Source organism: Bradyrhizobium sp. IC3123 (genome assembly GCF_020193625.1).
GTDB lineage: Bacteria > Pseudomonadota > Alphaproteobacteria > Rhizobiales > Xanthobacteraceae > Bradyrhizobium > Bradyrhizobium yuanmingense.
This window is the reverse complement of sequence record NZ_JADYVF010000026.1, coordinates 1-51,260: the sequence shown is the minus strand read 5'-3', so window position 1 is coordinate 51,260 and position 51,260 is coordinate 1. Positions and strand designations below refer to the sequence as shown.

At 59.1% G+C, this 51,260-nt stretch carries 37 protein-coding genes, 10 pseudogenes and 1 other annotated feature; of the genes and pseudogenes, 31 read left to right on the top strand and 16 right to left on the bottom strand.

Annotated elements, in window-relative coordinates; genetic code table 11:
* Nucleotides 1–34: 34 nt before the first annotated feature.
* A pseudogene (locus I6F20_RS38595) lies at nt 35–684 on the top strand (transposase family protein); the annotation flags it as partial.
* A gap of 1,197 nt (nt 685–1,881) precedes the next feature.
* On the opposite strand, the pseudogene I6F20_RS36775 reads toward I6F20_RS38595, so the two are convergent.
* The 3 genes and pseudogenes from I6F20_RS36775 to I6F20_RS36765 all read right to left on the bottom strand — a co-directional run.
* Nucleotides 1,882–2,723, bottom strand: a pseudogene (locus tag I6F20_RS36775) (IS66 family transposase); the annotation flags it as partial.
* 113 nt (nt 2,724–2,836) lie between these two features.
* Nucleotides 2,837–3,037: pseudogene (gene tnpB, locus I6F20_RS36770) on the bottom strand (IS66 family insertion sequence element accessory protein TnpB); the annotation flags it as partial.
* A gap of 132 nt (nt 3,038–3,169) precedes the next feature.
* Nucleotides 3,170–3,400 carry a hypothetical protein gene (locus I6F20_RS36765; protein ID WP_249786645.1) on the bottom strand — a complete coding sequence of 77 codons (231 nt, stop codon included), beginning with the start codon at nt 3,398–3,400 and terminating at the stop codon, nt 3,170–3,172.
* A gap of 464 nt (nt 3,401–3,864) precedes the next feature.
* On the opposite strand from I6F20_RS36765, the gene I6F20_RS36760 reads away from it, so the two are divergent.
* On the top strand, nt 3,865–4,341 hold the full coding sequence (locus I6F20_RS36760; RefSeq protein WP_071917732.1) for an Lrp/AsnC family transcriptional regulator: 477 nt from the start codon (nt 3,865–3,867) through the stop codon (nt 4,339–4,341).
* 378 nt (nt 4,342–4,719) lie between these two features.
* Here the strand turns inward: I6F20_RS36760 and I6F20_RS36755 are convergent, their stop codons facing one another.
* Together I6F20_RS36755 and tnpB (I6F20_RS36750) are read right to left on the bottom strand one after the other, a co-directional pair.
* Nucleotides 4,720–5,526, bottom strand: a complete 807-nt coding sequence (locus tag I6F20_RS36755) for a polysaccharide deacetylase family protein (protein WP_463671693.1) — start codon at nt 5,524–5,526, stop codon at nt 4,720–4,722.
* 192 nt (nt 5,527–5,718) lie between these two features.
* On the bottom strand, nt 5,719–5,874 hold the full coding sequence (gene tnpB, locus I6F20_RS36750; protein ID WP_225131278.1) for an IS66 family insertion sequence element accessory protein TnpB: 156 nt from the start codon (nt 5,872–5,874) through the stop codon (nt 5,719–5,721).
* 222 nt (nt 5,875–6,096) lie between these two features.
* Here tnpB (I6F20_RS36750) and I6F20_RS36745 point away from each other — a divergent pair.
* Nucleotides 6,097–7,199 (top strand): IS3 family transposase gene (locus I6F20_RS36745; RefSeq protein ID WP_225131270.1). Its coding sequence is split into 2 segments (ribosomal slippage): nt 6,097–6,358 and nt 6,358–7,199, totalling 1,104 coding nucleotides; the frame shifts between segments, so codons are not numbered across the junction.
* Here the strand turns inward: I6F20_RS36745 and I6F20_RS36740 are convergent.
* Nucleotides 7,200–8,432 carry an IS256 family transposase gene (locus tag I6F20_RS36740; RefSeq protein WP_225131268.1) on the bottom strand — a complete coding sequence of 411 codons (1,233 nt, stop codon included), beginning with the start codon at nt 8,430–8,432 and terminating at the stop codon, nt 7,200–7,202.
* Between I6F20_RS36740 and I6F20_RS36735 the strand changes: the two genes are divergently transcribed.
* Both I6F20_RS36735 and I6F20_RS36730 read left to right on the top strand, forming a co-directional pair.
* Nucleotides 8,431–8,604, top strand: a complete 174-nt coding sequence (locus I6F20_RS36735; protein WP_225131267.1) for a hypothetical protein — start codon at nt 8,431–8,433, stop codon at nt 8,602–8,604. The genes I6F20_RS36740 and I6F20_RS36735 overlap by 2 nt on opposite strands.
* Nucleotides 8,605–8,912: 308 nt before the next feature.
* Entirely contained in the window at nt 8,913–9,923 is a 1,011-nt protein-coding gene (locus tag I6F20_RS36730; protein ID WP_225131265.1) for an IS110 family RNA-guided transposase, read from the top strand.
* A gap of 610 nt (nt 9,924–10,533) precedes the next feature.
* On the opposite strand, the gene I6F20_RS36725 is transcribed toward I6F20_RS36730, so the two are convergent.
* Both I6F20_RS36725 and I6F20_RS36720 read right to left on the bottom strand, forming a co-directional pair.
* Nucleotides 10,534–12,216, bottom strand: coding sequence for an MFS transporter (locus I6F20_RS36725; protein WP_225131263.1), 1,683 nt, complete (start codon nt 12,214–12,216; stop codon nt 10,534–10,536).
* A 618-nt stretch (nt 12,217–12,834) separates the two neighbouring features.
* Nucleotides 12,835–13,308 carry an Lrp/AsnC family transcriptional regulator gene (locus I6F20_RS36720; RefSeq protein WP_225131261.1) on the bottom strand — a complete coding sequence of 158 codons (474 nt, stop codon included), beginning with the start codon at nt 13,306–13,308 and terminating at the stop codon, nt 12,835–12,837.
* A 582-nt stretch (nt 13,309–13,890) separates the two neighbouring features.
* Between I6F20_RS36720 and I6F20_RS36715 the strand changes: the two genes are divergently transcribed.
* The 5 genes and pseudogenes from I6F20_RS36715 to I6F20_RS36695 all read left to right on the top strand — a co-directional run.
* On the top strand, nt 13,891–15,294 hold the full coding sequence (locus tag I6F20_RS36715) for an aspartate aminotransferase family protein (protein WP_225131259.1): 1,404 nt from the start codon (nt 13,891–13,893) through the stop codon (nt 15,292–15,294).
* A 205-nt stretch (nt 15,295–15,499) separates the two neighbouring features.
* Nucleotides 15,500–16,939: an aldehyde dehydrogenase family protein gene (locus tag I6F20_RS36710; protein WP_225131258.1), complete on the top strand. Its 1,440-nt coding sequence runs from the start codon at nt 15,500–15,502 to the stop codon at nt 16,937–16,939.
* Nucleotides 16,940–17,185: 246 nt separating this feature from the next.
* Nucleotides 17,186–18,469, top strand: coding sequence for a methylaspartate ammonia-lyase (locus I6F20_RS36705; protein WP_225131256.1), 1,284 nt, complete (start codon nt 17,186–17,188; stop codon nt 18,467–18,469).
* Nucleotides 18,466–19,599, top strand: coding sequence for a CaiB/BaiF CoA transferase family protein (locus I6F20_RS36700; RefSeq protein WP_225131254.1), 1,134 nt, complete (start codon nt 18,466–18,468; stop codon nt 19,597–19,599). Before I6F20_RS36705 ends, I6F20_RS36700 begins: the two co-directional genes overlap by 4 nt.
* Nucleotides 19,600–19,847: 248 nt before the next feature.
* A pseudogene (locus I6F20_RS36695) lies at nt 19,848–20,003 on the top strand (transposase); the annotation flags it as partial.
* A gap of 37 nt (nt 20,004–20,040) precedes the next feature.
* Here the strand turns inward: I6F20_RS36695 and I6F20_RS36690 are convergent.
* Nucleotides 20,041–20,262, bottom strand: coding sequence for a hypothetical protein (locus tag I6F20_RS36690; RefSeq protein WP_225131252.1), 222 nt, complete (start codon nt 20,260–20,262; stop codon nt 20,041–20,043).
* A 150-nt stretch (nt 20,263–20,412) separates the two neighbouring features.
* On the opposite strand from I6F20_RS36690, the pseudogene I6F20_RS38590 reads away from it, so the two are divergent.
* The 4 genes and pseudogenes from I6F20_RS38590 to I6F20_RS36670 all read left to right on the top strand — a co-directional run.
* Nucleotides 20,413–20,573 (top strand): annotated as a pseudogene (locus I6F20_RS38590) (IS3 family transposase); the annotation flags it as partial.
* Between the two features lie 476 nt (nt 20,574–21,049).
* Nucleotides 21,050–22,156 carry an ABC transporter substrate-binding protein gene (locus I6F20_RS36680; RefSeq protein WP_225131241.1) on the top strand — a complete coding sequence of 369 codons (1,107 nt, stop codon included), beginning with the start codon at nt 21,050–21,052 and terminating at the stop codon, nt 22,154–22,156.
* A 165-nt stretch (nt 22,157–22,321) separates the two neighbouring features.
* A complete protein-coding gene (locus I6F20_RS36675) occupies nt 22,322–23,371 on the top strand; it encodes an ABC transporter ATP-binding protein (RefSeq protein WP_225131276.1) in 1,050 nt (349 codons plus the stop codon).
* Between the two features lie 39 nt (nt 23,372–23,410).
* Entirely contained in the window at nt 23,411–25,186 is a 1,776-nt protein-coding gene (locus tag I6F20_RS36670) for an ABC transporter permease subunit (RefSeq protein WP_225131239.1), read from the top strand.
* Between the two features lie 71 nt (nt 25,187–25,257).
* Here I6F20_RS36670 and I6F20_RS36665 read toward each other — a convergent pair.
* From I6F20_RS36665 to istA, 4 genes and pseudogenes are all read right to left on the bottom strand, one after another.
* Nucleotides 25,258–25,569: pseudogene (locus tag I6F20_RS36665) on the bottom strand (integrase core domain-containing protein); the annotation flags it as partial.
* Nucleotides 25,568–25,984 (bottom strand): annotated as a pseudogene (locus tag I6F20_RS36660) (IS3 family transposase); the annotation flags it as partial. The pseudogenes I6F20_RS36660 and I6F20_RS36665, both read right to left, overlap by 2 nt.
* Nucleotides 25,624–25,740 (bottom strand) — a sequence feature (AL1L pseudoknot). (Overlaps the previous pseudogene by 117 nt.)
* 32 nt (nt 25,985–26,016) lie before the next feature.
* Entirely contained in the window at nt 26,017–26,874 is an 858-nt protein-coding gene (gene istB / locus I6F20_RS36655; RefSeq protein WP_225131228.1) for an IS21-like element helper ATPase IstB, read from the bottom strand.
* Nucleotides 26,871–28,133: an IS21 family transposase gene (gene istA / locus I6F20_RS36650; RefSeq protein ID WP_225131226.1), complete on the bottom strand. Its 1,263-nt coding sequence runs from the start codon at nt 28,131–28,133 to the stop codon at nt 26,871–26,873. Before istA ends, istB begins: the two co-directional genes overlap by 4 nt.
* A 574-nt stretch (nt 28,134–28,707) precedes the next feature.
* On the opposite strand from istA, the gene I6F20_RS36645 reads away from it, so the two are divergent.
* The 5 genes from I6F20_RS36645 (at nt 28,708) to I6F20_RS36625 (ending at nt 36,688) form a co-directional block, all read left to right on the top strand.
* The gene (locus I6F20_RS36645; protein WP_225131225.1) at nt 28,708–29,802 is read left to right on the top strand and encodes a DUF2817 domain-containing protein; all 1,095 of its coding nucleotides are present in this window, start codon (nt 28,708–28,710) and stop codon (nt 29,800–29,802) included.
* 231 nt (nt 29,803–30,033) lie between these two features.
* The gene (locus I6F20_RS36640) at nt 30,034–31,191 is read left to right on the top strand and encodes a M24 family metallopeptidase (RefSeq protein ID WP_225131224.1); all 1,158 of its coding nucleotides are present in this window, start codon (nt 30,034–30,036) and stop codon (nt 31,189–31,191) included.
* 712 nt (nt 31,192–31,903) lie between these two features.
* Nucleotides 31,904–32,611 carry an aspartate/glutamate racemase family protein gene (locus I6F20_RS36635; protein ID WP_225131223.1) on the top strand — a complete coding sequence of 236 codons (708 nt, stop codon included), beginning with the start codon at nt 31,904–31,906 and terminating at the stop codon, nt 32,609–32,611.
* A 1,600-nt stretch (nt 32,612–34,211) separates the two neighbouring features.
* Complete coding sequence (locus I6F20_RS36630) at nt 34,212–35,360, top strand: RidA family protein (RefSeq protein WP_225131222.1); 1,149 nt, start codon at nt 34,212–34,214, stop codon at nt 35,358–35,360.
* A 77-nt stretch (nt 35,361–35,437) separates the two neighbouring features.
* Complete coding sequence (locus I6F20_RS36625; RefSeq protein WP_225131221.1) at nt 35,438–36,688, top strand: serine hydrolase domain-containing protein; 1,251 nt, start codon at nt 35,438–35,440, stop codon at nt 36,686–36,688.
* A 189-nt stretch (nt 36,689–36,877) separates the two neighbouring features.
* Here I6F20_RS36625 and relB read toward each other — a convergent pair whose 3' ends face one another.
* Nucleotides 36,878–37,438, bottom strand: a complete 561-nt coding sequence (relB, locus tag I6F20_RS36620; RefSeq protein WP_225131220.1) for a type II toxin-antitoxin system RelB family anti-toxin — start codon at nt 37,436–37,438, stop codon at nt 36,878–36,880.
* A 727-nt stretch (nt 37,439–38,165) separates the two neighbouring features.
* On the opposite strand from relB, the gene I6F20_RS36615 reads away from it, so the two are divergent.
* The 9 genes from I6F20_RS36615 (at nt 38,166) to I6F20_RS36575 (ending at nt 48,713) form a co-directional block, all read left to right on the top strand.
* Entirely contained in the window at nt 38,166–39,137 is a 972-nt protein-coding gene (locus tag I6F20_RS36615) for a D-2-hydroxyacid dehydrogenase (RefSeq protein WP_225131219.1), read from the top strand.
* Nucleotides 39,138–39,680: 543 nt separating this feature from the next.
* On the top strand, nt 39,681–40,427 hold the full coding sequence (locus I6F20_RS36610; protein ID WP_225131218.1) for a class II aldolase/adducin family protein: 747 nt from the start codon (nt 39,681–39,683) through the stop codon (nt 40,425–40,427).
* Nucleotides 40,428–40,574: 147 nt separating this feature from the next.
* Nucleotides 40,575–41,816 carry a Rid family hydrolase gene (locus I6F20_RS36605; protein WP_225131217.1) on the top strand — a complete coding sequence of 414 codons (1,242 nt, stop codon included), beginning with the start codon at nt 40,575–40,577 and terminating at the stop codon, nt 41,814–41,816.
* Between the two features lie 106 nt (nt 41,817–41,922).
* On the top strand, nt 41,923–42,306 hold the full coding sequence (locus I6F20_RS36600; protein ID WP_225131216.1) for a cupin domain-containing protein: 384 nt from the start codon (nt 41,923–41,925) through the stop codon (nt 42,304–42,306).
* Between the two features lie 1,231 nt (nt 42,307–43,537).
* A complete protein-coding gene (locus I6F20_RS36595) occupies nt 43,538–44,653 on the top strand; it encodes an ABC transporter substrate-binding protein (protein ID WP_225131215.1) in 1,116 nt (371 codons plus the stop codon).
* An 81-nt stretch (nt 44,654–44,734) separates the two neighbouring features.
* On the top strand, nt 44,735–45,847 hold the full coding sequence (locus I6F20_RS36590) for an ABC transporter ATP-binding protein (protein WP_463671695.1): 1,113 nt from the start codon (nt 44,735–44,737) through the stop codon (nt 45,845–45,847).
* 68 nt (nt 45,848–45,915) lie between these two features.
* Nucleotides 45,916–46,758 (top strand): ABC transporter permease, encoded by an 843-nt coding sequence (locus tag I6F20_RS36585; protein ID WP_225131210.1) that lies wholly within the window; start codon nt 45,916–45,918, stop codon nt 46,756–46,758.
* Nucleotides 46,755–47,546 carry an ABC transporter permease gene (locus I6F20_RS36580; RefSeq protein ID WP_225131208.1) on the top strand — a complete coding sequence of 264 codons (792 nt, stop codon included), beginning with the start codon at nt 46,755–46,757 and terminating at the stop codon, nt 47,544–47,546. The genes I6F20_RS36585 and I6F20_RS36580 overlap by 4 nt, the downstream gene beginning before the upstream one ends.
* A 345-nt stretch (nt 47,547–47,891) precedes the next feature.
* On the top strand, nt 47,892–48,713 hold the full coding sequence (locus I6F20_RS36575) for a Crp/Fnr family transcriptional regulator (RefSeq protein ID WP_225131206.1): 822 nt from the start codon (nt 47,892–47,894) through the stop codon (nt 48,711–48,713).
* A 421-nt stretch (nt 48,714–49,134) separates the two neighbouring features.
* Here I6F20_RS36575 and I6F20_RS36570 read toward each other — a convergent pair.
* A pseudogene (locus tag I6F20_RS36570) lies at nt 49,135–49,298 on the bottom strand (IS66 family transposase); the annotation flags it as partial.
* A 105-nt stretch (nt 49,299–49,403) separates the two neighbouring features.
* Between I6F20_RS36570 and tnpA the strand changes: the two are divergent.
* The 3 genes and pseudogenes from tnpA to I6F20_RS36555 form a co-directional block, all read left to right on the top strand.
* Nucleotides 49,404–49,799 carry an IS66-like element accessory protein TnpA gene (gene tnpA, locus I6F20_RS38585; protein WP_463671694.1) on the top strand — a complete coding sequence of 132 codons (396 nt, stop codon included), beginning with the start codon at nt 49,404–49,406 and terminating at the stop codon, nt 49,797–49,799.
* The gene (tnpB, locus tag I6F20_RS38580; RefSeq protein WP_249789237.1) at nt 49,714–50,142 is read left to right on the top strand and encodes an IS66 family insertion sequence element accessory protein TnpB; all 429 of its coding nucleotides are present in this window, start codon (nt 49,714–49,716) and stop codon (nt 50,140–50,142) included. Before tnpA ends, tnpB (I6F20_RS38580) begins: the two co-directional genes overlap by 86 nt.
* Nucleotides 50,143–50,212: 70 nt before the next feature.
* Nucleotides 50,213–50,524, top strand: a pseudogene (locus I6F20_RS36555) (transposase domain-containing protein); the annotation flags it as partial.
* Here the strand turns inward: I6F20_RS36555 and I6F20_RS36550 are convergent.
* Nucleotides 50,524–51,138: pseudogene (locus I6F20_RS36550) on the bottom strand (transposase family protein); the annotation flags it as partial. The pseudogenes I6F20_RS36555 and I6F20_RS36550 sit on opposite strands and share 1 nt — an antisense overlap.
* Nucleotides 51,139–51,260: the final 122 nt, after the last annotated feature.

Genomic DNA, 51,260 nt, shown 5'->3' with positions numbered 1-51,260 from the left:
ATGAGGGAGGAGGACGGTGCGGACCATCCCATTAATGGTGACGCAAGCGGCCAAGCGGAAAGCTGTCGCCCATCTCCGTGGAGCCTTCGGGATGAGCGAACTGCGGGCGTGTAAAGTCATCGGCTGCTGCTTTATGACGATGAGCAAGGCGACCCGGGCGGATGATGCCGGCCAACGCCAAGCGCGAGAGGGTGATCGCCGAGGTAGGTCGCCGTTTCGGCTGTCGACGCCCGCACATGCTGCTCAAGCGGGAGGGCTATCTGGTCAACCACAAGGCTACGGCGCCATGGCGGCCGTAAGCGGGCAATTGGGACTATGGCGCTGATATGGCGGCCGATGATCTCCAACGATCGTTGGAGGCTCCCACTTTCTATCGGACCAGCTGACCGACGTCCGTCCCTTCCGTATTCTGACCATTGTCTGGCACTGGTGGCCGATCCCTTGCTCCCGGCACCCGGGTGGCGCGGGAGCTAGACCGGCTGATCACCGAACGCGGGAAGCCCAAGACGCTGGTCAGCGACAACGACACCGAACTCACAGCAACGCAATTCTGACGTAAGCCGATACAGAGCCGCGCTACCTAGCAGTACATCGCGGGGCAAGCCCATGCAGAACGCGTTCATCGGGAACTTTAACACGGCGACATTCGCCGAATTAAGGAGGCTCCCAACTGTGACAGGCCTATGAGTACTGTGGGCAGACCACTGGCAACGGTGCCGCGCCGGGCTTTCGGTGAGGATAACCGGTGCAGAAATTCTTGATGCAGTACGGATTCTTGCCGCTTCCGCACTTTTGGCAGCGGGTGACGCAATCCTCGTAGGTCACTCCGGGTCGTATCTGCTCAATCAGCATAGGTTCTCGCTGAGTTTTCTGAGCCAGAACTGGACCGAGGAGTAACACGGCAAGGAGTAGTCCAATCGGGTATTTCATATGCTCCTCCTCCTGTCGTAAAGGGAGATTCGATGCGGACGGTGATGTCTGCCGAACTCCTGGTCAAGGCAAGCTCACAGCCAAAGTCCCAGCGAGACCGCTCTCTGGGCGGATTCAAGCAGCTCAGAATGACACGTCAATATTCTCGCCAGCCCGCGGAGTATTTGGCGCGTCCCGTCCATCAGCGAAAAAAAGGTCTCACAGATTAATGGCGATCGCAGCTATGCGCAGCCGCTGCCAGATGAGTCGAATTTCGGCGACTGATCCGAGTTAGACGCAGGATTACAGCGACAAAGGGCGAATCGCGCATCAACTAGGATTGCAAACATTGGTATAGTTAGCTTGAAGATTTGGCTGGCGAGGCACGGGGATACAGCGTGCCGCTTCGCCAAGCAGGCGCACACCAGAGTCAACTGTTGCGCCGGTGTCAGTTGATGCAGGCACTTGAAATGCCGACGCCGCACGTGACGTGCGGGCGAGATGCGGCGCCACGACGGTGCGCGGCGACTCTCCGCATGGCATCAGCAGGAGGCGAGAATGCACAACAGCTCTCATAATACCCTCCATGTACAGTAAAGCGCTGTGGCGTCTGCGGCGGATAGTTCGGGCTGATCCGCCACGACTCTTGGCGAACTGTTCTTTGCTCCAGGAAATGCGTGGACCGTTTCACGGCTCGCCGGGAGGCCGACCAGAGATGGTTCGCGGGTCGCACTGGTTTAATGCGCCCCACTCAGTACCAAGCAGACTTTGACGGAGAGCTTAGGAAGGTCCGCACGCAGTTGTTTCATTGAGCGGCTGTGCTTGAAGCAACGCGAGCCTAGTGATTGAAGCTAAAGAAGGACGCGCTATGCGCCGCCGCAAGTGGAGCGCGCGGGGAACGTCGGCCGGTCGCCGTCTGCACCATGGTGGCGCTCGGGACCATTGGCTAAGCTCACCCCGGCCGACCCGCCACTTAAGTGGTCGGCGTTCAGGCGATCGGAGGGCATAGACATGGGAGACGCCCGGCGGATCGGCGCCCGCCCCATGGCCGGTCGTCCGCCGTATAGGCCCAGAGCTGACCCGTCTTGGGGCGCGTGTCGTCTCGTCGGCGAACAGCTTTGGCCGTTGCTTGAGCTTGCCAAGGAGGCGCTCATGTAACGGACGCAGATGGAAGACCGCCTGCCGCACCCGGTCCGCCACGGCCAAACTCAATACCCTGGCGGTAAATCTGGGCCTGCCGATAGAGCGGCAGGTGATCGGCATATTTAGACACCAGAACCTGGGCGACGGCGGCTTCGGTCGGCAGTCCGCCCTCGATCGACCGTGTCGGGGCCGGTGCCTGCATGACACCGTCTTAGCAAGCAGGGCAGGCGTATTTGGGACGCCGCGTCACGAGGATCCGGAACCGCGCCCGAACCGGGTCCGGCCGCTCGCTTCTATCCTCGCCAATCCGATGTAGCTCGCTCTGGCACCAGGCACATGTCTTGTTCTCAATGTCAACGACGAGCTCGATCCGCGCCAGGTGCGTCGGCTAGGCGTCACGGTTGCCGCGGCGCCTACGGCTCGCACCTCACGGCCTTCAGCTGGCGCTGACGTCCTGCGCCATCTCGCTGTACGCTGTCACCTGCTCGACGTCCTCCAGGCCCGGCAGCATCTGATCTTCAGGCAGTGTCTCTGCTGGCCGGCCAAACCGATGCCGCTGCAATTCCTTGATGATCTGACGCAGTCGTTCGCTCTCGCACCGCTCGGCAAGCAGCTTTGCACGTCTCGGGATCGTCAGGCAGGGCCTCGCTAACACCCAATTCAGAGCATATTCGCCGCCATCAGGGCGACGCGTCTGGCGCTTCTGATTCACTTCGCCGCAGCGCCGCCAACAACTATCCAGCTGCGTTGGCGCCGGCGTCTTTCGTCGCGCGTGGACACGCCGCCAGTCGAAGCCTTCGAGCAATGCCGACAATTCGCCGCCGACAGGTACTACGCCATACTCGAACTTCGGCCAGCGGAAGATCCCATCATCGAGCCGCTTGACGAACAAACACGGGCCCGTTCCGGCCCAGAACACTAGCTTGATCCGATCCGCCCGCTTCCGGAACACATAGACAGCTCCCGAGAACGGATTTGCCCCCATGCTCTCGCACGCCGGCTAACAAGCCCCTCCATTCCCATGGAGAAGTCTACCGGTTTGGTCGCCACCATCACCCGGACCGCACCCGACGGCCCGATCACCAGCTCACCTTCAGCGCCTGGATGATCGACGCAATCATCGTCGGGTCCGCACCACGGACGCCCGGATCGTGATGCCGTCAACTTCGATCTCGATGACCCCGGCCTTGGCCTTGCGGCGCACCGCTTTGCGCTCGCGCCCAAGTGCGGCCGCCGGCACTACGGCATCCACCACCGCCGGCACAAACTGTACTTTTTCTGCTTCGAAATGACCGCGCGCTGCTGCTCGCAACTGACGGCGCCAGCAAAACAGCTGCTGCGGCGACAATCCATGCTGTCGCGTTACCGAGCCGAGCCGCCACTCGTAACGATCTCCGCAACAGCCCGGGCCTTGTCCTCGTCGTTCCACTTCCGCCGACGGCCGGCTCGGTTGAAGACCTGGAGCCGCCGCACCGGCTCCGTGATAGTAGTATGCACTGTGCCCATTCTAAACCTAACGGGTCCAAACCGAACCGCAGCCTCGCAGATCACCCCGTCACCCCACCGAACAGCGCTTACCGTTAACCGGCTCGCGGCGTAAGTGTCCTTCTTGACGTGCTCAATCCCGAGATGATTCTGACGATCACAACTTCAGCGGGACCAGACGGGCTTCCTTGGGGTTGCCCGCAGCGACTTCTCATGGGGGCGGGAAGCAGGCGGCGTGTCGAAAACCTTTGCATTTCTTCTTCATTCGGTCGATTTTCTGTATACCGGTGGCATTTATCAATGAAGTTCATCTCCGTGGCAGCAACTATGCGATACGATCGAATAGACGCCCGCATCCTCGAGATCGTGCAAAAGAACAACCGACTGACTTCCGATGTCATCGGCGAAATGGTCGGGCTTTCCGCTACCGCGTGTCAGCGACGACTGAAGCGACTCCGCTCGGAAGGCATCATCGAGGCCGACATCTCGATCGTTTCGCCGAAGGCGGTTGGCAGACCCATTCAAATGCTACTGCTGGTAAGCCTGGAGCGGGAAAGTTCGGAAATAGTCGATAAGTTCAAAAAGGCCATCAAATCGTCCGCTGAAGTCGTGAATGGATTCTACGTTACTGGCGACGCGGACTTCCTTTTATACATTACTGCGCCCACCATGGAGGACTATGAGCAGTTCACCAGGCGGTTCTTCTATACGAACCCAAACATCAAGGCGGTCAAGACGATGGTCGTAGTAGACCGCGTAAAGGTAGGTTTCGCTGTGCCAGTTGAAGCCTCGTCGGAGGATTGACGAAAACTCCGATGTCCGCGCCTGCATCCAGGGGAATGTTGCAAACAGGAATGTAAGAGCTCGCTGAAGTGCGCGACACTGCGGCGAATGACCATAGTGGGGTCGATGCGGATCGCCAGAGTCGTGGTCGAGGCAGCGACCATAGGCATCGCCTCTATGTCCAAGGCGCCGATCGAATTCGTCGCGAAGTCGATGTAGCTCTTTTCAACGTTCTGCCCCGCCGTTCGCAAGTAGAAAATGGTGAGCAGAAGCTGGCGCCTAGCGCCCCGACTGACCTAAGTCGGCGTGATCTTTCACCCCGACTATCTAGCCTGCTAGGTTCACGACCCCCCGTCGTCCGCGCGACAAGTGCGAGTCGTTCAGTCGACCATGCGGGGATTAAGGGGGTATCTCAGCGTTCGTCACGGTCGGGGCAGCCGGCACCAGATGTACTATCCGATAATCGTTCTCATGCAGGTAGCGCAAGAACGGCATCGTGGCGGCCGTTCGGGCCTGGGCGTCGTGCAGCAGAATGACACCCTTTCTCGCGGTCGTTAGCCGCTCGATCAGATTCCGTAGTTCTCGATCTGGGGTTATATTCGCCCAATCGCTCGCCCAAAGGTCAGCACCGAACACAGCAATCCCGCGTGACTTCAAGTGGTCGAGCACCGCAGGGGGCGAGTCGAAATAGGGAAACCGAAAGAAATTTGCCGACGGAGTTGTGATCGAGACGCCGTTGAGCGCCAGTTCATCGGCCGCAATGCCTCGATCGATATCTTCCGTAGCCTGTTCGAGCGGAATCTTCGACATCATAGGATGCGACCAGCTATGGTGCCCAACTGTGTGCCCCTCGGTGGCAATGCGGCGGACGAGCTCGGGGAATGCTGCGGGGGACCTGCCGACCAGGAAGAACGTGGCCCGCACGCATTTCTGCGCGAGTGCCGTCGGCACCTTTTCTGTATTCGGGGGCCGTGGTCCATCATCGAAGGTAAGGACGACCTCATGGTCCGCCAGAGGAAGGGTTTCTGGAAAGCTTCCCAGCCCCACGCGCGGATAGGTCTCCGCATCGACAGCGAGCACGCGCGATGTGCCGAGCGCATACTGCCGCGGGCAGTTGGCGGAATTTGCCACCGCGCTGCCGGCAAACAACGCTGTCACAGCGCCGGCGAGCCGTTTAGCCAATCTGTGCAGGCGCATCCTTCTCATTGCGCTCGGCGCGACCTTGAGGCCAGTGTCGTGCCCGCAGGCTATTCGATGCACGTCGCCGGATTGCTGCGCATTGAGGTATATGGCGCGTAAAAACGTCATCAAGCCTAAGCGATGCGACGAAAGCGACGTCCATAACAATTGAACTCACTTTGGCTGCGTTCCTCATAGGTGGATCCTCAGCACTCCGTATCAAGTGCAATGGTACCAAAGGATCTTGATCAGCTTGCCGCGTTTGCCACGGAACACATAGAGGTCGCCGCCGTGCGGGTCGCACGTGAACGCTTCCTGCACCAGCAAGGCCAGCGAGTTCATGCCGCGACGCATATCGGTGTGAGCGGTCGCAATCTATACCCGCACGCCCGACACAATGGATATCATCACCGCCGTCCATCGGCCAGTGCCGCGACCGCGGCCTTCAGCATCGCCGCGTCGACGGTGCCTGGATCCGGGTATTGTCCAGAATGTTTCGCACTTTTGATCAGGCGATGATCTGAGGCCGGCAAACTGGACCATTTTTGGCTAGAGTTGCGCTGCGTAAATCCCCTCGGCTGGGAGAAGCGGACAACGATGAAGGCCTCGAAGTTTTCGGACGCCCAGAAGGCGTTTATCCTGAAGCAGGGCAATGACGGGGTGCCGGTTGCGGATATCTGCCGCAAAGCCGGGATCAGCCAGGCGACCTATTTCAATTGGAAGAAGAAGTATGACGGGCTGCTGCCGACGGAGATGCGCCGGTTGAAGCAGCTCGAGGACGAGAATGCCAAGCTGAAGAAGCTGGTGGCTGATCTGTCACTCGACAAGGAGATGCTGCAGGACGTGATCCGCCGAAAGCTGTGAAGCCTGGTCGGAAGCGCAAGCTCGTCGATGAGGTTTGCGGTGAGTGGCAGGTGTCGATCCGCAAGGCCTGTGCGGCCCTCGAGTTCGACCGGTCGACCTATCACTACAAATCTCGTCGCTCCGACCAGGCGACCCTCGAAGCTCGGATCAAGGAGATCTGCCATGTTCGCGTTCGCTACGGCTATCGCCGCGTCCATGTGCTGCTGCGCCGCGACGGATGGCATCACGGCCAGAACAAGACGCGTCGCATCTATCGCGAATTGGGCCTGCAATTGCGTAACAAATCGCCAAAGCGCCGGGTCAAGGCCAAGCTGCGCGATGACCGCCGGCCAGCGACGCGGGTCAACGAGATCTGGGCGATGGACTTTGTCCATGACCAGCTGGCAACCGGCGGCAAGCTCCGGGTGCTCACGATCATCGACATTTTCTCTCGCTTCTCGCCGGCGCTGGAGCCGCGGCTCACCTTCCGCGGCACCGATGTCGTGGATGTTCTGGAAAGGCTTTGCAATGAAGTGGGAATCCCTGCCACGATCCGCGTCGATCAAGGCAGCGAGTTTGTGTCGCGCGACCTCGATTTGTGGGCCTACCAGCGCGGTGTCACGCTGGACTTCTCACGGCCAGGCAAGCCGACCGACAACGCCTTTATCGAAGCCTTCAATGGGCGCTTCCGGGCCGAATGTCTCAATGCCCATTGGTTCCTGTCCCTTGCGGACGCCCAGGAAAAGGTTGAGACTTGGCGAAGATACTATAACGAGGAACGGCCCCACGGGGCGATCGGCAATCGGCCGCCGATTTTGCTGCAAAAACACGTCGGCGCTACCAGCCCGCCAACGTGATCAGAGGCGCAAAACTCTAATTCTAGCTGGTCCAAAGTTCGGTCTCGCTGCAGCGACGGCTCCGGTTTCAGAGAGTTGTGGCTGATAGAGCGGTCGCATGTTCATGTAGCATTTGGTCGACCACGCGGTTCCGGCAATGTGCCGCAGCCGGGCCGCCGCCAAGTTGAGACAGGATTGACCGTCGGGGAAGGCGCCGACGACACGGGTTCGTCGCCGGATCTTCTTCATGATGCGCTCGAGCGGATTGTTCGTTCGAATCTTCCGCCAATGGATGTCCGGAAAGGCATAGTAGGCGAGCGTCTCGTGAACCGCCTGCTCGACGAGATCAGCAGCTTTGGCCATACGGCTTGCCCGCAGATCCGCGATGACGGTCCTGGCTTTGTCGTCGGCCGCGGCGCGGCTCTCCTGGGCATGAATGGCCTTGAGCATGTGGCTCACCTCGCGGACCCGGGTCGACGGCACGTGGCTGAAGACATTGCGATAAAAATGCACCATGCATCGTTGATAGCGGGCCTCCGGCAGATAATCCGCAACGCTTTCGACATGACCTCGGCACGCATCGGAAACAACCAACTGCACGCCCCTGAGACCGCGATCGACGAGATGCCGCAGAAACGATGACCAGCCGGATTTGTCCTCCTTGGCGCCCTCACAGAAGCCGAGGATCTCTCGGAACCCCTCGGCATTGACCGCCGAGGCCACCAGCAGCGAGACGTTGCGAACCTCACCAGCCCAGCTGCGCTTCATCACGATGCCGTCGAGATAGAGATATGGATGCTCGCCTTCGATCCTGCGATTCCGCCACGCCTCGATCTTGGTATAGATCTTGTTCAGGTTCGACACTGTGCTCGGGCTGACCCGGGTGCCCCACAGCGCCTCCGTGATGTCTTCGACCCGCCGAACCGAAATTCCGGCCAGATACATCTCGATCAGCGCCTCCTCGACCGAGCTCTCCCGCCTCCGGTAGCGCTCGATAATCGCCGTCTCGAAGGTTTGCCGCCGTAGCTTCGGGACCTTCAGATTGACGTCGCCCCCCTTGGTGTGCAGCGTTCGCTCGTAGCTGCCTGCCCGTGTGTCCTGCCGGGCCGGGCTGCGCTCATACTGCCCAGCCCCGCACAGCTGGTCCGCTTCGGCCTCCAGCATGGCGTTCAGGGTCTCTTCCACCGTCCCGCGGACCATCTCGCCCAGGTGATCTCGAATCCGGGCCTCATCAATTTGGATCACCTGACCCATGGCATTCCCATCGTTCATTCAAAGCCCCTTCATTCTAGAAGAAGCCGTCAATCCTGAAAGTGCGAAAGACTCTGTACGTTATCGTGATCCGCATCCGAACCCCGGCAGCAAACTCGATCTCGATCAATCCGCCGCTGCTTGCCGGCGCGACTGGACAAGGCGCCGGCGCTGATTCCGCGACCACCATCTCCGTTACGAAGCTAGGTTGATGGGCGGCATCCTTCGGCTCAGGCCGAGCGACCGTCGCCATCGCGGAAACAATGAGCGCGAAACAGCGTTGCCGCGACTTGACGCGGCGCCTGTAAACTCTCCAGGACGATCTTGAGCTTCTCATCCTCGGACCAGCGCAGTCGCCGGCCCGTGTCCACCACTTCAAGCCCTTCGACTTGGGCACTGCGCCTATCACTGATGGGGTGGACGCCCCCTCACAGCTTCATTGTGGCAAAGTGGCGCCGCGCATCATTCGAAACGGAGGTTCCCATGTCAGGAGTTGGTACAATTGGGCTGGATCTTGCGAAACACGTGTTTCAAGTACATGGCTCGAGCGTTTCAGGAGCCGTGGTCTTCCGCAAGAAGCTGCGACGGGATCAGGTACTCAAGTTTTTCGCCACGCAGCCGGCCTCTACGGTCGCCATGGAAGCATGCGCGAGCAGCCATCATTGGGGGCGAGAGATCGCAAAATTGGGGCATCAGATTCGTCTCATTGCACCGTCTTACGTCAAGCCGTTTGTGAAGCGGCAAAAGAACGACGCAGCCGATGCGGAAGCGATCTGTGAAGCCGCACAGCGGCCAACCATGCGTTTCGTAGCAATAAAAACAGAGGAGCAACAGGCAGCGTCCCTAGTATTTCGTGCTCGCGTTCTACTGGTTCGCCAGCGAACCCAGGTCATCAATGCAATACGAGGCCATCTGGCTGAGTTCGGGATCGTCGTCGCAAAGGGGCCGTGTCACGTCGCCAAACTCCTGGAAAGGATAGCAGATACTCCCACGATGGCCCAATCGATCCTACAATTGCTCGTCGATCTGTTGCAGTCCCTGGATGAGAAGATCGCACGTTTAGACCAAGAACTTGCCCATCGTATTAAAGCGGATACGGAAGCCAAGCGATTGATGACTATTCCTGGTATAGGACCTGTTACCGCGACAGCGCTTGTTGCATTAGCCCCGACTGCTCAGGCCTTCAAGAAGGGCCGCGATTTTGCAGCTTGGCTCGGTCTAACACCGCTGCAGCGCTCAACCGGAGGAAAACAGAAGCTTGGCGAGACCTCTCGAATGGGTGAGCGAACACTGCGCAGACTACTGATCATCGGCGCAAGTGCTGCGGTGCGATGGGCAAGGCTCAAGGGCTCTTCTAACCAATGGCTCATGAACATGCTGAATCGTAAGCCACCCATCCTGGTGACTGTGGCGCTTGCCAACAAGATGGCGCGCATAGTCTGGGCATTGATGGCAAGAGGCGGAACGTATCGAGCTCCCGCTATGGCGGGCTAGCTTCACTGCTACCCGCGGTGCGAGAAGGTCGAACGGAGAGTATGGCGCAAAGGTCAGAGACGGGATCGGGAAAACCAGGTTATGGACACGCGCCCCGAGCGCGCATCACTGAATTGGACCCGCTCCGCGAACTCCCATGCGGGCCGGCGGCACGTAACGGCCGCATCAGAGGCCGGACACATGTCAGCACCCGACCGCGCTCCTTGCTCGTTCCAAAGATTCTTCTTGCATCATTGGGGGCGTCCACACATGTCCATAAGGACAGTACTCAACAACACGCCTCATTCGGCAACGCGGCCTTCACCGCACGGATACGGAAAGCAGACATCAAGTACGCACCAAACCGGCACTCTCCTGCGCTAAAGCCATCGGTGCCGGTGTTCACAATCCTTCCACGTTAAGGACCGAGCAGCGGCGCCGGGCACGTTCACAGATGGCTAGCTTGTTCCGGGGATGTTGATTGAACACACCGGCGAACCGGGCGTACCCGGTGTCCGACGTCTGAGCACACGCGTCGTCGCATCAGGTTCTCTCGCTGCGGAGAGCCTTGCAACCGAGAGTTTCGCCTCGGTTGGACCGTAGATGTCCTGGCTCCAGCGGAGGACTAACGCTATCTGCCGCCACGTTTAGGATCATCGAGCGGCATTTCGGACGCAGTGCGGTCGGGCACGTCTTCCTTCCATCGCACTGATCCGAATGGGCGCTCCAGCAAGCGGCGGACGCGTACCGGGTCAGGACCAACATGAAAAGCCGAAGCGCGCCGATCTAGCGCGCGCTCCGACTGAGTCGAGCGATTGCGCTGGCGCAAATAGTCTAGCCAAGTCGGGCAGTGATAGCGCTCGATCCATAGTTCTGGGTCGGCGATGTCACGCGCAATCGACCAACCATAGGCCCCGTTGCGTTGTCGCAATAGCTGCACATTCTGCATGACGTTGTGAAAGGCCCGCGCATTCTCCTGCGAGACGCGATATGCGATCTCGACTACCAGCGGGCCACTCCGAGCGGTGAGCGTTAGCCGTACCTCGGGATCGGCGAGCGACTCGGTATCCTGCTCACTTGCCGTGATGGGGGGCATTCGAAGCCAGAGTCCTAGGAGTGGAGAGAGTAGCATGAGTGCCGAGGAAGCCAGCAGCGCGACCTCAACACCGGCGCCATCCGTGAGGCGCCCCCAGACCCAGCTGCCGATCGCAATTCCTCCCGAGATTGCAGCCTGGTAGGCCGCAAGCGATCGGCCAGCCACCCAACGCGGAGCGGAGAGCTGTACGGCAATGTTGAACAGCGTCATCGTCGTCGTCCACACCGCGCCTGCCAACAGCAGAGCGGCCGCCGTGATTATCGAATTATCGCTCAGGGCGACCGCAGCGATGGCGCTCCCCATCGACAGGGCGCAGGCACGCACCGCTGCCTCGCCGCTCATTCGCTTGCGCACCTCGCCTATGAAGACCGCTCCCACAACCGCTCCAAGGCCGAAGGCGCCAAGTATGACGCCATAGGTCTGCGCACCTCCATGCAAGAGATCGCGCGCAATAAGCGGCATCAGCGCCGAAATCGAACCGCCCATCATACCGGTCAAAAACGTGCGCGTCAGCACGATCTTGATTGACGGCGAGTTGGTAATATAGCGTACGCCTGAGACAATGGCGCGGCTCAGTTGTTCGCGCGGCAGCCGCGACGGCTCGGCGACGCGCTTCCAAAGGAACAGTGCGACCAGCAGCGGCAGATAGAAGCATGCATTCAGCGCGAAGGCGGCAACGGCGCCCGCGGTCGCAACCACAATACCGCCGATTGCGGGCCCAAAGCTGCGCGCAATGTTGTAACTGATCCCGTTGAGCGCAACCGCAGCCGGCAGCGTGGCGGGCGGCACCTGCTCGCTGACAGAGGATTGCCAGGCAGGCCCCCTCAATGCCATGCCGCTGCCCATAACAAAGCAAAGCACCAGCAACAAGGTCGGCGTAGTGAAGCCCGACCATTCGACTATGGTTAGCGCGATGGCGCCGCAAAGCTCAATCCAGAGCGCAACCAGAGCGACAATGCGACGGTCGTGCATGTCGGCAATAGCGCCAGCTGGCATTGCAATCAGCATTATCGGCAGCAGAAGCGCCGTCTGCACCAGCGCGACCTGGTCCGCGGACGACGTCATCTGAGTCATTGCCCAGGCCGCTCCGACGCCTTGCATCAGGATGCCAAAATTGGCGAGCAAGCTGGCGAGCCAGACGCGTCGGTAGGTCCGAAAGCGTAATGGAACGATGATCCCGTCGGAGCTGAATGTCTGTGGCCTGGATGGATCGATCATTCCTCTCGACCTCGCCCCTTCCCGCATGATTTCCGGATCAGATCTGTTCCGCCAAGCTTGACCGCAACCAACTGCTCAAGTGCTTTCCCAATTCCGTTTGGGCATTTGCGTTTGGGAGCAGCGCCAAAGAGCCACAGTTCTCGGGCAAATCTGTTTGGTACTTGTCTCCTCGCGCAGCGTGAGTGTGACCTCTCGCTGTGAGCATGGACGCAACCGAGACTTGTGAGTTGCTTGGACGGAGTTGGGCCATCGTCCGGAAGAAGTGCCATGATGTCCCGTGACTGGAACAGAATCGCGGCGCCCGAATACGCTCGTCTGCCGGGTCAGGCGCTTCAGTTGAAAAACGCTTAGGCCGATTGCATGACGTCGTGAACGTGACATTGAGGTCACGATGATTCGGTGTGATGTCGCTACCTTTGTGTCGCAACGGATGGGGCGCGATCCTCGCTTGTTTGACGCTCACTGCTACCCGCGAAATCTGAAGAGAATTCTCAGACCCTCGATAGCAGCGGAAAGTACAGCAGCGAGAAAGCCGGTTTTTCGCGTTCTATGCGAGTGAGCGGTGAAAACGCGCACAAACGGGTCCATCTGTGGAGCAAGATGTCGAGTCCAGCTCACTCAATCGTCTGCAGACTCAATTGGAATTGCAAAGCCAACCTTTACACGGTCTACAATAACCATCGTCTTAAAACCCTTGATGTTTGGGTTCTCATAGAAGAAGCGACGCGTGAACTGCTCATAATCGTCCATGGTGCGCGCTGTAACGTACAGGACAAAATCAGCATCGCCGGTGACGTAAAATCCATTCACGACCTCAGCTGACGATTTGATGGCCTTCTTGAATCTATCGATTATATCCGTGCGCTCCCGCTCGAGGCTCACTAGCACGAGCATCTGAAGAGGTCTTCCTACAGCTTTTGGCGAGACGATCGAGACATCGGCCTCAATGATACCGTCTGAACGAAGCCGCTTCAGGCGTCGTTGACATGCAGTAGCAGAAAGCCCTGCCATTTCGCCAATCACCTCGGAAGTTAGACGATTGTTCTTTTGCACGATCTCGAGGATGCGGGCGTCTGTTCGATCATACTGCATAACGGCTCCAGCCTTGGGGTGAATCGCAGCGCCAACTGCCTGTACGTTGCAGGAAATCTTCCGAACGTCAGGAGATACGACGCAAATATGTGCGTCACATCAGTATCCTGAATGCATAGGCATTTCAACAAAAGGGCGTGCCGGACTTACAGATGGTCTTTCAAACTATCCAGCAGCCGGTGCCCGCGCCGCCGGAAGGAGTAAGGCTGCGCGGAGTAATCCGTCGCAGCGGATGTCGTGCTCGTGGCGTGAGTGAAGGTGTGTTGTTTGCAAGGGAAGCGGCGTTCGAAGTGCCGCCATCGTTCGCCTCGGTGATGAGCGGAAACGCATTGCGGCCGCCGACGAGTCCGGCGTTGGGCGCGCCGCCTTGGTCTTGTGTGCGACTTCGACCCGATTCATGCGCCTGAACTTACGCGAGTATAGGTGTGGGGGCGATCGTCGCCTCAAAGTTGGTTGGCCGATATCCATCCATGTACTGATGGAAGCGGCTGGTCTCGTCCATCAAGACTCAACGTGCGGTCTCGTTGAGCCAAAATACGTTCGCTTCGCGAACCTCGCAGCTTGAACAGAGGGTGGTGCACAATGGCAATCAACATCAAAGAAATTAGTGAAAAAGACAAAAACAGCGTTCTGCATCCTTTCACGCATCTCAAGGACTTTGCGACCGGTAAGCTTGGCGAGCCGACGGTCATCGAAACCGGAAAGGGTATCCGAATCCAGGACGCCAGCGGCAATCAGCTCATCGATGGTTTCGCCGGCATGTACTGCGTCAATGTAGGTTATGGTCGAACCGAAGTCGCTGAAGCGATCTCACGTCAGGCCTATCGCCTCGCGTACTACCATTGCTACGCGGCGCATACGACGGATGAGCTCGCGATCCTCTCCGATCGTCTCGTCAAGATGGCCCCGGGGAAGATGAGTAAGGTCTTCTACGGCATGTCCGGTTCGGATGCCAATGAGACGCAGGCGAAGCTCGTCTGGTACTACAACAATCTTCGAGGTAAGCCCAAAAAGAAGAAGATCATCGCGCGCGAGCGTGGCTATCACGGTTGCAGCGTCCTTTCCGGTTCAATGACCGGTATGAGCTTCTACCATGACTATATGGATCTTCCGCTGTCGCAGATTGTGCGCACTGGTGCCCCGCATTACTACTGGGGCTGCGATCCTGGGGAGACCGAGCGCGAATTCTCGGCGCGTCGCGCCGCTGAGCTCGACCAGCTCATTGAGCGTCTCGGTCCGGACACTGTGGGCGCCTTCATCGCCGAGCCGGTGCTCGGCACGGGCGGTATCACGCCGCCTCCGGTGTGCTACTGGGAAGCAATCCAGGCTGTGCTCAAGAAGCACGACGTTCTTTTGATCGCCGACGAGGTAATCACCGGCTTCGGTCGCACTGGCTCGATGTTTGGCTCGGAGCACTATGGAATCGAGCCCGACCTGATCACGATCGCGAAGGGGCTCACTTCGGGCTACTTCCCGCTCTCCGCAGCGATCGTCGGAGACAAGGTCTACAAGGTTTTCGAAGGCGGCGCTGACAAGGTCGGCGCATTTTCGCATGGCTATACCTATTCGGGTCACCCCATCGGAGCTGCTACGGCAAACGCCGTACTTGACATTGTGGAACGAGAGAATCTTCCTGGCAATGCGCGGGAAGTCGGCGCCTACTTCCAAGCCCAGCTCAAGGAGAAATTCGCGCAGCTGCCGATTGTCGGGGAAGTGCGCGGGGTCGGACTGATGGGAGCCATCGAGTTCGTTGCCGATCGCGATAAGAAGAAGCGGTTTGATGCGTCTCTTAAAGTTGGTGCCCGCGTTTCCAAGGCGGCCCGCGACCGGGGTCTGATCGCTCGCCCGATGCCGCACGGCGACATTCTCGGTTTCGCCCCGCCGCTCGTCACCACCAAGGCTGAAATCGATGAAATCGTTTCAATTGCCGAGAGTGCTATCCGCTCGATCATGGACGAGCTCGTTCGCGACAGTGAGAAAATCTAAGAAAGGCTAAAGAGTGGTGGCCGCAGACGTTGCGGCCGCCATTTTCAAGAAAAGCTCCTGCGCTGAAAGCCGATTGTGAGCATCATCGGATTGTCTCACGCGCTCATGGATCTTTCCGGCGACGGCCTTTTTCCAGGGGTAACGGTATTGGGCATCGTGCCAAGAAATCAACCAAGACACCGAACGGCAGAGCGGCAAGAGACTTATGTCCGACAGCATCAACTACAAACTCTTCATCAACGGAGCGTGGCGCTCAGGCGGAAACGGCACCGATTTGCCCATCATCGATCCTGCCAACGAGCGGGAATTCGGCCGAGTGGCCGTCGCGTCCGCGTTGGATCTTGACGATGCGTTAACGACTGCACAGGCGAGTCTGCGGCGATGGTCGAATACTCCGGCCGCCGAACGGGGAGCGCTCCTCGTTCGTGCCGCGCGGATCCTACGAGGAAAGATCGAGTTTGCGGCGGCGGCACTCTCAAAGGAGCAAGGCAAGACGCTGGCCGAAGCCAAGGGTGAGTACGCCCGCGCAGTCGAAATGCTCGAGTGGAATGGTGCTCAGGCAGGGAAATTGTCTGCTCCATTTCCGATAGACGAAAAGCGGCGGATCGTACCAGAAGCGATTGGTGTAGTTGCTGCGTTTACGCCTTGGAACTACCCGGCAGTCCTCAACGCCCGAAAACTTGCCGCGTCTATTGCCGCCGGCTGCCCTGTCATCCTGAAAGCGGCGGAGGAGGCTCCGAGTGCTGGGGTCTATATACTCGAGGCCCTAGAGGAGGCGGAAGTCCCGCCGGGTGTTGTAAGTCTGGTCTTCGGACATCCACCGATGATCTCGGAGCACCTGCTCGCTTCGCCTGTTGTCCGAGCGTTGTCGTTCACCGGCTCTACACCGGTTGGCAAACAGCTCGCGAAGCTTGCTGCCGGCAATCTGCAGCGCTGCGTGCTAGAGCTCGGTGGCCACTCTCCCGTTGTCGTCTTTGAAGACACGGATATCTCGAAGGCCGCTTGGGCAATATCGGAATACAAGTTTGAGTGTGCAGGTCAAAGCTGCAACGCTCCCAGTCGGATTCTGGTTGCGAGATCAATCTACAAGGAGTTTCTGGCCACGCTTGTCCGCGCGGCGGAAAAGATCAGAGTCGGCGCGCCGGATGATCCTGGAACGGATATGGGGCCAATGGTGAATGCGAGGCGTATTGAAGCGATGGAGCGCCTGACCAGGGATGCTGTCAATCGCGGAGCGAAGATTGAAACCGGTGGTAAGCGCATTGATCGACCGGGCTTTTATTGGGCGCCTACAATTCTAAGCAATGTCCACCCCGAGTCACAGATTCTTCATGACGAACCGTTCGGGCCGATTCTCACGGTTGCCCCGTTCGATACGATTGATGAGGCAATTGATGAAGCGAACGCCACCGAATATGGCCTTGCTGCCTATTTCTTCACCGGATCTCTCGAGATTCAGAAGCGCATGATCCGCAGCCTTGCGGCGGGTGCCATCAGCGTGAACCACCTCAAGGGCGTATCTGCGGATGCACCAAACGCAGGAATCAAACAGAGCGGCTATGGCTACGAAGGTGGTGTCGAAGGGGTGAGGGCCTTTCAGAACCTGAAGCTCGTCAACGGAGTCACAGCCGCTTCCGTGGCATGAGCGACAAAACAGGAAGATCACTGTCCTGCCCCTGACTCGTTTCTGGAGCAGTAGCCAACCGTTTCTAAAGCACGAGTGGCTTGCAATATCCAGATGCTTATCGAAGTCGCCTAAGCGCCGAAGGCCAAGGCTGCTCGTTGAATCTGCGGCCGGAGGTTCGAAGGCCAGTTTGCCATAAGTGATGTAAGGCCTTGGTTTATCGGGATGAATGGCAGTCGAGATGGCTGCGCTTAGATAGAGTGCGCAATGAGAAACTCTCCCACCATAAGAGATGTGATTCTGGCTCCAGGGAACGGAAGCTTCTTCTACGACGATCAAGCTGCAATACGCGCCGGCGCGGCTCAAGATGGCTTTTGTTATTTGGGTGCGCCTCTGACGCCCGGTTTCCCGACCATCCGCATTCCATCGCGGTCGCTCAGCATCGGCCTCGTCATGTCAGACGACACGATCGTGTGGGGTGACATGATGAACGTGCAGTACTCAGGCGCGGGCGGTCGCGAGCCGGTCTTTCAGGTCGACACAGTCGAAGCACTCACGAGATCCGTTGTGATCCCGCGGCTACTCGCTGGCGACGTTTCCAATTTCCTTGGCTCTTGTAACCGTGTTCTCGCACACTATGAGGGCAAGCGCCTACCTCTCGCCGTTGAATATGGTGTGAGCCAAGCTTTACTTCGCGCCGCTGCGTATATTGGCCGGACTACGCTCGCCGAGGTGATCTGCTCCGAATATCGCCTGCCTTTACCCGACAAGCCAGTCCCGATCTACGCTCAGAGCGGAGATTCGAGAGAAATCAACGTTGATAAGATGATTCTCAAGTCGGTTGATGTGCTTCCGCATGGCTTGATCAACTCGCGAGAGAAGTTCGGTCCTTCCGGGGAGAAGTTTCGCGAGTTCGTCAAATGGGTCGTTAAACGCACGAAAGAAATCGGCCAGCCTGGATATCATCCCGTTTTGCATTTCGACGTTTACGGTTGGATCGGCCTCGAGATTGGAATGCAGGCGCAGAAGATTGCCGATTTCATTGCGCGCGTTGCGGATGACGCGCCGGGATACCGACTTCATATTGAATGCCCGGCGGACTTTGGATCAACGGAAGCTCAGCTTGAGGAGTACGCCAAGATCGTCGCACTTCTCGATAGCCGCGCTACCGAAGCCCGCGTCGTCGTCGACGAGCAATGCAACACGCTTGACGACATCCGGCTATTCGCCGAAGCAAAAGCGGCTCATCTGATTCAGATCAAGATGCCTGACGTGGGCTCGATCGCTGACTCCGCCAGGGCCGTGCTGGTCTGCAAGGAGAATGGCGTGGGCGCGTATATGGGTGGGAGCTGCACGGAAACGGATTTGTCGGCAAGGGCGGCAGTTAACATTGCAGTGGCAACACAGGCCGACATGATGCTCGCAAGACCTGGGATGGGCGTTGACGAGGGCATCTCGATCGTCGGAAATGAGCAGAGCAGACTGCTCTCCGTTCTTGGCTACCGCCGGTCGCAGAACTCCCGTCAGAATGTCGGAGGGGCGTCCGTATGAGGACGGCGTTAGTAGGTATTACCGTCGTTGCCGTCGAGCAGGCGGTAGCGGCGCCTTATGCGTCGTCCCGCCTCGCCGATGCCGGCGCTCGTGTCATCAAAGTCGAACGCCCTGAGGGCGACTTCGCACGAAATTACGATAAGCTCGTTCACGGCCAAAGTGCATATTTCGTCTGGTTGAACCGCGGAAAAGAATCCATCTGCCTCGACCTCACGGTCGAGCAAGATCGTGCAGTCCTCGAAGCGATGGTCGCTCAGGCTGATGTCTTCATTCAAAATCTCAAGCCCGGCAGCATCACGAAACTTGGATTTGGATCGGTGGATCTTCGGAAGCGCCATCCCCGGTTGATCACCTGTGACATCTCCGGCTTCGGCTATGGCGGTGCTTTGTCGCATCTCAAAGCGTATGACCTGATCGTGCAAGCCGAGACCGGGCTTTGCGCGATCACCGGAACAGCGGAGGGCCCAGCGCGCGTCGGGGTCTCCGTATGTGACATTTCGGCCGGCATGACCGCTCTCAACGCCATCTTGCAGGCGCTGCTCCTTAGGGAGCGAACCGGGGAAGGAACGGCCATTCAGGTCTCACTATTTGACGCCATCGCAGACTGGATGAACGTTCCGGTTCTTCAGTTCGATTACAGCGCCTATCATACAGCGCGCGCGGGCGTGAACCATCCATCTCTCGCGCCATATGGGGCGTACCGCTGTGCGGACGGCAAGGACGTCATCTTCTCCGTTCAAAACGACCGCGAATGGGTCAACTTCTGCACCAAATTCCTCAAACGACCGGAACTCATCCGCCACCCCGATTTTGCCGAGAACATGGACCGTATCCGCAACAGGACCAGTTTGGATGAAATCGTGGTAAATCGGTTTGCTCAAACGCCGAGCGACGAAGCCATGCGTGAGCTGGAAGCCGCCGGACTCGCGTACGGACGGCTGAACCAGATAGAGGACGTAGCCAAGCACCCACATCTCCGTCGAATACCTGTGTCAACGCCAGCAGGCCATGTCGACGTGATCGCGCCGGGCGCGATTTTTGACGGTGAGATAGCGCCGGTGTCGCGACCGGTTCCTGCTCGCGGAGCCCATTCTGAAACGTTGCGCAAGGAGTTTCGGCACTCCTCCTAGCCGCGGACGGCCGTCTGGCTGCTCATTTGTCCACACAATGAATGTTGCTTGTCGATCGCATCGTCCAGAGTCGCTGCCGCTGCAGTCAAACGACAGCCTTAAAGCTGGGACGAATCGCAATTTGGCAAATCGCGTCGTTGTGTTGCTTCTACGAGCGTAGACACAAGTCGCGGGTGAAAGACACGCGGCGATCGCATCTCTTCGCCGCTTCTACGATTTGAACCGCACGCGGGAGGGCGAGTGGCGCAAGGTCCGCGCGACGTGCAGCCTATTTTGGCCGGACTTCGCGACGCTGGCAGTCCGGCTCCTCGATCGACGTCCAGGGCCGGATCAGCATGGCCCGCGACGCCGACGTGCGCCGCGCGCTGTACGAGGCGGCGAGCGCGCTGCTGAGCCGCTACAAGAAGTCGTCGCGGGTGACTTGTGAGGCCAATGGAGGGCTCAAAGATTGCCAACAGCCTCGCCCGTTCGATCGCGCAAATATCGCCGATTGCGCTGGAAGGGCATGGCTCGCCACACGTCCATTTCCCAATAGTCACCGACAGGGACGCCAGTCGACATCCACTCGGCCATTACTTTGCCACCGCCACCAGAAGAGTCGATACCGCATGAATTGAACCCTGCGGCCACGTAGAGGTTGGCGATATTCGTCGACCGGTCCATGGCGGCGGGCTCGTGCATCACAGCGACACGCCGACCTCGATCTTCAGCGCGGCGTCCTGCCTGGCGCGCGTTGACAGCTTGGCGAGATCGAGCCGTTTGGCCACATTGGCGTCATAGGTCGAGGGGCGATCGGCAACACCTTGCAGTGGGCGCGGGCCGTGGCGCAGCTTCGAGGCCGTCGAGCTCGCAACCCTGGAATGGGTGGATTGTTCAACAACCGAAGGCTCCTCGAGCCCATCGGCAACATACCGCCGCCCGAAGTTGAGCAACGCTGCTACACCATGCTGGAACAACCGGCCAGGGCAGCATAACTTAAACCAAATGGCCTCCGGCAAACCCGGGCCGGTTCAAAGACCCGCGCGCTCGGCGCTTTGAGTCGGCCGGAGGTGACTCGAGGAATGGAGGAAACAAAATACGCGTGACCACGACGCTCAGGAAAGGAGATGATTCGCTATGATCCGGCCGCAGCGAGCGTGAGTGGGGTGGCAGTCACTACCTGCAGCGTTCATGACTAGAAAGCTCACGTTGCTCGATAGCGGTGGCAAGGAAGAGCTCTTATGGAATTCCTAACGGCCACTGAGCGGCTTCGGATGGCGAGATACCGGTGCCTTGCTTCCGTGAAGCAGGGGCGAAAGCCTAAAAGCGTCGCAATCGTGCAAATCAATGGGCGTTTCCAGCTGAATAAGCCTCTACATTGAAGAAAATCGGCTCTGAACACTCCTAATATTCACGCAACAAAAATGATTCAAATTCCGAACGTCACGCAATCACACTAAGGGAGCGAAGCATGAGTCTATTGATGAATCGCAGACGCGTCCTGCAAGCCGGCTCTTCCGCCGTCTTGGCAGGCGCCATGAATTCGATCGCCGGCAGTCCCGTGGCGGCGACAACGGACGAGCTGCGGGTCGTGGTCTATGGTGGGGACATAGCGAAGACATACATTGAGTGTTTTGTGAAGCCATTCGAGGCGGAGACCGGGATCAAGGTAGTCCCGATCACCGACCAAATTAGCTCTGCGCAGCTCGAGCTTATGGTGACCAACAAAAACGTGACGGTTGACGTTGCTCCCATGACTCAGGGCGCTACCATCATTGGTGGCGAGAAAGGTTTGCTCGAGCCAATCGACTATTCCAGCTTTAAGAAGGAGGAGGTGGATGGCCTCTTTGATTTTGTCAAACACCCGTTTGGGGTAGGGCAACTGATCTTTTCCTACGTGATGGTTTACAATACCGAGAAGTATCCAGCGGGAAAACCGCGACCGAACACGTGGGCTGAGTTCTGGGATACCAAGACATTTCCTGGCGTACGGACCTTGGTCTCAGGTCGATATGGGGGTGAGGGGCCTTGGGAGGAGGCGCTGCTGGCGGATGGCGTAGCTCCGGACAAGATCTATCCCATGGACATAAATCGCGTTTTCGCCAGTCTGGATAAAATCAAACCGCACATTCGGAAATGGTGGACTGTCGGCTCCGAGATTCAGCAGATTATGACAGATAAGGCAGCCGACCTTATGCAATCCTATAGCGGACGAACGGGTGTGGTGATTTCCCGGGGCGCGCCTATGGAGATGAACCGTAGTCAATCCAAGCTGCAGTGGGACAGTTGGGTCATCCCAAAGGGCAGCCCCAATGCCGCGAAGGCTCAAAAGTTTATTGAATTCGCTACCCGCGCCGAGCGCCAGGCTGCTTTGGCAAAGCTTTGGCCGGAAGGTCCTACCAATCGGAACGCATTCAAGCTCCTGCCTGAGGAGCTTGCCCGTAAGCTTCCTAGCCATCCTGACTACTTGGCCAGTGGCATCGTCATGAACGGGAAGTGGTACAGCGAGCGAGGGGCCGACGGGAAAACCAATTCCGACAGGCTCCGCGAACGCTGGAACGAGTGGATCCTTAGCTAATTCTGGATCTCTTTGAGGCTATGTGGCATGGCGACGACGGACCTCGTCGATCGCTATGCCGCTTTCCATGTTGATGGAGCCAGCATGCCTAACCGTTTCGACAATCAAGATCTAGTTGATGGGCCGGCGAATGCGCCTCTCGTTCCCATTGCCGGCAATGAAGCGATGGAGAAAGACGTGCACTTCGCTCAGATCGAATTTCGGAACGTCACGAAGACGTACGGATCAGTTACCGCAGTCAAGGACCTCTCATTGAGCGTTCGCCGCGGCGAGTTCCTGACAATTCTTGGTCCTAGCGGCTCGGGCAAGACGACAGCCCTAATGCTGCTCGCTGGCTTTCAGACACCAAATCAGGGCAACATCTTTATCGCTGGAAAATCCGTCGCCGCTGTTCCTTCCTACCGACGCGATCAGGGTATTGTCTTCCAGAGCTACGCGCTGTTCCCGCACCTCACCGTGCGCCGAAATCTTGAATTTCCGCTCGAAATGCGCGGCGTGATAGTTGCCGAGAGGGCAAAGCGCGTCGATCGGATTCTAGCGCGTGTGCATCTCAATGGATTGGACAACCGTATGCCGTCGCAACTGAGCGGGGGGCAGCAACAGCGAGTGGCACTTGCTCGCGCGCTGATAGCCGATCCACCGATTCTTCTGCTCGACGAGCCGCTCGGCGCGCTTGATCGCAACCTGCGCGAGCAAATGCAGACCGAAATCAAGAGCCTGCACAAAGAGTTTGGCATCACTACTGTCTGCGTTACGCACGATCAAGACGAGGCGTTGACGCTGTCGGACCGTGTCGTTGTCATGCAAGCCGGTCGGATCGAGCAAACTGACACGCCGGAGGCCATCTACGACCGGCCCACCACGAAGTTCGTGGCGAAGTTTCTGGGCGAGGCGAATATCCTTGATAAGGCTGGTTTTATGATCGAATCCGACGCCCCGCAGCCGGAGGGCACTATTCCTATGATTCGGCCAGAGCGAATCTGCGTCGCCCCACTTGACGCGCCGAAGCGCGTCGATGCGGACCAGTGTCAGTCCGTCAAGGGAACCGTGGACAACATGATCTATGCTGGCCCGCTGAGGAAATACCATGTGCGCGTCGCTAGCACAGTGCTTGTCGTGCGCGAGCACGTTGCATCGGGGCGACGGGCTCTCCAGCCGGGCGAAGAGGCGCGGCTTGAATGGCTTCGCTCCGATGTACGGTTCGTCAGAGCCTAGGACCAGAGCGAATACGACAAGAGAATAAGGCTAATCAACATGCTCCACAAGCTTGGCCAGATAACCATTGCGCTTACCGTTCCGGCTTTTGCCATTTTGCTCGCGGTTTTTGGTATACCGGCCGTTCTGCTATTTCTGACCAGCCTCAATGCGCCGGCCTTCTCGCTTGCCAACTACGAGGCGTTCTTCAGTCGCGGGGCGAATGTGCGCGTGCTCCTGCAGACCGTCGAGGTAAGCGTCGTGGCTACGTCCATGTGCGTAATCATTGGCTATCCGATGGCTTATCTAATCGCAGCTGCCTCGAAGGGCTTGCGTACGGTACTTCTCGCGCTCGTGGTCATTCCCTATCTTACCAGCTTTCTGGTGCGCACCTACGCGTGGATCATAATTCTTGGCGATGGCGGCTTGATCAACAATCTACTGCTCGACCTCGGACTCATCTCTAGCCCCATATCGCTCATCTACAACCGCATGGCTGTCTACATCGGCATGGTCCACATCATGCTTCCTGTCATGGTTCTCCCTCTGGTCAGTGTCATGCTAGGCATTGATAAGTCCCTCACTGCCGCTGCCCGTAGCATGGGTGCCCATCCGTTTGCCGCTTTCTGGCGCGTATTCTTTCCGCTTAGTCTGCCGGGCGTCCGCAGCGGCTCGCTGCTGGTCTTCGTCCTCTGTCTTGGCTTCTATATAACGCCCGCCGCCCTGGGCGGGTTGGGCGACGCCATGCTATCGACTTTCATTGCAACTCAGGTCGAAACCTCTCTGGACTTGGGGCGTATTGCCGCCTCAGCTTTCATCCTCCTGGGGCTTGCCGTGGTCATGCTTGCCATTTTTGGGCTGGACCTTTCTGGTGCTCAAGGTCGAGCCGCGACAAAAAGATGGAAGTCTCCGCAGCAGAATTGGCTACCCTCATTCAGTCCGTCGATCCGCTACTTCGAAGAGCTTGCTACCCTGTATCGGGCAAAGCGTTGGGCGGCTACGCTCTACCAAGCCGTTGGCAGCAAGCATCTATGGAGGATAATTGGTGCGTCTTTCGTCGCGCTTGTCATGTTCTACCTGCTCTTTCCGAGCCTTGTCGTCATCGTCATGTCGTTTAGCGCAGGACCATCACTACAATTTCCGCCGGCAGCCCTTTCGCTCCATTGGTACCAAAGCTTCTTTGACAATCCGTCCTGGACCGACGCTGCATGGACCAGCATCCAGATCGGTATCGCCGTCGCCCTTCTCTCGACTGTTGTTGGTACGCTTGCAGCCTATGGCCTTAGTCGCGCCTCTTCGACGCTACGTAGTATCTCGACAATGGCGCTCCTCACTCCCATTACCATTCCGAGCATCATTGTCGGCATCGCCGCGTACCTCGGCTTGCTCAAGCTTGGCCTCATCGGCACACAAGTCGGCATCGTCCTGACACATAGCATCGGTGCTACAGCCTATGTCGTCGTAATCGTCTCAGCGACGCTAGCAAATTTCGACCGGCGCTTGGAGCTGGCGGCGAAGAGCATGCGGGCCAATCCGCTGCAGACCTTTACGAAAGTGACGCTGCCGCTGGTCCGGCCAGGCGTCATCGGCGGGGCCCTGTTTGCCTTCCTTCACTCTTTTGATGAGGTTGTCAAAACGTCTCTGGTCAGCGGATTTGCGATCCGCACTCTCCCATTGAAGATGTGGGAAAACATACGCCATGAGATCGATCCGACGATTGCGGCAATAGCATCGATGCTGATGCTTCTGCCTGTAGCTTGGCTAATTGTTCTCTACATCACTTGGTGGAGGTCGAGGACGATAGTTCCGAACGCGCTCCAAGAGACCACGCCTTGAACCTGAGGTTTGAAGATTGAAGGCGCTCTTGTTCCCCGCTGACCCGCCACTGAGTTTTCATCCAGCGGCGGTTAGGGCCTCGGCGCACTTGTAGCGAGACCGAAGTTTGGAGCAGCCAGAACTAAAGTTTTGCGCTCTGATCCCGTTGGCGAGCTGGATGCGCCGACGTGGTTTTGCAGCAAAATCGGCGGCCGATTGCCGATCGCCCCGTGGGGCCGTTCTTCGTTACGCTATCTGCGCCAAGTCTCCACGTTTTCCTGGGCATCCGCAAGGGACTGGAAGCAGTGGGCGTTGAGGCATTCGGCTCGGAAGCGCCCATTGAAGGCCTCGATGAACGCGTTGTCGGTTGGCTTGCCGGGCCGTGAGAAGTCCAACGAGACACCGCGTTGACAGCTTGGCGGGATCGCGCCGTTTGGCCACATGGGCGTGATAGGTCGGGGGGCGATCGGCAACACCTTGCAGATCGGCTCGGCACCATGCGCCCCTCGATGATCGTCAATGAAGGCGATCATGGCTTGGACCGGCGGTCGAGCTCCGCCATCGCAAAATAAGCGGTGGCCTTGCGCAGGATCTCGTTGGCCTGCCGAAGCTCTCGGTTCTCCCCCGGCTAGCAGCTTCTCGGCGGTATCGGCGCGGAACGCCGGCCCGCTGCCCGCTGTCGACCTCGGCTTTCTTGACCCACTCATGCAGCGTCTGGGGCGTACAGCCAAACTTGGCCGCAATCGAGGTCACCGCGGCCCAGCGCGAGGGATGCGTGTCAACGGGCAGCGAACTTTCCGTGAGAATGGGCTTCCAAATTTCCCTAGGTGACGGCGATTGTGGTTCGGGGATCAGCCGCTATCGGGATCGTCATTGGTCCTTCCAGGCGGGCGGCCGCGGCGCTTGGGCTGCGGCGGGTTTGTGAGCGGGCGCGAGCGGACGTTTTCCGGGACGAGGGCGGCGTGCTGGCGGAGCCGATAGCTCGATCCCTCGATTTGGATAACAACGGAGTGGTGAAGCAGGCGATCAAGCAATGCTGTGGCGACGACGGCATCACCAAAGACCTCGCCCCATTCAGCAAAGCCGCGGTTCGAAGTGAGGATCATCGCGCCCTTTTCATAGCGGGCGTTGACCAACTGGAAGAACAGATTGCCGCCGCCGGGCACGACCGGGAGGTAACCGATCTCGTCGACGACAAGGAGGGAGGCGCGGGCGAGGAACCGCAGGCGCTCGCGCAAAGTGCCTTCGCGTTCGGCTTTTGCGAGGGTGGTGACGATGTCGGCGAGCGTGGCGAACGCGACGCTCTTTCCCGCCTTCACGGCCTCGACCGCGAGTGCTGTCGCGAGATGGCTCTTGCCGGTGCCGGGCGGCCCAAGCAGATGGACCACCTCGGCGCGGTCGATGAACTTCAATTCGGCAAGCGCCAGGATGCGATTGCGATCGAGCGAGGGCTGGAACGCGAAGTCGAAGCCGGCGAGCGTTTTGACGGTGGTCAGACGAGACATTCTCAGCGCGGTACTGACACGGCGATTGTCGCGCAGCGTCAGCTCCTCGATAAGCAGCTGATCGAGCGCCTCAATCCAGGTTACCTCACCCTGTTCGATTCGCCGCAGCGTGGTGTCCAGTATTTCCAGCGCACGTGGCATCTTGAGTGCGACCAGGCTTTTCTTGACGCTGTCGATCGCTGCCGGCTGCGTGTGGATGGTCATGGCCGGCCTCCCGATTGGGCGAGCCGTTTGCCGACAGCTTGGTAAAACTCGAGCGACCGTCGTGGGATGTGATCGCCGGCCCGACCGACGAGGGCTTCGGACACGCCAGGTCGCGACCTGGACCGGTTGACCGCCTGGCGATGCTCGGGTGCGACGCGAGTTCGCCGGCGGCCTTCCAGAACGGGATGGACGGCGACGATTTCGCCTTGATCGAGAATGCGGATTACATCGGGCAATTGCTGCACCTCGACAATGCGGCGCGTGCGGTCCGGGACGCTGTAATAGTTGCCACCAATCGACACGAGCCCGTCGTGGCTGACACGGCGCTCGAGTTTGAGCAGCGCGTCGAACGGCCCCGCTGGCAACGCCTGCAGCTCGGGTCTCTCGGCGGCAAACGCCTCGGCAACGACTTTCTGCGTGGTGCCGTGTACGCGCACGTTGGCGACGTTGGCCAGCCAGTCGTCGAGCTGGGTGTTGAGATCGTCGAGATTGCAAAAGCTGCGAGCGAGGAAGAAGTCCTGCCGGATGTAGCTGAACGGACGCTCGACCTTGCCCTTGGTCTTGGCGCGGTACGGCCGGCAGGCCCTCGGATGGAAGCCGTAATGTTGTGCGAGCGCCAGCAGCGACCGGTTATAGACGATGTGTCCATCGCCGTCCTCGCCCGTCACGGCCGTCTTCATGCGGTCGTAAAGGATCTCGATCGGCACGCCGCCGATGACCGCAAAAGCCTGCATGTGGCAGCGCAGCAGCGTCTGCAGGTCCTGATGCATGACGAAGCGGGCGAAGATGAAGCGCGAATGCCCGAGCACCATCGAGAACAGCCAAATGATCCGTGTCACATCGGGCTCGTCGGTGAAGATGGTCACGAAGCGAGCAAAGTCGACTTGCGCTTGCTGGCCAGCCGGGGTTTCGAACCGTACTTCGAAGGGCTTAGGTGCGTTATCGGGACGGATCGCCGCCGCGAACCGCTTTACGGCTGTATAGGCGCCGGTATAGCCGCGCTCCCGAAGCTCTCGGGTCAGCCGGACAGCACTCAAGTCCGGGAAGGCGGCGATGCGCTCTCGCAGATAGTCGAGATAGGGTGCGAGCTTGCTCGGCCGGCCAGCCGGCCGAGGGCCATAGGCGGGTGGCTCGAGACCCCGCGCAATGTATTTGCGGATCGTTTTCGGGTCGCGCCCCGTGCGCCGGGCAATCGCGCTGATCGACAAGCCCTGACGGTGAAGGTCCAAAATCACGATGAGATCTCCAAGCTGGATCATCCGTTCCGCCCCCGAATCACTTCGGGGACAGGATCGGATGCGGAAAGCCTGAAGGGGCCGCAGCGCTCCGGTATGTGGGGCCTCCGCGCCGCGGCCCCTTCAGGCTGGGATGCCAGCTAGGGAATTTTCGATGCCCATATTTGGGGAGTATTCACCGCCCAGTGACAGGATGCTCGCTGGCGTGATCCAAAACCATCCGGACCCGTCGGGCCCGGACCTCGGGTGAGAACTTGTTCGTCGTCCTGCTTGTCATGGCTCCATCTCTCAGGAGGTGGAGCCTCCGGCAAACCCGGGCCGGTTCAGCGCAGTCTGGTCTGTTTAGAGCGCCTAGAGTAGAAAAGGCTTCGTGTCCCCGGTAGGCCGCAGAATTTCTGGAATATAAGGCTTTACATTGCAGAAATTCGGCTTGGAGACCCGATAGCCTTTACTAAAGGGTAGACAACCTGATCGATGCGCCGATTTGAAATTGCGCCGCGGTGGCCCTGTGGGTCGCGTCCCGGTCAATCAGGATAGGTCACGGTAAGTTTGGACAATTCGTCCCCATCGGACGAATTGACTGTGGAGGTAAGGCGGCGTGAACTTTGACGTTGTGAAGCAAATTGCTGCGGTCAATTTCTCTGACACCTATCTGGAGGCCAGGCAGAAATTTTTGTCAGCGGCACCGAAGTCGAAGGCGTATCAGTGCAGTGCAAAGGGACCATCTCGCGAGGCTCTCTTTACCGATGCGGCATATTTCGGCCCCTCAGATGCAAAGAAGCTCTTGGTCCTGGTCTCCGGCACGCACGGTCCAGAGGGTTACCATGGCTCGGCAGCGCAGCTGCTGTTTTTGCAGGCAAAGTTGCACGAGGAGCTTCCGCCCTCGACGGCTGTGCTCTTCGTCCATGCGCTGAACTGCTACGGCTTTGCCTGGGATCGCAGGTCTACTGCAGAGGGATGCGACCTCAATCGTAACTTTATCGACTTTTCAAAACCGGCGCCTGCAAATCCCGAGTATGAGGAGTTGGATCAGTACTGCGTTCCTGCGGACAGAACAGAGGAGGGGCTCCGGCGCGCTGAAGCTGTGATAGCCGAATATCGCAAGTTGCATGGGGAAGAGGTTTACCGTTCAGCGAGGTCGCGTGGTCAGTACACCAGGCCCGGTGGCCTGTTTTACGGCGGAAGCGAGCCTACCGAAGCGCGACGAACCCTCGAGAAAATAGTAGCCGACTTTGACGTGGCAGCCCGCGATAATGTCATCATCATCGATTACCATACCGGGCTCGGTCCTTATGGCTACGGGGAGTTGCAATGCGAGCAACCGTCCGGGTTAAGGGGGTACGAGCGAGCAGCAAAAATCTTCGGGCCCTCAGTAACCTTGCCCGATCTAGGAACGTCCTCCTCGGTCAACTTGCACGGCACGCAAGACGAATACTGGCAGCGGATTTTGGGCGATCGTCACACCTACGTTGCCCTCGAATATGGAACCTACACTGGTTCGACGATACTGCGTGATGAACACTGGCTGTTCAGATACAGACCGGACGCGATTGATTCGGAACTCGGGCGGCAGATACGGAGGGCCACCAAGCAATACTTTTATCCCCAAAAACCGGATTGGAACGAGATGGTTCTTTGGAGAGCGCACTTGGTGCATCGACAGGCACTTGAGGGGTGTACATCTGGACACTAGCTGTTTGCCGAAAAGCCAAGTCCAGTGATGTCTCGCGTCAAGTGCCCATCCGACCCTGACGGCTCACTTCTATCGCTGGACCTCAGCGAGCATGCGATTGGCAAAGACTCCTGGAGTGGCCATCCGATGGCTTCGCTATGCCGAACTACGAGGCAAGGGGCGGATGTTGAGTGGTTGACGGACTAGCGCAAGCTTAGAATGAACGTCTGTGGTTACTAAAAGGAACGATCCATGACCGCACTTAAAGCAATTCCTTTCACCAATGCCCCGTTTCAGAAATCAGAGTATGAGCGGCGGCAGAAGAATGTGCTTGAAGCGGTGGCCAGAGCTGAGCTTGACGCGCTCGTGGTCACTGCCCACGGCCATCTCAAGTATCTTAGCGGATACGATGGGATGGGCGCGTACTTCATGCCGTTTCCGCTGATCTTCGTGCCAGGAAGAGCGCCAACATATGTCGTGCGCGAGTTCGAGCTCAATGGCGTACGTGCCGAAAGCTGTATCGACGAGATTGTTGGTTACACGGAGCAGCCTGACTTCGCCAGAGTGTGCGCCGATGTTCTCCGCCAGCTGGGCCTGGCAGGCAAGAGAATCGGGTTCGAACTGGGCTGTTGGAATCTTGCACCTGCAGATGTAAGTGCACTTCAGGCGCGCCTTCCGAACATGAACGTCGTCGATGCTTCTTGTCTGGTCCCGTCGGTGATGGCCGTGAAAAGCGACCTCGAAATCAGTGCAATGCGCGATGCGATGACTATGACCGATGTGGCGGTGCGTGCATTTCAGCAGTCGCTTAGGGAAGGCATCACCGAAACGGAGATGGCCGTAGCCATCCAGAGCGAAGTCAGAAAAGCCGGTGGTGAGGACGTGAGGCTGGTCTCAATCGGGTTCGGTGAGCGGACGAAATTGCCACATACTAGGCTTACACGCCATCCAATGGGTAACAACGAACCTGCAATGGTAGAACTCGGCGGTGTAAAACAAGGATACGCCGGAGCACTGGTCCGCGGCGCTGTACTCGGCCGACACCCTGAGTCGGAACGCTTGCATGCGTTGGCGGAAGAGGCACTTGAAGCCGCGATCGCCGTAATCAAGCCAGGCGTGACAGCTGGCGAAGTGGACACCGCCGCGCGCAAAGTGATCGAGCGTTCTGGTCGACCGCAAGCGCTCAATCATCGGGTGGGTTACCAAACCGGCGCCCCCTGGAATGAACGCGGCAACATCAGCTTGGAGCCCGGCGCAACCGAGATCCTTCAGGCCAACATGACCGTTCACATGCCAATGATTCTCCTTGGAGAGGACGGTTATATGATTGGTTGTAGCGAGACCGTATTGGTAACGGGACGCGGCGCGGAGGTGCTTAGCCGTACGCCACATACGCTGTATCGCGCATAATACCTTGGCACGCAGCCGTCAGCGCCGCGACTGTATAGCATCTCGGCGGTACCAACCGGCGGGCAGCCCCATGCTTCCCGCCTTCTTCTCTGATGGACTAGCCAGTCGCTAGTAGTGCTCCCTCGAAGCAGACGCGCATGCCCGGCGCAATCGTAGCCAGGCGTGCGCTAGATGGGTGCTTCAACTCGAGGCCCTCAGTCTCGGTGTGGAAACCTGTCGAGCTGGACCGGTCGTGCTCGTAGGTTGATTCCGCTACGCCGATGCGGCGAAACGCGATGATGCTGCATTGCCGATCCACTGCGCCAAATATTGTTCAAGTTCGCTGCGTTTCTCGCAAACGCGTGAGCGGCGTGATTGAGCGTAGGTGGCGGTGCTCGGCAAATGCCATCCCGCTTCTGGTCGGCGCACTCCTGCTCGAATAGAACACGCGCGGCCGCCGAGCGTCGGTGCATTGATGGGACTTGAAAACGATCGCCCCCGCTATGCGGTCATTCCGCCGCCAGCTTCGCGGAATCGCCAGCTGAGCGATCCGGTCCAACCATCGAACGTGGTGATCTCTGAGCTCCCGCAACAGATCTAATCGTGCGAAAAGTATGTACTTCCATTGTTCGAGCATGGAATTGCTGCGCGAAGCTGAACAAATTGCGGGATTTCAGCTTAGGATCGCGCTAAGCTCAAGCAATCATCTGTCATAAAGTTAGCGGAGTCATAAATGGCATTGCAAATCCCGCGCTCTCTCGGAATTCTGAATTTGGAACGGGGAATGACGACCGATGCCAACACGCCAGCGCCGCTACGCGGCTCCTTAATGAGTTCAGCTACTTTCGATCTTCCCATCATTTCAGAAACAGTTATTGGTGCATGGGCTGATATCGTTATTCCTGGCGCGCCAGAGCTGGAGCCTGCCTGCGTGGCGGCGGCGAAGCGCTTAGTCGAGAGGGGCGCTGTTGCAATAAGCTCCAACTGTGGCTACTTCATCCGACATCAAGCGGCTGTGGCCGCGGCGGTGGACGTACCGGTCGTTACGTCGAGCCTACTGCTCCTGCCGGCTCTACTCCGCCAATTGCCGGCCGCCGCTAAGCTCGCGGTTGTCGTCGCTCAGCCGAAGCACTTAAGCGAGGACATGCTCGGGATCGACGACCCGGCTGCGCGGGCGAGGGTGGTCATAGGGGGAATCGAAAACAGCTCACTCGTGCGAAATGAGAATATGCGACCGCCGCCGCGGACCGATATCGCGGAAATCGAAAGGGATGTCGTCGCCTGCACCACTCAACTCCGGGACTCACATCCTGATATTGCGGTATTTTTGTTCGAGTGCACGGGAATGCCACTGACGGCGCCGGCGGTCCGCCGGATAACGGGTCTGCCTGTCTACGATATTACGACCCTTTGCCGAATGACGTTGGCCTCCGTCCTGTAAGGGACTTTGCGTCACGTTGCTGAGTCCGCAATCCGCGCCATCACTGGCGGCCCAATCGAGTTGAGCGGGCTGCCATCCGGATAGGGAGCGTCGTAGGCCCGTTGCGCTGGCCTTCTGCTTGCTAGCAGCGCCGGTCTTGTATCTGCCAATACTAGAGGGGAACGCTCGTGTGCGTCGGGTCCGATCATTCACGATCGGTCGCCGCCTGACTGAGCCATTAGGTGAAATAGGGCGGCGCTGAGTTTGCATTGCGAAGCAGACGGCTGGACCGACTTTTCTGATTGCTATTTGGAAGCTAGGCAGCAATTCTTGATAGGTTTTGGTCGTAGTTTTCGGCGCGCACGGTCCAGAGGGTTACCAATGGGTCGGCGACACCGCTGTTGTTCTTGCGAGGGTAGCTTCACGAAGGGGCCACGTGAGCCGTGCGCTTCAACTGCTACGGGTTTGCCTGGGATCACGGTCGATTGCGAGGACTGAGAATCCAGTCGGAACTTTATCGACTTTTCCAGGCCAGTGCTCCAAATTCCGAGCATGAGGATGAGTATTGCGCTTTAGCGGACAGTGCGGAGGGGCTCCGGCGCGTAGAGGCGGCAATTGCCGAATATCGCAAGCTGCGGAGTTGGCTTCCGATCAGCGCGGGCGCGTAGTCATGTTCATTCAGCGACTGCGCGGAGTTTTGGCGAGGATCAACCTCAATACTTCGTCTATTAAGCTCGTCTCCACGCGACTGCGGAAGCGCTCGCGTTCGTTTGCCACCACGCCGCTGACGTTGGGCTCCTGAGCATGCGCGAAGGCCCGCAACTAGAGGTGGTAGCGTTCAGGTGCGTTCGGCAAGATCGCGAACGAGCTCGCGTTCGGTGTGTCGACGTCCTTAATCCGTTGTGACAGCTAGACCGTTGTCTCCCCAAATTTGCCTTCGGCTTGTGACCGTCCGTCTGGCCCGGCGCGACGCTGCCGGTCTCCTCGACTAAATGATCCAGCTGATTGCTGTTCTGTTCGCAGTTCCGATGCTTGGCGGCCTAATGCGGGACATCCCGCCCTCGATTGCGGTCACGACAGGCTTGCGAAGATGCAGAGGAAAGGCTTGCCCACCATGCTCGCCTTCTTCCCACCAGCACGATTATTCAGAAAAGCCGATTCGGATTCCAAAACCTTCAACCTACCCTCATCCCGCTCTGGTTTGCTGATTTAGACGGCAAGCGCTGACCTCAGCCGAAGACTTCCGCCAAGAGCTTTGGGCAACAATGACAGTGAACTCCCATGTTCAGGATTTGTCACGGTTAGCCGAAATCGGCTGACCGTTAGTCCACGACCGTCGAGGATTCTGGCACGTCAATCTTCGGATAGGCCAAAGCTTGTGAACGAGTGCGATGTTCGATTTATGAAACGCTACCTTGAGTTTTCAACGAGTTGCTAGGCTAAAGAAAACGTCTTTTCAACGTTGAGGACGAAGGTAACCTGCTGTTACTACGGCGAGCTAATTCGCCAAAGCGTCAACGTCGCAGGCGAAACCGGTTGCAGATATATGGTAACGAGAGCGCCTCTCATCTGGACTCTGCCAATTGCGCATACCCACTGTTTGTCGGGTAGCGCAGGCGCATTGAGTTTCGTTGGCGGCGCAGGTGATTTTGACGCGGCGGGACGGATTCGCAATCCGGATGACTTCGACAAGCAGATCGAAGGCACGATGGCGAACTTGGCAGAGGCACTTGCTAGCGAAGCCTGCACGTTCGACGACGTGGTGCGGCTAAAGGCGCACTACACCGCCGAACGCGACGATTGGGAGGTGATTGCGGCGCTGGCCCGTTTCTTTAAGGCGGACCCATGCCAGCGATCAGTACGATCCCGGAGCCCTTGCAGCCCTTCTCCGGCCAAACTATACAAATTCAAGCTATTGCCCAGCGCGGCTGGCGGACGCATCCCGAAGTCCGAGCGCTCCCGCGCCCCGTACCGCCTCAGAGGCAAGCGCTATTCGGTGAGCGAGCGGTCCCTGGGGGCTTGCGCGGGCGAGTTCATTGCCGTTGCGAACCGCGCAGCCGAGGATGTAGACGGCGTGGTGGGACAGCCAGATGACGGCGTGGCTCAGAGCCACTTCATCATAGAGAAACACGCGGAGACACTGGCCGCACTCGGCGCCTCCTTTCAGGATTGCGTCAAACTGGAGGGTTACTACTTCGGCAACACACGCGAGCAATGGGCGCCGCTTTCCAAGGCGCGGGCGAGTCATTTTCGCGAGCCGGGTCCCGCCGGGACCGTGGTCCCCTGCCACCGGCTCAATCCAAAGGGCGCCTTGACCAAGGTCGAGGTCCTGGCCATGCGCGAGCTGCGCAACGGCTGCGACAAATACATCCCGCGCGAGGACCATTGGCCCGCACGCGTTTGGGACTGGACCTACCCCACACCTTGCCGTCAAGCTATCCGGTTGCGAAATACCGTGTGGCTTGGTGGCCAAGTGCCCTCGGAGCCTTACTGCAATAAGGGGCACTCCGTCATGGAGGGGCAGCTCATGCCGCAGACCCGCGTCACCATGAGTTATATCCAGAACCTCCTGCGGGCGTTCGGCCGGTCACTCGCGGACCTGAAGCTCATGGTCTGCTACTTCACCGAGACGATTGCCTTCGCCAAGACCCTCGCGGATTGCGTGGGCGGAGCGCTTCCACCTATGACGGCTCGTGCTGAAGCCAATGATGCACAATCCCAAGACTACCGTGGAGATTTGGGGCGTCGCTCAAGGTTGACGGCACTTTGATCTGCAAATGGGGGAGAGATTATGAGAGAACTCGAATTGGGTGTCCTTCTCGAAACGCTTTGGAAGGGACGTAGTCGATGAGCTTTCTCGAATTCGACGGAAAACGCTTTCTCGATGGCCGCGCGTCCGATCCGCGCGAACTCTGCTGGATGCGCGGTGCGCCGCCGCCAGCAGACAAGTGCATCACATTCGAGAGCGGCACGTTTTTCGATTTCCCGCAGATCCGTTGGTCGCTGTCGCATAGGCGCGAGCTTGCGGCGAGTGTCAACGTGTGGCGCGGGCGGGGCGGGCCGTCGCCGCTCGATCGCAGCGACAAGGCCGCGAACATTGAGGCGCTGACCTTCGCCGATAAGGACGGCCGCACCCGCCGCTTCGACGAGGCGCTGTTCGACACCTACTGCGACGGCATCGTGGTGCTGCATCGCGGGCGCATTGTGTATGAGCGCTACTTCGGGGCGCTCGAGCCACAGTTGGCGCATGCGTGCTTCTCGGTCACGAAGTCGTACGCTGGTACCCTCGCCGCCGCGCTCGTCCACGAGGGCGTGCTCGATGATGGGAAGGCAATCCCACATTACCTACCGGAGCTCCGGGGGACTGCTTGGGGTGATGCCACGCTGCGTCAGGTGATGGATATGCAGACTGGTCTGGCATACACCGAGATCTACGACGACGAGCGCTCCGGCGTTCGGGCGTATTCGCGCGCCTGTGGTGGGCGACCACGGCCGGTCGGTTACGACGGGCCGCGGACATTATGCGACTACCTGCGCACCATGAAGAAGGAGGGGGCACACGGCCACGAGTTCGCGTATAAGACCGTCAACACGGACGTAATGGCTTGGGTGATGGCGCGCGTGACCGGCCGCTCGTTCGCACAGCTGCTGCACGAGCGCCTGTGGGCGCCACTGGGCTGCGAGGAGGATGGCTACGTCCTTGTCGACCCGGTTGGCACGCCGCTGGTCGGCGGCGGGCTGAACGCGACCCTGCGCGACCTCGCGCGCTTTGGCGAGCTCATGCGTCGCGAAGGCGACTGGCACGGAAAGCAGCTCATTCCCGCCTCCGTCGTGCACGAGGTGCGAAAGGGCGATGACCCGGACAAATTCCACTACGCGTGGTTACCAGGCTATTCGTATCGGAGCATGTGGTGGGTGAGCCACAATGAGCTGGACGCCTTCGAAGCCAAGGGCATCCACGGCCAGCGCCTCTATGTCGCGCCGAAGGCGGAGATGGTGGTCGCGCGATTCGCGTCACACCCGGTGGCATCGAGTATCGCCAATGACCCGATCACTTTGCCTCAGATGCTGGCATTGGGGCGGTTACTGCGCACATAGCTGCAAAGATGCGCCGTTTCTATTTCGCCAAATCTGGTGGATCGCAAGATCGCAATGAAGCGATCCACATGTCGTCCGCGCCTCGATGCTATCTTCACGTTTCGAAGCAAACTCACACCTTAGAAATCTCTTGCGCACCCCCCTTCAGTACGGCGCGTTATCAACTCTTGCCTGATCAGCTCTCGTTCACTAGACCGTTGGCGGCGCGCACGCACTCACTACTTCACATATTTCTTTGCCGATACACCTAAACCGGTGTGGTCGGCGGCTGGAGAAGTAGTAAGCGTCGCCAGGGCATAGCACGCGCCTTTGATCGTCAACTGTGACCTCCAAACGTCCACTAATGACAATTCCGCCTTCTTCACCATCATGAGTAAGGCACACTTTCCCTGTGTCGGAGCCAGGCTTGTACGTCTCCTGCAGAATCTGGACTGATCGACCAACCATGGTGCTGCCAACCTGGAGAAGGGAGACTCCGCCCTTGCCGATCTCGGTCAGGTCATTCTTCTTAAAAAAGATCTGTTCCCTTCTCTCGTCCGGTTGCGAAAAAAATTGTGCCAAACTGATCGGAATGGCTTCCAAGATACGCTTCAAGGCGCCCACGGACGGATTTGTCTGCCCTGATTCGATCAAAGATATGGTTGAGTTGACTACTCCGGCCCGCCTTGCCAGCGCACGCTGTGAAAGGCCGTTGCGCAGCCTGACGTGACGCAGCCGAGCCCCGATGTTTTCATTTGCGCCGTCGGTCATCGGCGGCCCCTCCAACGCTTTGCTCTCCGGCGCGCTTCATCCGACATCTTCAACGGCGGCTGCCGCCGCGCACGTCATGAGCCAACTCTAGCCACGCTTTGAGGCTGAATTCCCCAACATTGGGCCATAATCGCCGTAATTGTGCGTCTGACCGATCGATTGTGGCGTTTTCCCTCGCGCCGATAGTCTGGAATCTGTCTTCAGTTGAGGCCGAACGACGCCGCTTACGCTGGCGGCAAACTTCAGACTCTTATCATAGCGCTTAATCGATATCGACGAGCCATCGATGACGTGGCCATCACGATGTGTCGGCTGGCCCACACCATCGGCCGCCCACCAGGAGGGCGGTAAAGGATGAGGACGGTTTGCGGGAGGTAGCCAGGGGCCCAGGATCCGACGCCCGAGGCTAATCGGAGATCCGTCGGGCCGAAAATTGGCAATCCCGTTGCAGGGCACCAACATCAGCGCGGCTTCGGGGCCGTGCGCTGTCGAGTGCGGTGTTCGATTTAGAAAACACCAGCAATGATATTCAATGACTTACGATATCAAAGAAAACGTCTATTCAAGGACAGTGGCCATGATAGTCCTGTCGCGCAATGTGGCGTGACGCGATCCGCACACTCTCGTGGCTGATAGTGTTTATGGGGCGCCACAATGCCGGGGTTCAGTTGTTGCTCCTGCAATGCCGCGGGTTTAATCCAAGAAATTTGATCAAGGTCCAACTACAATGTCATCAACGTCTGCGGCTGAAAATGTCGTCACAGTCCTCCTCTATGCCTTTGCCGGTGATGATTATGCGGCCTCGATTCACAAGCGTTTTTCCCATGTTCGCGTGTTGATCGCGAAAGATCAGGCGTCGCTTGATCAGCACGTGGCGGAGGCAGATGTTCTCCTCGCCCACAGTTTTCCTGCCGAGATCTTTGACAAAGCGCGGCGGCTGCGCTGGTTCCAATGCGCCAGCGCGGGCGTTGACTCAGTCTTATCGATCCGCGACCGCGTCGGCGACCTCGTCGTCACCAATGTCCGCGGTATGCACGGCGAAGTCATCGCGGACTTTGTCATGGCGGGCATGACCATGATGCACTGGGACTTCCCGCGGTTCATGCGGGAGCAATCTCGCAAGGAATGGCGTCCACGATCGATCGCACCGCTCGCGGAACGGACGCTTGGTGTTGTCGGGCTCGGATCGATCGGTACAGCCATCGCTCGCCGAGCCAAGAGTGCGGGCATGACTGTGATCGGCTCGAAGCGTGATGTGACCCAGCCGGTTTCAGGCATCGACACGCTTTTCCCGCCGGAGGGGCTCGCCGAGGTCCTGGGGCTCTCCGACTTCGTCGTCCTTGCTGTTCCACACGTTTCGGAAACCACCAGGCTTATCGGTCGCAAGGAGCTGCAGCTCATGCGCCGCACGGCGTTTCTGATCAATATCGCTCGCGGTTCGGTGATTGCGGAAAACGAGCTCGTCGAGGCGCTTCAGGGGGGCACGATCGCCGGAGCTCTCCTCGACGTATTCGAGCGGGAACCACTTCCGGTGGACAGTCCTCTATGGACGATGCCGAACGTCATCGTCACTCCCCATGTTGCCGGTTGGCTGAGCGACTACAACGCTCGCGCATTGGAGATCTTCAACGACAACCTGCAGCGTTTCCTCGACAGAAAGCCGTTGCGTAACGTAGTCGACCTGAAGCGTGGCTACTGATCGGCGCGCTTGTGCTTTGAGGCTGTCATGACGTGGTTCTGATCTACACTCAGTTATCGGCACGGGTGCCTGGCAACGGACATCCTTCATGAAGGAATTGACGGCGCTTGCAGCCGCTCGTCAGTTGCGCAACGCCAACTCACGAGTCAGACCCTTACACGCTTCTTTGTTTGAGAACTATGAGCAGCGCGCGACACTGGACGCCTACGAAAAAAGGCCTTGCGCGCGCTCATGATGCTCGATTGGCGTGAGTCACTCTGTTCGGGGATTACGATGTATTCCTGGTACCTGCCGCGGCTGGCAAAGCGCCAGAAGGTTTGGGCAACACCGTCGACGCCCGCTTCAACGGAGCTTGGACGATGCTGCGCTTGCCTTGCCTAACTCTGCCAGTGGGCCGGCGTCCTGCGGACCTGCCTATCGAATTACAACTGGTCGCCGCGCGAGGCGACGATGCTACGTTGCTGCGCGCTGCCACCTTCGCCGAAGCGTGCCAAGCGGGTTAGGGGGCAGCGCACAATGGATGGACATTAGGGAGGACGAGACATGCGTACCGTTGATACTCGGGAATGGGAGATCCGCTGCGATCTGGCTGCGGCTTACCGTTTGATAGCCCATTTTGGCATGGACGACCTGATCTTCACTCATTTATCGGCGCGTCTGCCTGGCAAGGAACATCGTTTCCTGCTCAATCCGTATGGCATGATGTTCGATGAAATCACCGCCTCGAGCCTCGTGGTCGTCGACCCCGAAGGACACGCCGTCGAGAAGGCGGAGGTGTCCGAGATCAATAGCGCAGGATTCACCATCCATTCAGCCGTGCACATGAATCGCCATAATGCCCAGTGTGTCATGCACACACATACCCTGGCCGGCATGGCCGTGGCAGCGCAGGACCAAGGGCTGCTGCCGTTGAACCAAATATCGATGGAGCTCTTTGGCCGTGTTGCCTATCACGACTTTGAAGGCATTGCGGATGACCTGGAGGAGCGTGAACGGCTGGCGCGTGATCTCGGCGACAAGGACGCAATGATCCTCAAGCATCATGGCTTGCTCACGGTTGGGCGTAGCGTGGCTGAAGCGTTCTTTAATATGTACTACTTGGACCAATCCTGCCGCATCCAGATCGCAGCTACACAGGGCGGACAAAAAGTTTCCTTGCCGCCCGATGAAGTCGTCGCGCACACGATGGAGCAGAGCAATCGCTATCGCGAGAGTCCGACCTTTGCCTCCCGCACGTGGGCAGCACTCAAACGACGCCTCGATCGTATCAGCCCTGGGTACGGGACCTAATGGTCCGGCACGTGCGCGCCTGAAGCACAGAGAGTAGTGTACGTTGCACCGCGGAATATTCTTGGTCGTTTGGTCGGTGCTTCCGCGGTGGTGCGGCCTCAACGGGTGCGACCGTGACTTCGATTTACAGTTGAAATGAGGGACGACATGACTGCATCGACCATCTGGCATCTGCCGATCGCGGACACCCATAATCTGTCCGCCAGCGCGGGCGCGTTGAGCTTCGTCGGCGGCGCGGCTGACTTCGATACAGCCGGACGGATTCTCAATCCGGGCGACCTCAACAAGCAGATCGAGGGCGCGGTGACCAACATGGCGGAGGCGCTCGCCAGCGAATCCTGCACGCTTGACGACGTGGTCCGACTCAAAGCGCATTACACTGCTGATTGCGATGATTGGGAGGTGATCGCGGCACTGGCCCGCTTCTTCAAGGCAGACCCCATGCCGGCCATCAGCACGGTGCCTGAACCCTTGCAGCCGTTTTCCGGCCAGACGATCCAGATACAGGCCATCGCTCAGCGCGGGTGGCGGACGCACTCCGATGTCCGGGCGGTGCCGCGACCGGTGCCACCGCAGAGGCAGGCGCTGTTCGGCGACCGAGCGATTACCGCGGGCTTGCGCGCGGGCGAGTTCATCGCAGTTGCCAACCGCACGGCGGAGGACACCGACGGCGTTGTGCGCCATCCGGACGACGGCGTGGCCCAGAGCCACTTCATCATGGAGAGGCACGCGGAGACGCTGGCTGCGCTCGGCGCCTCTTTCCAAGACTGCGTCAAGCTGGAGGGTTATTATTTCGGCACAAAGCGCGAGGACTGGGCGCCGCTCGCCAAGGCGCGGGCGACCCACTTTCGCGAGCCTGGGCCGGCCGGTACTGTGGTTCCCTGCCACCGTCTTAATCCAAAGGGCGCCCTGACCAAGGTCGAAGTTATGGCCATGCGCGAACTGTGGAACGGCCGCGACAAATACATCCCGCGCGAGGACCATTGGCCCAAGCGCGTGTGGGACTGGGCGATCCCTGCGGGCTTTCACGGTTGGCCGTACCGCCAAGCCATCCGATTGCGCGATACTGTGTGGCTCGGTGGACAGGTGCCCTTGCGTCCCTACAGCAACACGGGTGGGTGTGTTATGGAAGGCCAGCTCATACCGCAGACCCGCTTCACCATGAGCTATATCGAAGACCTCCTCCGCCCCTTCGGCCGGAGGCCTGCGGATTTGAAGCTTATGGTCTGCTACTTCACCTCGACGGGTACTGAGGCCGAAACGATGGCTTTTGCCAAGACTCTCGCCGATTGCGTGGGTGGCGCGCTTCCGCCCATGACGCTCGTACCAAAGCCCATGATGCACAGCCCCAACACCACTGTGGAGATTTGGGGCGTGGCGCAAGGTTGAGGGTGCTTCGATCCGCTGGGCTACGCGACCTGCTGCCAGCGATGATCGTGGGCCTTACCAGTCATTCGTTGCGCATAATAATTAACCAAGTCATCACGAGGAAAGCATGAAGGCCTTCACGAAGATTATCCTGTTCACCGACAAGGACGGCCGCGCGCGCTTTCGCGAAGAAACGATAGATCTCTCCGAAGGCACGTCGCAAATGCAGCTGTCGGCACGACTTCCGTGCAGCGGTTATCAGGTCCGCCAGAGTCCCGTGGGTTTTGCCTGGAGCTTTCATTGCTCCGGCAGCCCGTTATGGGTCTTCATTCTTAGAGGGCAAATGGAGATCACTCTGCAGGATGGGAGCTCGCGCGTTTTCAAACCTGGCGATTGCTTTTACGCGGCCGACACGCTGCCCGCCGGCGCGACTTTCAATGAGAAAGTGCATGGGCACTCGACACGTCAGGTCGGCTCCGATCCGCTGATCACTATGTTCGTGCACGATTGAGCCAATCTCTTTTGGAAGTCGATCTGCTCTGTATTGTCGCTGATAATCTCAGGTAGGCCACCACAGTAGTGGCGCGTACACTGGTCTGTACGCGGTTCTTCACGCCTGCGGCCCCAGGATCCCGCTGTGCGTTGATCCATAAGTGGCCGTGAAAATTCGCATGTCGACAGCTTGGGATGCAGCGTGACCACAGCTATTGGCGAAGTGCCTCGTCAAGAGCCTTGCAGTCGAGACCGTCAACGCAGTGCGAGGGCCGCGCTGGATTCAAGGCGGTAGCGCAGGCGTCAACTCGGTCTGGTCGATGCGATAGCTCGGCAAGTGAGGCCGAGTGCAGTCACTCGTTGAGGGCGGATGTCGCGCAATCGGGCCGCCAAGCAGTTTTGGGGTAGCGATCAGTATTGCTATCGGTCGGCTGGATGCAGCGGGTCGAGGAGCTCCTGGCCGGATGGGCGGTCACAAGCCGAGGGCGGTTTCGGTAGAGCACGCAGTCTGGGCTTAGCGGGCGAAGTATCAAGGTCGCGTCGAAGCTGAGCGGCCGGCCCTCATCGACGAGATTGGACCCGGCCCGACGTGGGTCCGCTGCGGGGGCTCCGCGCGGCACAGACTTCCGGCCAAGGTTCTCCACGGCGCCGCTGGAAGACCATGACCTCCCTGGCGGCCCTGCGTCACGACCGCATCGATGCGCCATGGTTCATCGAGACGCGGTCTGCGCCGCGATCGGTCACGCACTGGAAGCTTTCACCTCCGAGGAATGAGCCAACTACCTCAGGCTATCGAACTTAATGCCATCACGCTCTAAAAACCAAGTTTGTGTACTTTAAGCGCAGGGCACAGTCGTTTGCGTTGTTCGTTTTAGAAAACATAGCTCGATATTCCTCAATGATTTAGGGCATCGAAGAAAACGTCTGTTCAATTGTTCCCGCATTGATAGTCTTGGCGCGAGATGGCGTTCAGCGCTCTCCAAAAAACAATCCAAATGGCAGGGGGAATACCAAGACAATCTCACTTAATTTGATTCGTGAGGTGCATCCGACCGGGGGCGCCGCGCGCATGGGCGAGTCTGTGAAGCAATGGGCGAGGGCGACTACCTCATCCATGCCCGACGTGAGTCGCCGCGCATCCCTGAGATGGAGCGGGCTAATGCGGCGGTGCAGGACCTCAGCCTGATACGCATTGACTACGATACAAGCACTTTCGCCACAACCTTCTTTACTTCATGAGGGACGAGCCCATGCGCAAAGACCGCTCTCGACTGCTTCTCAATCGCCGCCGCGCTGTCGGCCTGATCACCGCCGGACTCGCGACACCTTTCATCATCCGCTCGGCAGATGCCCAACCGGCCTGGCCCGAGCAGACGACGGTCCCGGATGTCCTCAAGGGCTCGGGAGAACTCCGCGTCGCCAACTACGGTGGCACGGCGCATGAGGCACAGCAGAAGGCATATTTCGAGCCATTCGAGAGAGCGACAGGCATTCAGGTTCGCGCGTTTCCCAGCGCTGATACAACCAAAGTCAAGGCGATGGTCGATACGGGCAATCTCGAATGGGATCTCATACACACCAGCCGCAGCGGGATCATGAGGCTGACGAAGACCGGCGACTATTTCGAGAGGATCGACTACTCGCTGATCGATGACGGCGTGGGCAAAGAGTACCGCTTCGAATATGGGGTGGATATGCTGGTGTGGGCCAACGTGATGGCCTACCGCACCGACGCGTTCAATGGTGCCGCACCTGCAAACTGGGAGGATTTCTGGGACACCAAGAAGTTCCCGGGCGATCGGGCCATGTACGGCATCGGGGCTGGTATGAATCCCGAGATGGAATGCGCGCTGATGGCAGCCGGGGTGCCGGCCGACAAGCTCTATCCGCTCGACGTCGACAAGGCACTGGCAAGCTACGACAAGATCAGGAAGAGCGTGGTCAAGTGGTGGGAGACTGGCGCCCAGCCGCCGCAGATGCTGACGGACCGGGAGGTTGTCATGACCACGGTTTGGAACGGTCGCATGGCGGCGTTGCAGGAGCAAGGCCTACCTGTGGCGATTTGCTGGAATCAAGGACTGGCCATGCGCGATGCTTGGGGCATCCTCAAGGGCGCCAAGAATAAGGTGAATGCCATGAAATTCGTGGCCTATTCGACCATGGCGATCCCGCAGGCGCGCTTCGCGCTCGCGATTCCCTACGGCTCGGTCAACGAAGGGTCCAACAAGTACATCCCACCCGAGCGCCTAAAGGTGCTGCCGAGTGCGCCGGACATCAAGAAGCAACTCGTGCCCTACGACTTCGACTGGTGGACCGACAACCGCGAGATGGCTCGAGCCAAGTTCACCAAGTGGATGCTGGGCTGATGCGCCGATTGCCCGTCCCGAGCGTGTCGAGGGGCTTAGGGCCAAACCCAAAAGCTATTAGATTCTATGGAGCGTGAGTTAATGCCTTTGACTTTGCCTCAGGACGGCAGTTGTATGCGCGGCGCGTCGGTGTCGCTGACCGATCTGAAGAAGAGTTATGGAGGTGTCGCGGCCGTGGCCGGCGTGTCCATCGACGTTCGTTCCGGCGAATTCCTCACTTTGTTGGGCCCTAGCGGCTCGGGCAAGACCACGACGCTCATGATGATCGCGGGCTTTCAGAATCCCAACGCAGGCGACATCTCCATTGACGGGGTCTCGGTGGTCGCCATGCCACCCTATCGCCGCAACATCGGCATGGTATTCCAAAATTATGCCCTCTTCCCGCACCTGACCGTAGCCGAAAATATCGGATTTCCGCTGAAGCAGCGCGGTGTCCCGAAGGCGGAGCGAGCTAGGCTGGTGGGGGAGGCACTCGAGTTGGTGCACCTGCCGGACTATGGCGGGCGCTATCCGCGTCAGCTCTCCGGCGGTCAGCAGCAGCGTGTGGCGGTAGCGCGGGCGATTGTGTTCAAGCCGCGGCTGCTTTTGATGGACGAGCCGCTGGGTGCACTCGACAAGCAGCTGCGCGAAAATCTGCAGTCCGAGATGCGACGCCTGCACGCTGAACTAGGCGTCACCTGCATCTTGGTCACGCACGATCAGGACGAGGCGCTCACCATGTCCGACCGCATCGCCGTCATGAACGATGGCAAAGTGGCGCAGATCGGGCGTCCGGAGGATCTCTACGACCGCCCCAACAATCGCTTTGTGGCGGGCTTCATCGGCCAGTCCAACTTCTTGCCGGCCGTCGTATGCGGTTTGGAGAACGGCGTCGTCGTGGCCAAGTGCGAAGACGTGTTGGTGCGGGCCGTGACTTCACTGCGTCCGACAATCGGCGCTGAAGTCGCTCTGACCATCCGGCCCGAGCGTTTGCGTTTCGCCGACGGGCTTGTCGCACCCGGACCAGACGTCAACCGCATGAGTGTTACCGTGACCGAAGCCGTGTTCGCTGGCGAGCGCTGCCGCTACCAGCTGAAGTCCGACGACCGGACCATTCTAGTACTTAAGGAAGCATCGAGTGCGGCCATACGCCGCCGAGCCGTTGGCCAGCGCGCAGAAATTGCTTGGTCGGTCGCGGACACGATCCTTGTGTAGGGCGAGCTATGTCTGAGGCGATCACAACACTATTCTCAGCCCGTTCGGTAAGCCAAAGAGAATTGTCTGTGTGGAATCGTGCGCGCTCATGCATCATTCCGCTGCTGCTTGCCGCGCCGCTGCTGGTCTACATGGTGGTGTTCTATGCCGTACCCGTCGTATCGATGCTGCTGCGCAGCCTCAACGATCCTAGCTGGTCTCTGGATCACTATGCGGCGCTGCTGGGTGACGTCATCTTCCTCAAGGTCTTCTGGATCACGCTCAGCACGTCGTTTTCGGTCACGCTCAGCACGCTCGTGCTGGCTTATCCGGTGGCGCTTGCGTTGTCACGCGCGCGCTCGAGTGCACCTCTCATTCTGATCGTGATCCTGCTGCCGTTCTGGACGTCGGTGCTGGTGCGCAGTTACGCCTGGATGGTGCTGCTGGGCCGGCATGGTCTGATCAATGAAGCCTTACTGGCGCTTGGTTTGGTTGAAGAACCGATCCGGCTACTCAACACGACCTTCGCAACCGAAATCGCTATGACGCACATCATGCTGCCGTACATGATCCTGCCGATCGCGAACGCCCTGCGACAGATCGACCCCTCACTGGCGCTCGCCGCCTCGGGCCTGGGCGCCACGCCATGGAACACCTTCCGAGAGGTCATCTTGCCCCTGTCCATGCCGGGCGTGGCCGTCGGCGTACTGCTGGTGTTCGTGCTGGCGCTCGGGTTCTACATTACGCCCGCCATGGTGGGCGACGCGCGCGAGATCACCCTCTCGATGCTAATCGCCAACGAGGTCGACCAGCTCAATTGGGGATATGCGGCGACGCTATCTACCGTGCTGCTCGCGACCGCGCTCGGCCTGATCGCCCTTGTACAGCTCCTGCCCGGGGTGGGCAGCGCCTTCAGGATGAACCTCCAATGACTGCCTTCCGCCTCTTGCCTACGTTGATAGTCGGCCTGATCCTGCTGTTCCTCGCCTTTCCGATCATAGTGGTTTTCGTCCTGTCCTTCTCGTCGGCGAACTACCTCACTTTCCCACCACCCGGCTTTGGATTCAGATGGTACATCGTCTACTTTGGCAGCGTCGACTGGCTGCGCGCAACTTGGATCAGCCTCTGGGTGGCGACAGCCGTGGTGGGGCTGTCGACGACGCTCGGCACGCTCGCCGCGGTCGGCATCACCCGCTTGCCGCGGGCGCTTCGGGTCCTCGCGGCCGGCCTCATCCTGTCGCCACTGATCGTGCCCGTGATAGTTGTTGCGATCGGCATCTACTACGCTTTCTCCCGCTACGGGCTGGTCGGCACGCCGGCGGCGATCATGCTGGCGCACACCTGCCTTGCTGTGCCGTTTGTCGTCACCAGCGTAAGCGCCAGCCTATCCGGCATCGATCCTAGACTTGAGCAGGCAGCGTTGAGCCTCGGCGCGACGCCAAGCAGTACGTTCTGGCAAATAACGTTGCCGCTGATCCGGCCAGGCATCCTTGTCGGCGGGCTGTTCGCGTTCATCACCTCATTCGATGAAGTGGTCGTGTCCCTGTTTCTGTCAGGATCAGGTGCCGTCACGTTGCCACGCCGCATGTGGGACGATCTTCGCTTCCAGATTGAGCCTACGATAGCGGCCGTGTCGACTATCACGGTTGTTCTGACGGCATCGCTACTTGCAAGCGCTCACATTCTGCGCAAGCGCACCGAGCAACTGCGAACTGTCTGAAGAATGGGCGAGGACATGTGAACCGGCCCGGGTTTGCCGGAGGCCATTGGTTTAAGTTATGCTGCCATGGCCGGTTGTTCCAGCATGGCGTAGCAGCGTTGCTCACGCAAAAAATGTACTGAGCTCCCTCTCTAGTAACGATATGCCAGGAGATGGGTGCAGGTATGTGCGACCGGGGTTCGTCGGAATGAATCGACGGAGGCTGTTCTGTCGCAGGATTTCTTCGTCGAAAGGCGTCTCATTGCACGAAGAGGGAGTGCCGTCTCGCTAGACTGAGAATCAATAGTTCGTGAAGGTCGAACCGGTTGACTTAGTAATCTTCCTAACAAAGAGGCGGACCGCAGCATGGCCGACCAAGTTCTTGCCGTCCTCGACGCGCTTGATGGGCGCAGCGCTGCGGTTCTCACGCGGACCTCTGATGCACATCGTTGGCCCGGTGCCGTCCGCTCTAGTGCACGGCGCTTTCTCAAAAACGAGATTCTGGCGAGGATTTCGCTTCAAGAGCTCGCGGCAATAGGAGAATTCCTCGAGCCGATTGTTTTAAAAGAGCGGATGGTGCTGCAAGAGCCGAAAAGGCCACTCGATCATGTCTATTTTATAGAGTCCGGACTTGTCTCGCTCAGAATAGTTGCCGCCGGAAGCGTTCTTGAAACAGCGGTGATAGGACACTGCGGAGCTATCGGCGCTTCGCTCTTATTCGGACCGCATCTTGCGACTCATCAATCTGTTGTACTTTTTCCGGGCAGCGCGCACAGAATTGGTGTCGAGGATCTGCGACGCGTGATGCATGATCACTCTGAAATTCGAGAACATCTTCTCCGGTACGTCCATGCGTTGGACTTGCATTGCGCTCAGAGCGGGTTGTGCGGCGTGCGCCACGATCGGGAGAAACGGCTCGCGTGCTGGCTGTGTTTGGCGAGTGATGCCCTCGATGCTAATGTGCTTCCGGTTACGCATGATTACCTTTCTTCCGTCTTGGCACTGCGCCGCGCTGGGGTAACGGAAACCCTAATCCGATTCGAAGAACAAAAACTGATCCGCAAAACTCGCGGCGTGCTGCGGATTGAAGAACGTTCGTGCCTCGAGCAAAGGGCATGCGGTTGTTACAAGCTTATTTCAGCCGCCTACGCCTCAACCGAACCCGCAATGTCAGCCACCAACCCATAGCGCCAGGTGACGAACGGCGCGACGTTGGGTGTGGGCTACTATTTCTAGCGAGAGTATGCCGACCCGCGTGTCGCGTGTTCGGTTCGACACGGAGTGCTCCGCGTTGCCGGTACTCCAGAGTGTGGGGCGATTATCCAGAGTTTTGCGCCGTGACGACAATGCTGAAGCGGCGCCTCCCACGCAACGCAAGGTGCAGCTCATTGCGATCGCCCAAGCGGCTTGGGTTCGCAATGTATTCGTACAGTATACAATACGATTGACTTTTCAGAGGGCAAATCATCGTCGCCAATGCGCTTCGCGTCTTCCGGCGTGCGCATGGCGCGACGCCTATGTCTTACAAGCCGCGTGTTCGTTTTTCGCTTGTCAGTAGGTGCATCGTTCCTTCCGACCTTTTCCGAGGCATCGCACATGCGCGCCGCTGGGGGCGGCTCAGCGTCTGTCGCACGCTCAGACGCCCTTCGGGGCTCTTGCCATTATGGAGCGTTCAATCTCGAACAGCGCATCAATCCGCCTCACGACCTCGATCGCAATCGGAGAGAGCAGGATTTCCTTCTTTCCGGCGCCCTTGCGCCGCGCATTCTCTTGTCGGCATGGCAAAGAAGAGTATCCCTCCGGCGGCGGCCGCCTTGTGTCGTTTGAGAGGCGGCCCAAGAATTTGACCTTAAATCTAGCGTTAAGGTCACGTGGCGAATGCAAGTCAATGTGTTGGGCGCCGAGCGTCGGCGGCGATGGAGTTACGACGAGAAGGTTCGCCTTGTCGAAGAGACCTTGCAGGCTGGCGAGACGGTCTGCGGCGTCGCGCGCCGGCACGGGGTGGCTCACAGCCTGCTGTTCACCTGGCGTCGACAAGCGCGCCAGGGTCGACTGGGCGGTGATGCCGTGCTAGCTCTCATTCCCGTCGAGATCACGCCCGTGGCGGCTCCGATCTCGAGCGAGGCGCCACAACCAGTGGCTTCACCGCCTGCGCAGCGCGCAAGGGCTGGAATCATTGAAATCGAGCTTGGCGGCGGCTGTCGCGTTCGCGTTGACCGTGACGTGGACGGCGAGGCCCTGCAGCGAGTACTTGAGCTGCTGCGGCGACGATGATCCCGATTCCGAGCGGCGTCAGGGTTTGGATCGCCACTGGCCACACCGACATGCGTCGCGGCATGCAAAGCCTGGCTCTTACGGTTCAAGAGAGCTTGAAGCGCGATCCCATGCCGGCGAACTCTATATCTTCCGGGGCCGCCGCGGTGACCTCGTCAAGATTCTTTGGCACGACGGGCTGGGCATGTCGCTCTACGCCAAGCGCCTTGATCGTGGCAAGTTCATCTGGCCGTCGGCGTCGGCCGGCGCGGTATCGATCTCAGCGGCGCAGATGGCTTATATGCTGGAGGGCATCGACTGGCGGAATCCGCAACTAAGCTGGCGGCCGCAAAGTGTGGGCTGAGCGAAGAAATCTGCGGTTGCTGCCATTTTCGGGAGTCCCATCGCGTCCAATCTGTGATTCACTGCGTCGCATGGATGCCGACCGCGACGCTGTTCCGGATGACATTGCCGTCCTGAAGGAGGCGCTGGCGGTCGAGCGCGCGAAGGGTTTGGAGATAGCCGCCGAGCTCGCGGTCGCCCGCGCGAAAGCGTCGGAAGACGAAGCGCTGATCGCCCAGCAGCAGTTGCAGATCGCCAAGCTGAAACATCAGATCTATGGGCAACGGTCGGAACGTTCGGCGCGGCTGATGGAGCAGTTGGCGCTGACGTTCGAAGAGCTGGAAGCCGACGCCACCGAGGACGAACTGGCGGCCGAACGAGCCGTGGCGAAGACGACGACGGTGCGCTGCGGGTGGTTGTGACCGCGATATCCTTTGTCGACGTGGATACCGCGAGCCTCCACCCCGGTGAGCTTCTCCATGTCGGCGATTACGGGACCGAGCGTGTGCCCATCGAAGGGATTGCCATGCAGCGCCTTGGCATGGAGCACGAACTGGCCGCCCTTCGGAGACGTCACAGGGGTGGCGATGCTGACCTTACAGCCGAACTCGTAGGGGGCGCGGGCTTTACCCTTGCCGATGCACTCAACCTCCGGAGCATGTAACGCATAGACCTTCGGACCGCGCTGATGCTGATCCTGGCTGCGCACCTGCTGCGCTAAACCCAGCAACGGGCCGAAGCGAGCTTCCAGTACCGTATCGCCATCAATCTTGCGGCGGACGTCGCGGATGATCCGGCCAAGCCGTGTCCGCAGGAACTTGAGCTGCCGCCGGGCGCGTTTGAACTGGTGGGCGTGGGTATAGCGGCCGGTCATGATGGCGGCGCGCTTGGCCAAGCGCAAATAGCTCTGGCGTAGCGGCACACGGTTGCGCTTGGCGAGCCCGACCAGCTTGATGATTGCTCGATGCAGCAGCCGCGCGTCAGTCGGATGCGCGACCGCCTTGGGCTGCACCGTGGTATGTGCGCCATGACGGCGCGAAGAAGGAGGTTGAGTATGTAGACCATCTTCCGAGCAGCCTTGCTGCGCAAGAGATGAGGGCAGGCCCCTCGGACTCGGATTGCAGGATCAGAGTCCAAACC

Excerpts from the sequence above, each read along its gene's own strand:
- I6F20_RS36760 (WP_071917732.1), top strand. The coding sequence starts at position 3,865 with ATGCGATACGATCGAATAGACGCCCGCATCCTCGAGATCGTGCAAAAG.
- I6F20_RS36755 (WP_463671693.1), bottom strand. The coding sequence starts at position 5,526 with ATGAGAAGGATGCGCCTGCACAGATTGGCTAAACGGCTCGCCGGCGCT.
- I6F20_RS36735 (WP_225131267.1), top strand. The coding sequence starts at position 8,431 with ATGGCATTCCCATCGTTCATTCAAAGCCCCTTCATTCTAGAAGAAGCC.
- I6F20_RS36740 (WP_225131268.1), bottom strand. The coding sequence starts at position 8,432 with ATGGGTCAGGTGATCCAAATTGATGAGGCCCGGATTCGAGATCACCTG.
- I6F20_RS36730 (WP_225131265.1), top strand. The coding sequence starts at position 8,913 with ATGTCAGGAGTTGGTACAATTGGGCTGGATCTTGCGAAACACGTGTTT.
- I6F20_RS36725 (WP_225131263.1), bottom strand. The coding sequence starts at position 12,216 with ATGATCGATCCATCCAGGCCACAGACATTCAGCTCCGACGGGATCATC.
- I6F20_RS36720 (WP_225131261.1), bottom strand. The coding sequence starts at position 13,308 with ATGCAGTATGATCGAACAGACGCCCGCATCCTCGAGATCGTGCAAAAG.
- I6F20_RS36715 (WP_225131259.1), top strand. The coding sequence starts at position 13,891 with ATGGCAATCAACATCAAAGAAATTAGTGAAAAAGACAAAAACAGCGTT.
- I6F20_RS36710 (WP_225131258.1), top strand. The coding sequence starts at position 15,500 with ATGTCCGACAGCATCAACTACAAACTCTTCATCAACGGAGCGTGGCGC.
- I6F20_RS36705 (WP_225131256.1), top strand. The coding sequence starts at position 17,186 with ATGAGAAACTCTCCCACCATAAGAGATGTGATTCTGGCTCCAGGGAAC.
- I6F20_RS36700 (WP_225131254.1), top strand. The coding sequence starts at position 18,466 with ATGAGGACGGCGTTAGTAGGTATTACCGTCGTTGCCGTCGAGCAGGCG.
- I6F20_RS36690 (WP_225131252.1), bottom strand. The coding sequence starts at position 20,262 with ATGGACCGGTCGACGAATATCGCCAACCTCTACGTGGCCGCAGGGTTC.
- I6F20_RS36680 (WP_225131241.1), top strand. The coding sequence starts at position 21,050 with ATGAGTCTATTGATGAATCGCAGACGCGTCCTGCAAGCCGGCTCTTCC.
- I6F20_RS36675 (WP_225131276.1), top strand. The coding sequence starts at position 22,322 with ATGGAGAAAGACGTGCACTTCGCTCAGATCGAATTTCGGAACGTCACG.
- I6F20_RS36670 (WP_225131239.1), top strand. The coding sequence starts at position 23,411 with ATGCTCCACAAGCTTGGCCAGATAACCATTGCGCTTACCGTTCCGGCT.
- istB (WP_225131228.1), bottom strand. The coding sequence starts at position 26,874 with ATGACCATCCACACGCAGCCGGCAGCGATCGACAGCGTCAAGAAAAGC.
- istA (WP_225131226.1), bottom strand. The coding sequence starts at position 28,133 with ATGATCCAGCTTGGAGATCTCATCGTGATTTTGGACCTTCACCGTCAG.
- I6F20_RS36640 (WP_225131224.1), top strand. The coding sequence starts at position 30,034 with ATGACCGCACTTAAAGCAATTCCTTTCACCAATGCCCCGTTTCAGAAA.
- I6F20_RS36635 (WP_225131223.1), top strand. The coding sequence starts at position 31,904 with ATGGCATTGCAAATCCCGCGCTCTCTCGGAATTCTGAATTTGGAACGG.
- I6F20_RS36625 (WP_225131221.1), top strand. The coding sequence starts at position 35,438 with ATGAGCTTTCTCGAATTCGACGGAAAACGCTTTCTCGATGGCCGCGCG.
- relB (WP_225131220.1), bottom strand. The coding sequence starts at position 37,438 with ATGACCGACGGCGCAAATGAAAACATCGGGGCTCGGCTGCGTCACGTC.
- I6F20_RS36615 (WP_225131219.1), top strand. The coding sequence starts at position 38,166 with ATGTCATCAACGTCTGCGGCTGAAAATGTCGTCACAGTCCTCCTCTAT.
- I6F20_RS36610 (WP_225131218.1), top strand. The coding sequence starts at position 39,681 with ATGCGTACCGTTGATACTCGGGAATGGGAGATCCGCTGCGATCTGGCT.
- I6F20_RS36605 (WP_225131217.1), top strand. The coding sequence starts at position 40,575 with ATGACTGCATCGACCATCTGGCATCTGCCGATCGCGGACACCCATAAT.
- I6F20_RS36600 (WP_225131216.1), top strand. The coding sequence starts at position 41,923 with ATGAAGGCCTTCACGAAGATTATCCTGTTCACCGACAAGGACGGCCGC.
- I6F20_RS36595 (WP_225131215.1), top strand. The coding sequence starts at position 43,538 with ATGCGCAAAGACCGCTCTCGACTGCTTCTCAATCGCCGCCGCGCTGTC.
- I6F20_RS36590 (WP_463671695.1), top strand. The coding sequence starts at position 44,735 with ATGCCTTTGACTTTGCCTCAGGACGGCAGTTGTATGCGCGGCGCGTCG.
- I6F20_RS36580 (WP_225131208.1), top strand. The coding sequence starts at position 46,755 with ATGACTGCCTTCCGCCTCTTGCCTACGTTGATAGTCGGCCTGATCCTG.
- I6F20_RS36575 (WP_225131206.1), top strand. The coding sequence starts at position 47,892 with ATGGCCGACCAAGTTCTTGCCGTCCTCGACGCGCTTGATGGGCGCAGC.
- tnpA (WP_463671694.1), top strand. The coding sequence starts at position 49,404 with ATGCAAGTCAATGTGTTGGGCGCCGAGCGTCGGCGGCGATGGAGTTAC.